This window comes from Curtobacterium sp. AC273 (assembly GCF_979253735.1).
Genome location: NZ_CEEDDU010000001.1, coordinates 276,870 through 331,769, shown reverse-complemented (window position 1 = coordinate 331,769; position 54,900 = coordinate 276,870). Strand labels below are relative to the sequence as shown.

Below are 54,900 nucleotides of genomic sequence, written 5' to 3'. Positions count from 1 at the left end.
TCGGTCGCGTGGCGTCGGGCACGGCCGGAGGACGCCTCGCCGAAGGACGACAGGTCGAGCGGCTTCCCGAACTCGATCGTCACCTTCGCGAGCTTCGGGATGCGCGACCCCACGGGCTGCACGTCCTCGGTGCCGGTCAGCGCGACCGGCACCACCGGAGCGCCACTCGTCAGGGCGAGCCAGGCCACGCCCGTGCGGCCCTTGTAGATGCGGCCGTCGAGCGAGCGGGTGCCCTCGGGGTAGATCGCGAAGGCCTCCCCAGCCTCGAGCCGTTCGAGCCCGAGGTCGAGCGCGTGCTGCGCCGCCGAACCCGCACCGCGTTCGACGCCGATGGCACCGATGCCGCCGAAGAACGCACGGGACACGGCACCGCGAGGCCCGTGCCGGTGAAGTACTCCTGCTTCGCCAGGAACGAGACCTTCCGGGGTGCCATCAGCGTGATCGCCGGGGAGTCGATGAACGAGCGGTGGTTGCTCGCCAGGATCACCGGGCCGCGCTTGGGCACGTTCTTCCGACCGATGATCCGCGGACGCCACAGCATGGCGCGCCAGCGGGGTCACCACCGCGCGGCTGAGCGTGGTGGTGAACTTCGTCGATCCGGACACCGGGCCTCCTCGTGACGGGAGTCTCCGAGTGTAGTGACGCCACGGCCGCATGCCCGTTCGGGAATGTGTCGCTCAGTCCGCGGCGGCGACCACGTCGAGCACGGCCCGGCCGTACCGCTCGAGCTTCGCTCCGCCGACGCCGGAGATCTCGGCGAGCTGGTCCTCGTCCGCCGGCTTCACCGCCGCGATGCCGCGCAACGTCGCATCGTTGAAGACCACGTACGCGGGGACGCCCTGTTCGCGGGCCTGGGCCGCCCCGCCACGCTCGAGAGTGCCTCGAAGAGCCCGGCGGCCCTCTTGTGGCATGTCCGTCACGACCGCTCGCCGCGTGCGGCTGCCGCGGGGCGCCTTCACCGGGTCGCGGCGCATCCGCACCGTGACCTTGCCGCCGAGGACGTCCGCGCTCGTCGGGCTCAGGACGATCGTGCCGAACCCGTCGCCGGACACCGCGGCGTACCCCTGCGCCAGCAGCTGCCGCGCGACCGCACCCGCTCGGCCTCGCCCAGGTCGTTGCCGATGCCGAAGGTCGCGAGGGACTCGTGGCGGAGCTCCTGCACGCGCGGCGAGCGGCTTGCCGACCAGGATGTCGACGAGGTGCGAGACGCCGTACCGCTGCCCGCGCTCACGGTCGAGCCGGACGACGGTGGAGAGGAGCTTCTGCGCCGGCACGGTGCCGTCCCACGACTCGGGCGGGGCGATGCACGTGTCGCAGTTGCCGCACGCCGTCGACTCCTGCCCGAAGTAGGCGAGCAACCGGACGCGGCGGCACTCGATCGTCTCGCACAGGGCGAGCATGGCGTCGAGGTAGGGCGCTGAGCTGCCGGCGGTGCGCGGCGTCGCCCTCGGACTGGTCGATCATCCGGCGCTGCTGCTGCGACGTCGTTCAGGCCGTAGGCGAGCCACGCCGTCGAGGGCAGCCCGTCACGCCCGGCACGACCGGTCTCTTGGTAGTAGCCCTCCACCGACTTCGGCAGGTCGGGAGTGCGCCGAACCGGACGTCCGGCTTGTCGATGCCCATGCCGAAGGCGATCGTGGCGACCATGCGACGCCGTCCTCGCGCAGGAAGGTCGACTGGTTGCGCTCCCGCACCTTGGCGTCGAGACCGGCGTGGTACGGCAGCGCCGCGTCCCTGCTCGGCGAGGGCGGTCGCGGTGCGCTCGACCGAGTTGCGAGGACAGGCAGTAGACGATGCCCGCGTCGCCGCTGTGCTCGGTGCGGATGAAGGTGAGGAGCTGCTGCTGCGCGCCGGTCTTCGGCTCGATGCGGTACTGGATGTTCGGCCGGTCGAAGTCGGCGACGAAGTGCGCGGCGTCGTCGAGGCCGAGCCGTGCCGAGATCTCGCGGTGGGTCTGCGGCGTCGCGGTGGCGGTCAGCGCGATGCGCGGCACGGTCGGCCAGCGCTCGTGCAGGACGCTCAGCTCGAGGTAGTCCGGGCGGAAGTCGTGGCCCCGCGCGCGACGCAGTGGGCCTCGTCGATGGCGAACAGGGCGATCCGCGCGCGGTCGAGCAGGGCGCGCTGTGGACTCGAGCCGCAGTCGTTCGGGCGCGAGGTAGAGCATGTCGACCTCGCCCGAGACCACCGCGCGCTCGACGCGGGCGCGTTCGTCTGCGCCCTGCGTGGAGTTGAGGAACGCGGCCTTCACACCATTCGCCGCGAGGGCGTCGACCTGGTCCTGCATGAGGGCGATGAGCGGCGACACGACGACCCCGACGCCGTCGCGGACGAGTGACGGCACCTGGTAGCACAGCGACTTGCCGCCACCGGTGGGCATCAGGACGAGGGCGTCACCGCCGGACACGACCTGGTCGATGATCGCGGCCTGCTCGCCGCGGAAGTCGTCGTAGCCCCAGACGCTCCGGAGCACCTCGAGCGCAGCGGCACGCGCCGGCGACCCGGCACCGACGGACGCAGCGCTGGCGGGCCCAGCACTGGCGGGCCCAGCATCAGCGGGCCCAGCACCGACGGACACAGAGGCGCCCGCATCGGGCACGGCGACGGGCGCGGGCGTGGTGCTCATGCCACGAGCCTACGGCCGACCGGCGACACCCACGGCGTTGTCCACAGCGTCCGCGCGGTCGCCGGAGCCGGCCACGTCGTCGGGGCGGGCCGGTGCGGTGGCCCAGCCCGTGCCTCCAGGCCGGAGCCACTGTCGCCCGCCCGCCCAGGCCGGGGCCACCGCGGAAGCGGGGTGCCTCGTGCCCGGCGAACCGCCGGTCGAGGCCCCGCCACCGAGCCAGCAGTTCCACCATGCCCCAGTAGAGGAGCGAAGGTGCCGAGGGTGATCAGCCAACCCCAGACCGTCCCGTTCGACGAGTCGAGGTCGATCTTCGACCACCCCGGCGCCTGCAGCACGAAGATCATGATGTTGTTGAAGGCGTGCTGCAGGACGGTGGCCTCCATGCCGCCGGTGCGCAGGACGATGATCGCCGCGATCAGGCCGAACGAGCCGACGTCGAGGATGCCCCAGACGTTGTAGCCGTTCGGGATGTGGAGCAGGGCGAACACGACGGTCGACACCGCGACGGCGACGACCGTGCCGACGATGCGCCACGGGATCCACGAGCCGATCGTCTGCATGAGGAATCCGCGGAAGATGTACTCCTCCGCCACGCCCTGGAACGGCACGAGCAGCAGGACCAGCACGATCGTCAGGGTCAGCGTGCCGACCGAGACCGTCGACTGCCCGATCGCGGCGTGGTCCCACCCGAAGCCGCCGTCGAACGTGAACATGCCCCAGGTCTGCGTGAGGAACATGATCGCGGCGATGACGAGGGTCGGCAGGAGGCACCAGGCCGTCCATGCCCAGCGCACCCGGAACCGCGTCGAGGACAGGATGCCGGCCGGTCCGATCCGCGCGATCTTCACCGCGAGCAGGATGCCGGGCAGCAGCACCACGAGGGACACGAGCGACATCGACAGCACGATCGGGTCGGTCGGGTCGAGCGCGCCGCTCGCCAGGTCGTTCTGCAGGTCCATCAGCCCCTGCGGCCCCTGCGTGGCGCCGATCGGGACGAAGTAGGCGACCGCGATGAGGACCTGCGACGCGAGGTACCAGCCCGCCAGGAAGGCGAGCGCCACGAACGGGCGCCACCACCTCCAGCGTGCGTCGACGCGGGGCAGGCGGTGGTAGGGAACGCTCACGTCACGCAGGCTACCGGGCGGGGCAGGATGGGAGCCGTGCTCACCGTCGTCCTCGGCCTGTCCGGCGCACTCGTCTACGGCTTCGCCGACTTCCTCGGCGGGCTGGCATCGAAGGGCGTCTCCGCGCGGTGACCGTCGCCGCCGTCGCCGCCGCCGTCGGGATCGTGCCGCTGCTGCTCGGGCTCGTGGTGGTGGGCGGCGTCTTCACCTGGACCGGCACACTGTGGGGTGCCGTCGCCGGGGCGTCCGGTGGGGTCGGGGTGCTCCTGCTCTACCGTGCGCTGGCGATCGGCCCGATGAGCGTGCTCTCACCCCTCACCGCCGTGTTCGCCGCCGTCGTGCCCGTGCTGGTCGCGGTGGTCCGCGGGACGGCGCTGTCCGGACTCGCGATCGCCGCGCTGGTGGTCGCCGTGGTCGCCGTCGTGCTCGTCGCCGCGGTCCCGGACTCCTCCGGGGCGCGCGGGTCACGGCGCGCGGCCTGGTCACCGCGGCGGTCGCCGGGTGCGGGTTCGGTGGCATCGTGCTGGCCTACGACCTCACGCCGTCGGACTCCGGCGTCGCACCGCTGGTCGTCGCGCGGGTGCTGCAGGCGGTGCTGCTCGGTGCGGCGGCGGTCGGCACGGCGCTGGCCGGCCGCCCTGGAGGCGCGGGAGACTCCGCCACGTCGGCCGACGCTGCGGGGTCTGGCGCGCCTCCAGGACCGGTGGTGCGTCCGGTGGGTTCCGCGCGCTGGCCGGCTCGTCTGCTGCTCACGGTGGTGGCCTGCGGGGTGCTGGACGCGCTGGCGAACGTGTTCATCCAGGCTGGCGGCTGCACTCGCGCGACGACCCGGTGACGCTGCCCGTCGTCAGTGTGCTCAACGCGCTGTACCCGATCGGCACGGTGGTGCTCGCGGGGGTGGTGCTGCGGGAGCGGTTGACCGCGGTGCAGTGGACCGGCATCGTGCTGGCGTTCGTGGCGTCCGTGGGGCTGGCGCTTGCCTAGGAGGTGTTCGGGCCCGCTCCCGTCGCGGGCGCGGCCGGGTTTCGCGCTGAGCGACACTTCTCGGCTTCCGGAGCGCGTGAGGTGTCGTTCACGCCGAAACTCGGCTCGCCGGGGTCGGGCGGGGCCGGGTCAGACGTCGGGGATCAGGCGCTTGCCGAGCGACACCGTGTGGTCCGGGGCGTAGCCGAGCGACTCGTAGAAGCCGAGCACCTGCTCGTTGCCGGCCCGCACCTGCGGTTGAGCTTCGGGCAGCCGAGGTCGGTGAGCAGCCGCTCGAACTCCGCCATGAACGCCCGACCGAGGCCGGAGCCCTGCAGGTCCGGGCGCACCGCGAGGTAGTTCACCCATCCGCGGTGCCCGTCGAACCCCGCCATGCCCGCACCGACGACGGCGCGCTCGGCCTCGGGGTCCATCGGCTCGGCGACCAGGAAGAGCTCGGGCTGGACGGTCAGCTTCCGGGCGATGTCGCGTCGGGGGTCGTTCCACGGACGGACGAGGCCGCACGACTCCCACAGGGCGATGACGGCATCGGTGTCGGCCGGGGTGAAGGCGCGGAGGACGTGCTGCATCTCCTCACGGTAACGGTGCTGTGGAGAACCTCGTCACGGTGTCGTCGTCGTGGTCTGATAGACCTATCCGACCACCCCTTCCGGATCAGGAGCCCCGTGACCGCACACGAGACACTCCCGTCGCGTCGTTCCACGCGTGACGGCTCCGATCGTGCGAGGCGGGCACCCCGTCGGCGGCAGACCGTGAGCGGCGCGATCGTGTCGCTCATCGCAGAGCTCCTCATCGTCGCGGGCGCCGGCACCGGCCTGTACGTGGTGTGGACCGCGTGGTGGACGGACGTCGTCGCCGTGAACGCGCAGACGCACCTCGTCGAGGGACTCGGGCAGCAGAAGGCCGTCGCCGGCGTCGGCACCGAGCACCGCGGCCCCGCGCCCGTGCTCGCCGAACCGCCGACGGTCACCGACGTGTTCGGGACGATGCAGATCCCCCGCTTCGGCACGGACTACAAACGCCCCATCGGTGAGGGCACCGACCGAGAAGGTCCTCAACACCATCGGGCTCGGCCACTACCAGGACACCGCGATGCCCGGGGCCGAGGGCAACTTCGCCGTCGCCGGACACCGTGTCACCTACGGCAAGCCGCTCAACCAGATCGCCGAGCTGAAGACGGGTGACTCGGTCGTCGTGCGGGTCACCGACGCGAAGACGAAGTTCGACGTCTGGTACGTGTACAAGGTCACGGACTCGCAGATCGTCACCCCGGACCACATCGAGACGATCGCCCCGGTGCCGAACAAGCCCGGTGTGGAGCCCACCGCCGACGACCGCTGGCTGACCCTCACCGCGTGCCACCCGATGTGGTCCGCCAAGGAGCGGTACGTCACGCACGCCAAGCTCGACTACTGGATGCCCGCGTCCGAGGGCACCCCGAAGGAACTCTCGGAGACCGCGAAGTGATCTTCCCGTTCGTGTGGCGGATCCTGCCCGGTCCGACCGCCCTCAAGGTGCTCGAGTTGCTCGTGCTCCTCGCCGCGATCGTGTACGTGCTGTTCACGTGGGTGTTCCCGTGGGTCGCGGCCGACATCCTGCCGCCGCCCGACGGCACCGTGGACGTCTCGCCGTCCCCCTGACCGACCGCGCTGACCGCGCGCGCTGACCAGGCGCGGGTCGCGGTCGTGGTCGTGGTCGTGGTCGTGGTCGTGGTCGTCAGACCGTGGTCGTGACGCGCGAACCGCCCTCGAGCGTCCGCCGCACCGCGATCCGTTCCGGGATCCTCTGCTTGAGCTCCTCGACGTGACTGACGATCCCCACCTGGCGGCCACCCGCGGTGGAGCGCGAGAGCTGCCCGATCACGTCGTCGAGGGTCTCCGGGTCGAGCGTGCCGAACCCCTCGTCGACGAACAGCGTGCCGAGTGACACGCCACCGGCCTCGGCCTGCACCACGTCGGCCAGCCCGAGCGCCGAAGCAGAGCGACACCGTGAAGGTCTCCGCCGCCGGAGGAGGCTGCCGGGAGGCGCGCCGGGTGTCGGTCGTCTGGTCGTGCACGGCGAGGGCGAGCCCCGTGCGTCGCGCCGTGAACCCGACTCGCGTTCGTCCGAGGTCTCGAGGGTGAACCGGCCCGCGAGCATCGCCCGCAACCGGTCGTTCGCCGCGGCGACGACGTCCTCGAAGCGACGCATGAGCACGTAGGTGCCGAGCGTGATGCCGCTCGGGTTGACCGAGGGCTGCCCGGCCGCGATGTCGGCGAGGCGCACCACCGCGCGCGGCTCCGGGCCGAGGTGTCGTCGCGTGCGCGCACGGCGTCGGCGACCTCGATGGCGCACTGCTCGGATGCCGTCGCGCGGTCCTCGGCGGAGGTCGCCGTCCGGGTCGCCTGCTCGGCGGCGAGGGCGGACTGCTCGCGGGCGACCCGCGCCCCTCGAGGTCGAGGGCATCGGCGTCGGTACCGGCGGCCGCCACCACGTCGGGCTCCGCCAGGCCAGCGTCCACCACGGCGCGCTCGCGATCGGCGGTGGCGACGGCGCGCTGCAGCTCCTCGGAGCGCCCACGGTCGAGGAGCGCGGCACGGGCGGCCGCGACGTCGTCGAACTCCTGCTCCGCCAGCACGCGCTCCACCTCGGCCAGGCGCTCACGGACCGCGCCGGAGGCGGCGACCGCGAGGCCGTCCGCCCGGGACACGGCGTCGAGCCGATCGACCAGCGCGTCGAGCCGTGCGACGCCCGCGCCCAGCGAGTCCGGTTCGTCGTCGAGCAGCCCGGTGACGCGGTCGACGGCCTGCTGGACGGCCGCCGTGTCCTGACCGAGCCGTTCGGTGTCCGCCGAGGCCGAGGCCACCAGGACCGCCCGCTCGGTGTCGACCTCGTTGCGCTGCCGTTCGAGGGTGCGGGTCTGCTCGTCGTGCGCGGCACGCTGCTGTTCGAGGGTGCGGACGCGGACGGCGGCGGTGTGGGCTGCCTCGACCAGGGCACCGGCAGCGGCAGCGAGGGCGTCCACGGTCACCGCGTCGGTGTCGCCGAGCGCCTGCACGAGCCGCTCGTGCTCCGCTCGGTCGACCGCGAGGGCAGCGGCGCTGTCGGAGAGGTCCTGTTCGGCGCGGTGTGCGGCCCGGCCGGCGGCCTCGATCGCCTCGGCCGTGGGGTGGTCGTCCTGCGGGAGCGCGACGGCGGGGTGCTCGACGGCGCCGCACACCGGGCAGGGGTCGCCCGTCTGCAGGGCCGCGCCGAGTTCCCCGGCGAGGCCGGCGATGCGACGTTCGCGGAGCTGCTGCTCGGCGCGCACCAGGTCGTGCGCGGTGGTCCAGGCCGCCCCGACGGCGGCCTCGGCAGCCGGACGGCGCCGTTCGGAGAGTGGCTCGGGCGTCGAGGTCGGCGCGGAGTCGCCCGACCCGCTCGACCTCGTGTCCGAGCGGCTTCGGCGCCGGCGGCCGTCTCGGCGGCGGCGCGGGCGTCCTCGACGATGCGTGCCCGTTCGGCCGGTCGGGCCTCGAGCGCGGTGTCGAGGTCGGCCAATCGTCGTGCGAGCTGTTCGGCGCGGCTCGCGGCGTCGGTGATCGAGCGGCGGCGGGCGGCGAACCCGGTCTCCACCGCGACGAGGTGTCGGACCGCGGCGATGGACTCGGCGACGGTGGCACGCTGGCGGACGAGGTCGTCCCCCGTCGCACTGACCTGGTGCCGGGCGCGCAGGGCATCCGCCGCCGACGCGGCCTCGGCGGACCGGACGCGGGCGGCGTCGAGCCCGTCCGCGACCGCGGCCACGCGTGCGGCCCGGTCGGCGAGGGCCAGACGGGTGCGTGCCGCGTCGACGTCGGGTGCACCGGCGTCGAGGACCGAGCGGCGTCGGAGGAGCTCAGTGCGCCGTTCGAGGGCGGCGGCACGGGCGGTGACCGCCTGCTCGTGCGCGGCGGCGGCCGTGGCGGTGCTTGCAGCTGCTGCCCGTGCCGCCTCGGCCGCGTCGGCCGCAGCGCGAGCCGCCACCGTCGGGGTGACGGCGGCTTCGTCGAGGGTCGTCCGAGCCGGCCGCCTGGGCGAACCGGCTGAGGGCGTCGCGCACGCGGGCGTCCGCACCGTCGACCTCGGCCTGCACGGCGCGGCGACGGGCGGCGAGTTCGTCCGCCGTGCGGTCGTAGACCTGCGTGCCGAACAACGACTGCAAGGGCTTTCGTCGCTCTTCGCCCGGCGAGCGCAGGAACCGCGCGAACTCACCCTGCGGCAGCACGACGGTCTGCAAGGAACTGCGCCCGGTCGAGCCCGACGATGCGGGTGATCTCGACGGCGACCTCGGGGATGCGGGACGACACCGGTTCGCCCGCGACGTCGGCCGGACCGGCGAGACGGAAGAGCTGCACGGACGCCTGCTGCTTCACGGTGCCGGTGCCGCGCTGCTTCGGGCGGTCGTACTGCGGCGTGCGGCGGACCCGGTAGACGCCCGCACCCGTCTCGAAGACGAGCTCGACGAAGGGCTCGACGGCGGGGTCGGCGTGCTGACTGTGCAGCCGGTCGTCGGTGGCGTCGGCCCCGGCGAGCTTGCCGTACAGCGCGAACACGACGGCGTCGATGATCGTCGACTTGCCGGAACCGGTCGGCCCCTCGAGCAGGAACACCCCCGAGGCGGCGAGCGCGGCGAAGTCGATCGACACGAGGTCCGGGTAGGGACCGATCGCGCGGAGGTCGAGGCGGTGCAGGTACATCAGCGGTCCCCCTCGCGCTGCAGCGCCAGGGCTGCTGCCTCGTACGCCCTCGGTCAGGATCGCCCGGTCGTCGTCGGTCGGCGCGGCGCCCGTGGCGAACGACACGAAGTCCGCTGCGACCTCGACCGGGTCGGACGTGGCCGTGACGGCTCGCGCCGCGGCACGTTCGCCGCGGTCGGCTGAGCTCGTGCGTGATCGCGAAGGGCGTACGGGAAGTGGTCCTTCACCCGCGCGTACATGCGTTCCGGGTGCACGGTGTCCGTCACGGCCACCCGGACCCAGGCGTCCGCCGCGGACCGGAAGGCACCGGACTCGATGTCGTCGATGCTGCCGCGGACGTCGACCAGCCGTCGGGGCACGGGTGCCGGGACGAGTTCGACGGTCACCCCTCCGGAGGCGTCGAGGTCGACCACGGTCACCGACTTCTGCTGGTTCCGCTCGCCGAACGAGAACGCGAGCGGTGACCCGGCGTACCGGATGCGGTCGGTCGCGCCCACCCGCTGCGGGCGGTGCAGGTGGCCGAGCGCCACGTAGTCGACGCCGTCGAACACGCTCTCGGACACCCGATCCACCCCGCCGACGCGGATGTCCTGCTCACTGTCGCTCGGCTCGGTCCCGCCGACGAAGGCGTGCGCTACGACGACGCTGCGCGTGCCGCCCGCTGGGCGAGGTCGGCGCGGACACGGTCCATCGCGGCACCGACGACGGCCTGGTGGGACCGCGCGAGGGGCTCGTCGGGGACGGCGGCGAGCGCGTAGCGGGGGAGTCCGGGTGCAGGTACGGGATGCCGTAGACCGCGACCGGCCCGGCTGCGTCGGAGACGACGACCGGGGTGCCGATGCCCGCGGGTTCGGCCAGGATCCGGACGCGGGTGCCCATCACCCCGGCGCCGAAGCCGAGTCGTGCGGCGGAGTCGTGGTTGCCCGGGGTGAGCACGACCGTGCTGGTGCGGGCGAGTCGTTCGAGCGCGTGGGACAGCATGCGGACGGCGTCGACCGGCGGGATGGCGCGGTCGTAGACGTCGCCGGCGATGACGACGAGGTCGATCGCGCGCTCGTGCACCTGGCCGACGAGCCAGTCGAGGAACGCCTGCTGGTGGTCGAGCAGGTCGGCACCCAGCAGTGTGCGGCCGAGGTGCCAGTCGCCGGTGTGCAGGATGCGCATGCCGTCACGGTAGCGCCGGCCGGGGACAGTCCCGGGGTGCCCCGCGGCACCCTGTGGAGAACCGGCCGGGTCAGTTCGCGCAGCTGAGGTTCGTGCCGACGAGCGCTGTCTGGATGCGGGCCGTCACGGTGCTGTCGACGTACCAGGACCCGGCCCAGTTCGTCCGGATCTTCACCGTCGACGGCGCCGAGCGACAGGATGCCCTGACCCGTGACGCGGATCGGCGCGGTGCTGCCCGTGGGGCCGGTCGCCGCGATCGTGCCGGCGTTCGTGTTGAGGACGGAGAACGAGGTGGCGGCCGGACCGCCGTAGGCGAAGCCGATGTTCACGGAGCCGTCCCCGTTGGGCGTGCAGGTCAGCGCCGTCGCCGGGGTCGCGGTGCCGGCGGCGAACGTCGTGGCGGTGGTGGTGGTCCTCGACCACGGTGCGGCGACCGCCTGGGCCGGCAGCGGCCATGCCGGCACCGCCGGCGACCACGAGGACGAGGGCGGCACCGCCGAGTCGGCGCAGCCGACGCACGCGACAGGCGTGCCGACGCAGGACACGGCGGCTCTGGACGGGCGCGGGGTCGGCCTGGAGGCGCGTCGCGGCGCCGTCCGCGCCTCCAGGCCGTCGTCCGCACCGTCCCCGTCACCGTCACCCGACGAGCCAGCGGAACCGGAACCGGACGAGCCGCCAGGACCGGCCGGCCGCCTCGGCGAACCGCCGGAGCGACCCGTCGATCGTGCAGAGCGCGAGGACCGCGACCAGCGCGAGCACGAGCATGCCGACCGGCACCCACTGGCCCGATGCGGACCCACGTGATCGGGGTCCCGACGAACGGCACCCGCAGGAACGCGACCCCGTGCACGGCGGAGCGCTCGAGCGGGGTGGAGTCCTGCTGCGGGTTCGCGTCGCCCTTCGTGACGAGGGTGCCTCCGGGGCCGTCCTCGACGTAGCGGTGCATGCGGAGGTGCCCGGGCTGGTCCGGGTCGTCGGCGAGCAGGATCTTGCCCATCCGGACCTCGCCGGCCGACACCGGACGCGAGACCACGACGTCCCCGGGGGCGAGCCGGGGCTCCATCGAGCCGGTCATCACCGTCGTCGGCTGCCAGCCGATCACCGCGGGTGCGGCGGCCCACAACGCGAGCCCGAGCAGCGTGGCGACGACCCCGCGGGCGAGGGTGGCGACGACGACGCGCCCCAGTCGACGGCGTCACGGACCACTTCGTGCGGTGTGGGACCACCGTGCACTGTGATGCTCGTCATGACTGCCTTCGACCGGGGGGCGCGTTCTGGAGGGATGACGGACGGGTCCGCGTCGGGTGCGGTCCCGGTCGTCGCCGGATGCAGAGGACGGGGAGCGTTCGGTCACGCTCCCGTCGGGCCCGCTCAGCTGTTCCTGGGCCTCCCAGGTGAAGCCGAGGGCCGCGGTGCCGCCCTGCACGGAGTTCGGGGCGGTGCTCGAGACCGTGTAGGTGAAGCGGTAGACGCGCGACTCCGACGCGGTGCCGATCGGGGCCCACGTGCCGAGGCCGCTGGCGAAGTTCGCCGCGGTGAAGTTGCTGAGCAGGCCGCTGTAGAGGGTGCCGCTCGTGGTGGCGGGGGTGAAGCCGGTGCAGGAGCCGAAGCCGCCGCCGGTGCCCTGCTCGACCGTGAGGGTCATGTTCGCGTCGAGGGCCTTCGTGGCCGAGGCGTTGGTGCCGTACAGCTTCACGGTCGAGGGCAGCGAGCCGGTCGAGGTGACCGTGATGCAGTTCGCTCCGGTCGAGCCCGGCTTGAGGCCGGTCGCGTTGAACAGCGCGGTGTTGTTGTCGTCGTCGGTGAGGGCGACGCTGCCGGCGGTCCAGTTGCTGGTCGGGTTGACCGTGGTGGCCGAGAAGGCCGAGTACGACGCGGTGGACACGACGACACCCGAGGCCACGAGAGCGGCGGGGATGGCGATCCAGGCGGCGAGACGGGCGGCGCGAGGGGTGACACGAGACATGGCGGAGCTCCTGATCCGAGGTGGCGCCGGGTCCGCGGTGGTTGGCCGCGCTACGTCGCCGTGGTGATTGCTACGACGATCAAGCTACTTGGCCGCCGTGCAGCTCACAAGCCGGAGGAATGCCCCACTGCTGGGGGTAGTTCAATCGCTGAGATACTTGTTCAATGAGCTGCACGGCGGCATACCCGTACCGCCCCGCCGATCGCGCGAGCGATCACCACCCGAGAAGAGCCGCCCGATGACGGACACCGCCCCCGCGATCCCCGCCCCTGCGCTCCCCCGGCAGCACGACCACGAGCTGCCCCCGGCGCCGGTCTCCCCCACCGTCAGCGTTCCGGAAACCGCACCGGACACCGACGTCGCGAAGCTGATGACGGCCTTCCGCGTGCTCCAGATGCAGCACGCCCGGGTGCTCCACCACGAGAGCTCCACCCGGGGTCTGAACGCGACCGACGCCCGGTTCGTGTTCTTCCTCGCGGCAGCGGACGGCCAGGGCGTCACCCCGAAGCAGGCCGGCGAGTACCTCGAGCTGTCCACCGGGGCGATGACGTCCCTGATCGACCGGCTCGAGAAGCGTGCCCACATCGAGCGCCGCCCGAACCCCGAGGACCGCCGCAGCATCCTCATCCACCTCACGCCCTCCGGCGCCGAGGTCGCGCGCGGGATCGGTGCCGTCTACACCGCCGCCTTCCGTGAGGTCATCGCCCCGGACGACCGGGCCGCGCTCGCCGACGCGTTCGACCGGCTCGGCACCGCCCTCGACCGGCACTCCCGCGCCGTCCACGACGCGACCACGTTGGCCGGCCTCGCCGTCTGAGGGCCGCGCGCACGAGCCCCATCCGTGTGACGGACCGTGTCGGGGCCGCCGCGTAGCGTGGCGGCATGACCCCTTCTGAACTCCTGATCGAAGCGTTCTCCCGCGTGCCGTCGACGGTCGCACGCGCCGTCGACGGGCTGTCCGAGGACCAGCTGGCGTCGCGCCCGGCGACGGGAGCGAACACGCTCGCCTGGCTCGCGTGGCACATCGCCCGGGGGCAGGACACGCAGATCGCCGACCTCGCCGGCACCGAGCAGGTGTGGACGGCCGACGGCTGGGTGGAGCGGTTCGGCCTGCCGTTCCCCGCCGAAGCGCCCGGGTACGGCATGTCCCGCGACGACGTCGGACGCGTCCGCGCCTCCGCCGACCTGCTGCTCGGCTACCTGCAGGCGGTGCACGAGCGCACCGTCGCCTACGTCGGCACGCTCGCCCCGGAGGACTTCGACCCGGTCGTCGACGACGCCTGGGACCCGCCCGTCACCGCGGGTGCCCGCCTCGTCAGCATCCTCGATGACTGCACGCAACACGCCGGCCAGGCTGGGTACGTCCGCGGGCTCCTCTTCTTCAACCGCTGACGCGGTCCGGACAGACAGACGGGAGGGCCCGTGGCGATCCCGCCACGGGCCTCCCGTCCGTCCACTGCTCGCGACTACCGCGCGGCGAGCTCCGCCACGATCCCGTCACCGGGAGCGGCGTCGACCAGGTCGGCCTCGATCTCCGCGTGCTCGAGGATGCCCTCGATCTTGCGGCGACGGCTGCGCGGGACGATCGTCACGACCGTGCCCTCCTTGCCGGCACGACCCGTCCGGCCGGAGCGGTGCATGTACGCCTTGTAGTCGTCCGGCGCGTCGGCCTGCACGACGAGCGACACGTCGTCCACGTGGATGCCACGGGCGGCGACGTCGGTCGCGACGAGCACGTTCACCCGGCCGCTGGTGAGCAGCTGCAGGTTGCGCGTCCGGCGCGACTGGTTGAGGTCACCGTGGAGCGACGTCGCACGGATGCCGGCGTCCTCGAACTGGTCGGCGAGGCGCTCGGCGTAGGCGCGGGTGCGGGCGAACACGATGGTCTTGCCGTCGCCGGACACGAGCTCCTCGAGGAGCTGGTCCTTCTGGCGCTGCTCCACCACGAGCACGCGGTGGTCGATCGTCGACGAGGCCTGGTCCTCACCGGCGACCTCGTGGACGGACGGCTCGTGCAGGAACTGCTCGACGAGCGACGCGACCTGGGCGTCGAGCGTCGCGCTGAACAGGAGCTTCTGCGCGCGGTTGCCCTCCGGGGTGACCTCGGCGGTGGCGGAGAGGATCTCCTGCACCGGCTCGAGGAACCCGAGGTCGCACATGTGGTCGGCCTCGTCGAGCACGGAGATGACGACCTCGCTGAGGTCGAGCGTTCCCTTGTTCATGAGGTCCTGCACGCGACCCGGCGTGCCGACGATGATGTCGACGCCGCGCTCGAGGGCGCCCACCTGGCGGCCGTACGGGACGCCGCCGTAGATCTGCGTCGTGAAGAGGCCCACCGAGCGGGCGATCGGCTGCACCGTGCGGTCGATCTGCAGGGCGAGCTCGCGCGTCGGGGCGAGGATGAGCGCACGCGGGGCGCGGCCCATCTTGCGCTTCGTGCCGCCGCCGTTCTCCATGAGCTTCTCGACGAGCGGGGCGCCGAACGCGATGGTCTTGCCGGAGCCCGTGCGGCCGCGGCCGAGGACGTCCTTGCCGGCGAGCACGTCGGGGATCGTCGCCGCCTGGATCGGGAACGGGCTGGATGCTCCGAGCTCGCCGAGCGCACGGGAGATGTTGCCGCCGATGCCGAGGTCGCCGAAGGTCACGCCCTCGACGTCGGCCGCGATCGTGGCCTCGGCCTGGAGCTTCTCGAGCTTGACGTCGTCGGCGGGGACGAACGGCTTGCGCTCGGCGTCGTCACGACGGGGAGCACGGTCGTCGCGGTCGAAGCGACGGGGTGCGCGGTCGTCGCGGTCGAAGCGACGGGGCGCACGGTCATCGCTGTCACGACGGGGTGCGCGGTCGTCGCGGTCGAACCGGCGCGGGGCGCGGTCGTCACGGTCGAAGCGGCGGGGCGCACGGTCGTCGCTGTCACGACGGGGTGCGCGGTCGTCACGGTCGAAGCGGCGCGGGGCGCGGTCGTCGCTGTCACGACGCGGGACGCGGTCGTCACGGTCGAAACGACGGGGTGCACGGTCATCGCGGTCGAACCGACGCGGGGCGCGGTCGTCGCTGTCACGACGCGGGGCACGGTCGTCACGGTCGAAGCGACGCGGGGCTCGGTCGTCACGGTCGAAACGACGGGGCGCACGGTCGTCACGATCGAAGCGACGCGGAGCGCGGTCGTCGCTGTCCCGACGCGGGGCACGGTCGTCACGATCGAACCGGCGCGGGGCACGGTCGTCGCGGTCGAACCGGCGGGGCGCACGGTCGTCACGGTCGAAACGGCGACCACCGCGGTCGTCACGCTCCGGGCGACGCGCGCCGGCGTCACGGGGCTCCCAGTTCGGACGCGCGGGACGCTCGCCCTGCGACGAGCGGCCGCGGCGCTCTTCGGCGTCCCAGCGCTGCTTCTGACGCGGCTGCGACGGCTCGGCGGCACGGAAGCCGCGGTGCTTGCTGCTGCGCGCGGCAGGGGTGCCGTTCGGGTGACGGACACGGTCGGAGGCACGGTTGTCCGCGCCGCCCTTGTTGTACGGGGCCATGGCTACTTTCTCGGGGTGCAGACGTACCGCAGCGCCCGACAGCGACATCGGCGGGGGCTGCTTGCGGAGGGGGTTCATCCCGTCGCGGATCGACGTGATTCCAGCCCTCGAGCAACACACACCCAAACGAAAAGCCCGTGATCACAATGTCACGGCGTCGAAGGCCGACCGAGTGAGTCTACGTGATCCGGCGCACGCTGGCCAGCCCCGCGACCGGCGCGAGACGCGCGGCGGGGGCGATCCGTTCCTCCAGGCCGGTCGCCGGGATCAGGACTCGGCGAGCCGCTGTCGCTGCTCGGCCACGTCGAAGTCCGCTGCGGGCCACGAGAGCTGCATGTCCTCGAGGGTGCGGAGCAGGAGCTGTTGGACCGCCAGCCGGGCGTACCACTTGCGGTTCGCCGGCACCACGTACCAGGGCGCCCGCACGGTCGACGTCCGGTCGAAGACGGTCTGGTAGGCCTGTTGGTAGTCGTCCCACAGCAGGCGCTCGTCGATGTCGCCGGGGTTGAACTTCCAGTGCTTGTCGGGGCGGTCCAGCCGCTCGCCGAGCCGCTCGCGCTGCTCGTCCTTCGAGATGTGCAGCATCACCTTGACGATGCTGGTCCCCGACTCGGCGAGACGGTCCTCGAAGTCGACGATCGCGCCGTACCGGCGCTCGATCTCCTCCGGCGGCGCGAACGATCGGACCTTCTGGATGAGGACGTCCTCGTAGTGGGAGCGGTCGAAGACGCCGAGCTGACCGGCGCCCGGCAGCTGCCGTTCGACCCGCCAGAGGAAGTCGTGCTCGCGTTCCTCGGCCGTCGGCGCCTTGAAGCCGGCGTAGTGCACGCCGTTCGGGTCCACCGCCCCGACCACGTGCGAGACGATGCCGCCCTTGCCTGCTGTGTCCATCGCCTGCAGCACCAGGAGCACGCGGCGCTGGTCGCCCGCGGTGGACGCCGCCCACAGGCGTTCCTGCAGGGCGGAGAGACGGGAGGCCCCGGCGGCGAGCGCCTCGAGCCCGTCGATCTTCCGGCCGGGGAAGCCCGGCGTGCCGTCCGGGTCGACGCTGTCGAGGCGGAAGCCCTCCTCGACGCGGAGCAGGGGTTCGGGGTCGGCGTTCCAGGCCTTGCGACGGCTCACGGGTCCTCCAGCGGTGTCGCCTCTCATCCTGGCACCGCGGGTGGTGCGGCGTCCGGGCCGATCATCCCGGCGGTCGGTGCCGGTTCCGCCGCTGGGTGGACGCCGGGGTGCGGGTGCCGGGTTACCGTTGTCGTGATGAGGTCAGGCCGTCGCACGCTGCTCGCGCTCGTCGCCGCGGTCGTGGCGCTCGGCGTGGTGGCTTCGTGCAGCTCGGATCCGGTCGGCGACGAGAACCGCACGGTCACCGGTGGGCCGGTCATCTACCCGCTCTCGCTGCGGTACCACGGCATCGACGTCGTCGCGGACGTGCCGTACGGCGCGGACGCGCTGCAACGGCTCGACGTGTGCCTGCCGGCGGACAGCGCGCCGGGCACCACGGCGACGCCGAGTGCCACGGAGGCGGGATCGGCGGCGTCGGCATCGGCGTCGGCGTCGGCGTCGGCTTCCTCGGCGTCGGCGGGTCTTGCCGGCGCGGCTGCCGCGGCTGGGGCGGCTGCCGCTGAGCCGTCCGCGTCGGCGTCGGCTGTGTCCGGGGTCGGCGGTGTGGCCGGCCGCGCCGAGGCCGTCCGCGAGGCGAGCGGCTCCCGCCCCGCGGTCCTGATGATCCACGGCGGCAGTTGGTCCCACGGCGACAAGGACACCGCGGCGTACCGGTCCGTGTGCAAGTACCTCGCCTCGCAGGGGTTCGTCACCTTCAACGTCGACTACCGGCTCGCCCCGACCGACCCGTTCCCAGCCGGGCTCGACGACGTCCGGCGGGCGCTCGACTGGGTGTTCCGCCCGACGACACTGTCGACATACGACGTGGACAGCACGCGCGTCGGGGTGTTCGGCGGCAGTGCCGGCGGGAACCTCGCCGCGATGCTCGCCGTCACCGACCACGAGTCCACCGCCTACGCCGAGGGCGACCGCATCCGGGCCGTCGTCGACCTGAGCGGGCCGACCAACCTGACGACCCGCTCGACCCGGGCCGACGGGGTGTCCGCGGCCTTCCAGCGGCGGCAGTTGCTGTACCTCGGGTGCCGGACGTACGCGGACTGCCCTGCCGCCACCCGGGCCTCGCCGGAGTACCACGTCACCGAGGACACGGCGCCGTTCTTCATCGGCCACTCGACGGACGAGTTCATCCCGCTGTGGGAGTCGCAGGAGTTCGCGGCGACCCTGCGCGACCACGACGTGCCGGTCACGTTCGTCGCGGTCGAGGGGACGGCGCACTCGATCGCGCAGCTCGACCAGGCGATGAGCAAGCGGGTCGTGACGTTCCTGCAGCGCCGGCTCGGCTGACCGGGGCGCGAGACTCGTGCTGGCGGTGACTCGGGCTGAGCGACAGTTCTCGCGGCCGAGAGCGCGAGAAGTGTCGCGGAGGCCGAAACTCGGGTCCCGGCAGCGCGGACGGCCGGGGCGGGCGGGCGGGGCGGCCGGGGCGGGCCGGCGGGCGCGGGTGCCGCGCACGCGTGCCCCGGGCGGGTGGCACCCGGAGTCGGGACTGCCGTCCGGGCCCCCGCGCGACGAGACTTCCGGGGTGACCGACACCTCGACCCGTCCTGCACGCGCCACCGCCACCCGGTGGGAGCGGCACTCCCCGCTGCAGACGTTCGCCGAGCTCTCCCTCGGCCTGTCGTTCACCGCCACCGTCGCCTTCGGCGGGTACACGGCCGCCACCGGTCAGCTCGCCGTGGTGTCGCAGGTCGCCGGGGTCCTGTTCCTCGTGACACTCACGTGCGTGCTCGTCTCGTGGTTCCGCGCCGTGGAGCGCGAGGACGGATCGCCCCGACGGGTGGCTCCCGTCCGTGCCGTGTCCGTCGACCCGATCGCGGCGGTCGACGCCGAGTACCGCCGCTAGACCGGATCCGACTCCGTCCGCACGACCGGCTCGGAGGCCCCAGCCCCGGACGCGACCGGCTCGGAGGCCCCAGACCCGGACGCGACCGGCTCGGACGCCGCAGCGCGACGGTCCTCCCGGCGCTCGCGTGCGCCCTCCACCACGGAGTACAGCGCCGGCAGCACCACGAGCGTGAGCAGGGTCGACGACACCAGGCCACCGATCACCACGAGCGCGAGCGGCTGCGAGATGAACCCGCCCTGCCCTGTCAGCCCGATCGCCATCGGCACGAGGGCGAAGATCGTCGCGAGCGCCGTCATCAAGATCGGCCGGAGACGCCGTGTGGCCCCTCGACCAGGGCCTCGCGCACGCGGAAGCCCTCGCCGGCGGTACTGGTTGACGAGGTCGATGAGCACGATGGCGTTCGTCACCACGATGCCGACGAGCATGAGCACACCGATGAGCGACGCCACCCCGATCGGGATCCCCGACGCGATCTGCAGCAGGATCGCGCCGGTCGCGGCGAACGGCACCGAGACGAGCAGCAGCAGCGGCTGGAGCAGGCTGCGGAACGTCGCGACCATCACCACGTAGACGATGAGGATCGCGACGAGGGCAGCGAGCAGCAGCTGGCTGAACGCGGAGGACTGGCTCGAGGCGACACCACCGATCGACGCCGAGGCACCGCGGGGCAGGTCGAGCCCGTCCACCGCCGTGGTGACGGACTGTACGGCGGCACCGAGGTTCGTGGCGTCCGGCGTGACGGTGATCGTCGCGGTCCGCACGGCGTCGGAGGTCGTGACCGTGGTCGGCCCCTCGGCCTGCTCGATCGTCGCGACGTCGGCCAGCGGCACCGGCCCGGTCGAGGTCGGCACGGACAGGCCGCGCAGGGCCGCCGACGTCGTGGGCGGATCGGCCTCGGCGATGTACACGTCGAGGGAGGCGTCGTCGATCTCGACGGTGCCCGTGTCCTGCGGCGAGACGGCCGCGGCGACGAGCCCGCCCACCTGCGTCTCGGTGAGACCGAGCGCTGCCGCCTTCACCCGGTCGACGCGGACGGCCAGGTACGGCTCGGCTGAGGACAGGTTGCTCGTGGCCCCGGTCGTGTCGTCGACCTTCCGCATCTCGCGGAGGACCTGGTCCGCCGCGGTCCGGAGCTGCGCCTGGGTCGGTGCGGTGACGTCGACCTCGATGTCGCTGCTGCCGCCGAACCCGCCGCCGGCCGAGGACACCGTGATCTCCCCGGCCCCGTCGAGACCGTTCAGCCGCTTGCGGGTGTCGGACTGGATCCGCTCCTGGTCGGCGTCGGAGTCGGTCGTGACCGCGTACTGGACGGACGCCGTCGCCCCGCCGCCGAAGGCCGCCTGGATCGACTGCCCGCTCGTGCCGATGGTCGTCTGCACGGTGTCGACGCCGTCGACCGCGCGGAGCTGCTGCTCGACCTTGCGGGCCTCGTCCGACTGCACGTCGAGGCTCGATCCGGGGTCGAGGTCCTGCGTCACGGTGAAGGTGTTCTGGCCGGAGTCGCCGAGGTAGTTCGTCTTGACGAACGGCAGTGCCGCCGCGGTGCCGCCGAGGACCACGAACGCCAGGATCAGCACGGTCCACGGCGTCCGGAGCACCCAGCGGAGCACCGGCTGGTACCCCCGACGCAGCCGGTCCGGAGCGGCGGCGTCGTGCAGGTCAGCGGCGGACGCGAGCGCACCGGTGGTGGCCGACGGGGCCGCCGCGGCCGGGTGCGGCCCCGTGCCCGCGTGCTTGTGCGTCTTCGGCGGCCGGAGGAACCAGTACGCCAGCACCGGCACGATCGTCAGGGCGACGATGAGCGACGCGACCAGGGCCATCGTGACGGTGAGGGCGAAGGGCCGGAAGAGCTCCCCGACGAGCTCGGCGACGAACGCCACCGGCAGGAACACGACGACGGTGGTGAGCGTCGACGCGGTCACGGCGCCGGCGACCTCGCGCACGCCGTCGAGCACGGCCTGCCGTCGGTCGACGCCCGGCTGCAGGTGCCGTTTGATGTTCTCGATGACGACGATGGAGTCGTCCACCACACGGCCGATGGCGATGGTGAGCCCGGCGAGCGTGATGATGTTCAGCGTGTAGTCGGCCGCGCGCATGCCGATCGCGGCGAGCAGCACCGAGGTCGGGATCGAGATCGCGGTGACGATCGTGGAGCGGACCGACAGCAGGAAGAGCAGGATCACCACGACGGCGAACCCGAGGCCGAGCAGCCCCTCTTCTGCCAGTGAGTCGATCGACTGCTGGATGTAGGGCGCCTGGTCGAACACGACGGTGAACTGCGGGTTCCCGGAGATCTTCTTCTCGATGCCGGGCAGGGCGTCGCGCACCGTCGTCGAGACGTCGACCGTGTTCGCCTCCTGCGTCTTGGTGATCGCGATCGTGAGCGCCTGCTCGCCGTCGACGCGGCTGATCGACGTGCGCGGGGACTCCTCGATCGCGACCTTCGCCACGTCGCCGATCGTCGTCGCGCTGGTCCCGCCGGTGAGCGGCAGCGCCTCGATGTCGTCGAGTGAGGCGATCCGCGCTCCGGTCTGCACCGACAGGGTCGAGCCGTCCTGCGTGATCGTCCCGCCGGGGATGAGCGTGCCGTTGTCGTCGAGCGCGTCGGAGATCGCGGTGCGCGCGAGCCCGCGGGAGACCAACTCGTCCTCGTCGGGGGTGATCACGACGCGGCGCCCCGGGTTGCCGTAGACGTCGGCCTCGCGCACGCCGTCGAGCTTCTCGAGGTCGGGGATCGCAGTCGCGTTCAGCCGGTCGACGAGCTGTTCCTGGTCACCCTTCGCCGAGACGGCCAGCTGGATGACCGGCAGGTCGTCGAACGACCCCGTCACGATCTGCGTCTGCACGGAGTCCGGCAGCGACAGCGCGTTGACGACGGTCTGGATCTTGTCCTCGGCGCTCGCCAGGTTCGACCCGTAGGCGAACTCGGCGGACACCACGCTCTGCCCGGTCGACGACGTCGCGGTGGTCGACTTCAGGTCGGGCACCGCCTGGATGCCCTGCTCGATCTTCGTGGAGACGTCGTTCGACACCACCTCGGGCGTGGCGCCGGGGTACGCGCTGACGATCGCGACCTGGGGGAACTGGACGCTGGGGATGAGCTCCTGCTTGAGGCTCGTCAGCGCGATGCCGCCGAACACCGCGACCACGATCGTGACGAGCGCGATGAGGGCCCGGTTGCGGAGGCTGAAGACCGAGAGGAGGTACACACTCCGATCCTTGCAGGGCGGACCCGTGCGCGGACGCGTTCACGCGGATCCGTGGAGAGCGGCAGCGGCTCGTCCGACGAGGCGCGCGGACCGCTCAGCCGCCGAGCGCCAGGTAGACCGCCAGCACCCCGACGGTCCCGAGCACGCCGGTACCGAGCGCCACGACCCGGCCCACGGACGACCGCGCCGTCAGGACCGCCACGGCGAGCACGGCGACACCGACGACGATCTCGACCACCCAGGTCACCGGCCCGGTGGTGTCGGCCACCTGGAGCAGCGCACGCACGCCCTCGCCGACGAGCACCGCTGCCGTCGCGCCGAGGGCGGCACCACGCCACCGGACGTCGCGGGAGCGGATCGACACGGCGACGGCACCGGCGAGGACCCCGGCGGGGATCCCCATCAGCACCCAGAAGTTCGTGATCGACAGGACGTCCGCGAACCCGCGGAGGATCGAGGCCGCCCAGTAGCCGACGTGCATGAGTTCGAGGAGGACCACGCCGAGCACCATCGCGAGCGGCAGGGCGACCCGTCCGGCCCTGACCCCGGCGAGCAGGCAGAGGGCCGCGGCGACGACGAACCACGGCCCCGCCGAGTTCGCGATGGACGACAGCCCGGGGACGGCCTGCCCGAACGAGGTCAGCACGCCGGCGAGCAGCGCTCCGGTCAGCGCCATCGACACCCGGGCGGCGGCGGGCACCGCGTGGGCGGGAGCGGCGGCGGGAGCGGCGGGGACGGACGAAGCGGTCATGGTGCCCACCATCCCGTCCCGACCGGCCACCGCACATCACCCCACGGAGCGAGATGTCGCGCACGGCATCACCCCGAGGGATGACGGGGCCCGTCGGCGACGCTCCGCTCAGACCACGGCGGCGAGCGATCCCCGCACCCCGGCGCTGTCCCCGCCGATCCGGGCCCACGACCGCTCGAGCACGTCGACGAGTCGCACGCGATCGGCCGGCGGCATCGTGAACGGCACTCGGAGGAACCGCTCGAAGCCGCCGTCCGGCCCGAACACCCCGCCGGACGGGAGCACCACGCCCTCGCCCCGGGCGGCGAGCACCAGTGCGCTCGACACCGGCCGCCCGAGTCCCACCCACGTCGTCAACCCGCCCGCCGGCGACGGGACGTCCCACTCCGGCAGCCGCGCGCGCAAGGCGCCCACGACCTCGTCGCGACCCTGTCTGAGCGACTCGCGCCGCGCCTCCAGGACGGCCGCCGTGCGCGGGACGAGCTCCCGCGCGACCAACTGGTCGAGGACTGGCGTGCCGAGATCGCCCGTCGGGCGGGCGAGCAGCAGGCGCTGCAGCAGGTCGGGCTCGGCGCGGATCCAGCCGATCCGGAGGCCACCCCAGAAGACCTTGTCCGCCGACCCGATCATGACGACGGTCGCGCCGGACCCGCTGGCAGCCAGGGGCGGCGACGGCTCCCCGTCGATCCGCAGCTCCCCCATCGTCTCGTCCGCGATGAGGTTGTGCCGACCGAGGCGGCCACCGACAGCAGCGTCTCCCGCGTCGACCGGGACATCGTCGCGCCGGTCGGGTTGTGCAGCTCCGGCATGACGTACGCGACCGCCGGCGCCGTCCGCCGCAGCGTGGTCTCGAGGGCCGCGGCGTCCCACCCGCTCCGCGCGTCGACGGGTACCCCGACGAGGCGGCCGCCGACCTCACGGAAGGCCTCGTGCGCGTGCGGGTAGGTCGGCGACTCGACGAGCACGGCGTCCCCGCGGCGGACGAGCACGCGGGCGAGCAGGGCGATGGCGTGCTGCGCGCCGATGGTGACGACGACCTGGGACGGGTCCGTGGGCAGCCCCCGCTCGGTGTACCGGCCGGCGATCGCGGCCCGGAGGCCCGGGTCGCCGACGGTGTCGTACCCGATGCCGGCGAGCGCCGCGGGCACGTGCCGCACGGCGCGGTCGACGGCCTCGGCGAGGCCGGGGGCCGCGTGCAGGGCGGCCTTCCGGAGGTCGAGGACGTCGTCCTCGACGACCCCGCCGAGCCGCTCGGGGTCGGGACGGCCGATGAGTCCGGCGGGCAGACGGACGACACTGCCCGAGCCGCGCAGGGAGACCAGGAAGCCGTCCTCGCGCAGTCGCGCGTAGGCGTTCGCGACGGTCGTGCGCGAGACGCCGAGCGCGGCGGCCAGGCCGCGTTCGGCGGGCAGGCGGACGCCCTGCGGGATGCGTCCGTCGATCACGAGGACACGGACCGCGTCGGACAGCGCCTCGTACGCGGGGGCGTCGGTCGCGGCGCGCCAGTCGGTGAGGAGGAGCGCGGCGGATCGGGCACTGAGGAGGACCGGGGGCACGAGACCACGGTAGCCGAATTGGCCCTCGACGTGCAGTCCAATCAAGACCACCATCGCAGCATGTCCCGCCCCACCGCCCTCACCGTCCGCTTCGTGCAGCTCTTCGTCGGGCTGTTCCTCTACGGCGCCTCCACCGCCCTGCAGGTCCGCGCGGTCGTCGGCGTCTCGTCGTGGACCGTCCTGACCGAGGGGCTCGAGAACGTGGTGCCGTGGTCGTTCGGCGTCATCACCGTGGTGTCGAGCGGCGTGATCCTGCTGTTCTGGATCCCGCTCCGTCAGAAGCCGGGAATCGGGACGCTGCTGAACGCCCTGGCGATCGGGCCCTCGGCGGACCTGGTGCTCTGGCTCGTGCCGACGCCGGCGGACCTGGTCGGCCGGATCCTGCTGTTCGCCGCGGGCCTGCTGCTGCTGGCGGTCGCGACGGCGTGCTACATCGGGGCCGGGTTCGGCACCGGCGCCCGCGACGGGCTGATGGTCGGGCTGCACCAGCGGTTCGGCTGGCCGGTCTGGCTGGCCCGGACCGTCATCGAGGTGTCGGTCGTCATCGTCGGCTGGTTTCTCGGCGGCGACGTCGGCGCCGGCACCGTGGTCGCCGCGTTCGCGATCGGCCCGATGGTGCAGCCGCTCATGCCACTGTTCCGGCGGTTCCCGTGGAGTCCGGAACGGACGCTCGCTGCGGCCGCGGAGCGCTCCGGCCTGGAGGCGCGCCCCACCCCCGGCACGCAGCCCGCGCCCCCCGCGTCCGCGCCCGCCACGCCCGCCCGGTGACGCCCGTCGTGGGAGCAGGAATCGTCGGGTCCGGTTCATCGATGCGACGATTCCTGCTCCCTCGATGAGAAGCACCTCGCCACACACCCCTTGCGGCAGCGCACGACGCGATATAACGTGTCCTCCACAGACGCGATACATCGCGAGTTGGAGGAAGCAACATGGCCCAGGAGAAGTGGCTCGTCGAAGAGCCGAAGGTGATCGACACCGGCATCGTCCGCACGCTCCGCGTGGGTCTCGCCGGTGGTCAGGTCGACGTCGTCGCCCACGACGAGCCGACCGCCCGCATCGAGGTCCACAGCGTGTCCGGCAAGCCCCTCAAGATCGAGCTCGACGGGGACACGCTCACCGATTGACCACCCGCAGATCCGGTGGGACGACCCGCTCGGGTTCCTCCGCTCGTTCCGCGGCAAGGCCCACGCCGACGTCAGCATCCTGGTGCCCCGCGACGCCGGGGTGACCGTCGGGGTCGTGTCGGCCGGCGCGCTGCTCTCCGGCACGAACCGCGGCGCGACGCTGAACACCGTGTCCGGCGACGTGGTCGTCGACGGGCTCGCCGAGGACCTCACCGTCAACGCGGTCTCGGGCACCACCACGATCCGCGCGCTCGACGGCGCCCTGACCGTGCACACGGTGTCCGGCGACGTCGTCGCGACGGGCGAGATCCCCCGCTTCTCGGCCGACGGCGTCTCAGCCGACGTCGTGCTCGACCTGCACGGCACCCCGGACTCGGCCCGCGTGAACACGGTCTCCGGCTCGGTGAGCGTCCGACTCGAGGACGGCGTGCCCTACCGCTGCACCGTCAGCACGGCCTCGGGCAAGCTCCAGTTCGACGACTCCGAGATCCGCGGCGTCCGCGGCGCGTACGTCAAGCAGGGCGGAGAGCTCTCCGGCCAGTGGCTCGACCTCAAGGTGAACTCGGTGTCGGGCGACATCGCGGTGCTGCACGCCCCACCGGTGACGCCCGAGGACCCGTTCACGGCGACCACGACGAACGACGGCGAGGTCCCGGAATGAGCCCCGTGTTCGCGCACGGCCACCTGCGCCTCTACCTGCTCGTCCTGCTGGCCGACCACCCGATGCACGGGTACGAGGTCATCCAGGCGCTCGGCGACCGCTTCGGCGGCACCTACGTCCCGAGTGCCGGCACCGTGTACCCGCGGCTGTCGAAGCTCGAGGAGGAGGGCCTCGTCTCGAAGTCCGTCGACGGCCGCAAGACCGTCTACGCGATCACCGACGCCGGCCGTGCCGAGCTCGATGCCCGAGACCGACGAGATCGCCGCCGTCGAGAACGGCGTGAACGACTCGGTGAAGACCCTGGCCGACGGGGTCCGTGCCTCGGTGGGCGAGGCCATGCGATCGCTCCGCGCCGACCTCGCCGCCAGCGCACAGGCGCCGCGCGGGCAGACCGCCGACGAGCCGGTGGACGTGCCGTCCGAAGGGGCGCGCGCACTCCGCGAGGTCGAGATGGTCCTGTCCTCGTTCCGGCAGCAGGTCCGGGCGGACCTGCGTCGCCGCGCGACGCGCGGGACGCTCACCTCGGACACCGTGACGCGTCTGCGCGACGGCCTGGAGGCACTGCGCAAGTCCATCTGACGGCCGTCGGCCGACAGGTGGTCGCGCCCCGCGCCTCCCGGCAGTCGATCGCCCCCCGCCCGCAAAACGCAACCTCGGCGGTTGCTCGCAGCGCTGTACCGCTGCGAGCAACCGCCTTCGTGCGTTTTGCGGAGCCACGCCCGCATCCCTCAGAAGCCGCCGTCGGCCAGCGCGTGCATCGCGTCGCGGAGGGCCCGGGCCGCACCGGGGCCGGCCCACTCGTAGGCGTGTGTGAACCGCTCGTCCTGCACGTACATGTCCGCGAGCGTGCGGAACCGGTCCGCGGTGAGCTCCGCCGGGGGTGTGGCCTCGGCAAGCCAGGCGAACTGGCGGCGAGCCAGCGCGAGCCCGGCGTCGGAGGCCGGACCGTCGCCGGACGCGGCGAGCGCCGCAGCGTCCGACGCGATCGAGCGCTGCTCGGCCTGGAACGCCTCCTTCGCGGCGGGGTCCTTCGACTCCCACCAGCGGGCGCCGCTCGTCCCACGCGTCGGCGCCCCAGCGCTCCGCGACCTCCTGCTTGTACTTCGTCTGGTCGAACCCGTCGAACGTGTCGGTGGTGTTCATGTCCGCTCCTTCCTCGATCCTGGTGATGGTGGTGCGCACCGCGGCGAGCTGTCGCGCGATCCGGTCGCGCTCGCGCTCCAGCCAGGCGACGTGCGCGGTGAGGGCGGTGACGTCGTCCTGCTCCCCGTCGAGGACCCGGCGGATCTCGGGCAGGCCGAGACCCAGGCCGCGGAGCAGCAGGATGCGTTGCAGCCGGACGAGCGCGCGGTCGTCGTAGCGGCGGAGTCCACCGTCGCCGACCGCGGTCGCCGGCAGCAGGCCGATCGCGTCGTAGTGCCGCAACGTCCGGCTGGACACCCCGGCGGAACGCGCCACGTCGGCGATGCCGTGCGGAGCTTTCGCAGCTGCGTCGGCGCTGCCTGTCGAATCCCTCATGCAGAGGACGGTACTGGTTGACGCAGCGTCAACCGCAAGGGGTCTCGCCCCTTCCAGGCGACCGTGGTTCGACCGAGGCGGAATAACCGTCCGGCCGCCCGTGTTGACTCGCGTCCGGAACTGAGTAGGTTTGCCGCTCGTGACGAACGAGATCCGGTCGTTGAAAGCACGACTGATCGGGGATCCCCTCCCCTCCGAGAAGCTCGAAGGACAGCTCCTCCCGAAGCACCTGGCCCTGCCGATCTTCGCGAGTGACCCGCTGTCCTCCGTGGCGTACGCGCCGCAGGAGCTCCTCATGATCCTGCTGCTCGGCGGGATGTCCTTCCTCACCTTCGCGCCCTGGGTCGCCGCGCTCGTCGTGCTGCTGCTCGTGGTGGTCGTCGCGTCCTACCGGCAGCTCATCAAGGCGTACCCGTCGGGCGGCGGCGACTACGAGGTCGCGCACCGGAACCTCGGCGAGAAGGCCGGGCTCGTCGTGGCGTCCGCGCTGCTCGTGGACTACGTGATGACGGTCGCGGTGTCGGTGGCCTCCGGCGTGGACAACATCATCTCGGCGCTGCCGATGCTGAACGAGTTCCGGGTCGAGCTCGCGATCGTCTTCGTGGTGCTGCTCGCCGCGGCCAACCTGCGCGGCGTCCGCGAGTCGAGCAAGGCCTTCGCGGTGCCGACCTACCTGTTCGTCACGTCGGTGTTCGTCATGGTCGTCACCGGCCTGATCCGGGTCGCGGCGGGCAACGCCCCCGTCGCCGAGTCGGCCGCGTACACCGTGCAGAACGTCGAGCACACCACGCAGGCGGCGTTCATCCTGCTGCTCCTCCGCGCGTTCGCGTCCGGCTGTTCAGCGCTGACCGGGGTCGAGGCGATCGCGAACGGCGTGCCCGCGTTCCGACGCCCGAAGATCAAGAACGCGCAGATGACCCTCGTGCTGATGGGGTCGATCGCGATCGTGCTCTTCGTCGGGCTCATCTCGCTCGCGCTCATCTCCCGCGTGCACTACGCCGAGCGCGCCTGCGACCTGCAGGGCTTCGCCGCGTGCGCCACCACGCCGCAACGGTCCCTCATCGCGCAGATCGCCGCGGCCACGTTCGGCAACGACTCGGTGCTGTTCTTCGTGATCCAGGCGACCACCGCGGCCGTCCTGCTCCTGGCGGCGAACACGGCGTTCAACGGGTTCCCGCTGCTCGGCTCGATCCTCGCCCGCGACTCGTACGCGCCGAAGGCCCTGTCGACGCGCGGCGACCGGCTGATCTACTCGAACGGCGTGATCGTCCTGGCGCTCGTCGCGGCAGCGCTGCTCATCGTCTACCGGGCGAACGTCACGAGCCTCATCCAGCTCTACATCATCGGGGTGTTCGTGTCGTTCACGCTCGGGCAGAGCGGGATGGTGCGGCACTGGACGCGGTTGCTGCGCGAGGACCGCGGGAGGTCGGCGCGCGCGGGCGGCGCGGGCGGCGCTGGTGCCGACGAGGCGCCGCTCAACCGCGGCCAGGTCTACCGCTCCCTCACCATCAACGCGATCGGCGCGACGTTCACCTTCGTCGTCCTCGTCATCGTGACGATCACGAAGTTCACCCACGGCGCGTGGCTCGTGTTCGTGATCATGCCGGTCCTGTTCGTCCTGATGCTCGGCGTGAACCGCTACTACCGCGACGTCTCGCACGAGGTCGAGGCCGACGTCGAGACCCGGTTCGGCGCCACCGGCGACCACGCGATCGTCCTCGTCAACAAGCTGCAGAAGCCCGTGCTCAAGGCCCTCGACTACGCCATCGCCGCCAAGCACGCGAGCTTCGAGGCCGTGCACGTCGCGATCGACGACGCCGACGCGGCACGACTCCGCGCGCAGTGGGCCGAGTACGGCATCGACGTGCCGCTCACCATCGTGCCGAGTCCCTACCGCGACATCTCGATGCCGCTCATCAAGTACATCAAGGCGCACCGGACGGAGCACGGGTCGGAGGTCGTCACCGTCTACACGCCGATCTTCATCGTCGGGCACTGGTGGGAGTCCCTGCTGCACAACCACCGCGGCCGCCGGATCCGGAAGAAGCTCCTGCTCGTGCACGGCGTCACCGTCGCGCTCGTGCCGTGGCTGCTCGACTCGTCCGAACTGCTGTACGGCCGACGCTCCCGTCCGCTGCCCGGCCAGGAGCGTCGCGGCGAGCCGATCCGGCCCACCCTCCGACGCTCGCCGAACGGCGACGCCCCGCGCGAGGCCGAGGACGACCGGCTGCTCCGTTCGGCGCAGCGGAACAGTCTGCAACCGCGCCGAGCCCACCCGTCCCGCGGGTCCGGCCGAGGGCGTCGACCAGACCCTGTGCACGGGTGAGATGCGCGTGCTCGTGCCGTCGCCCCCGCGCGGCGACGGTCGTGCGCAGGGTCGAGGCGCGTCGTAGCATCTGACGTCATGACGATCTCCGACCTGCGCACCTTCGCCACGTTCGACGGGCACGGCGGCAAGGTCTCGAAGCGCGTCGAGGTGCTCGACCACGAGCCCTCCGCCGGCAGTGGCCACGATGGCCTCGTCGCTGTCCGCGGCGAGCACCCGCTCGGTGCGCTCGACGAACGCGCCGCCGACGAGTCGGCAGCGCTGGAACGCGGCGTCGAGAGCATCGGCTGGGTCGACCCGGCCACCCTGCGGGACTGGTACCGCCCGGACCGCGTCGTCGTCTCCCGACTCGAGGCGCGCCGGTCCGGCATCGAACCGGGCACGTACGCCGATTCGCGCGGTCGCGGTCGGGTCCGGATCGACGGCCTGGAGGCACGACTCGCCCCCGACGGCCGGCCCGCGTTCCGCGCACTGGCCGGTCCGGGCGACGCCCCGGTCGCCGACGTCCCGCTGCCCACCGACCAAGCCGTTCGGCTCGTCGCGGTGCGGCCGGTCGACGAGGGCCTCGAGATCGTCACCGCCCCGGTGTCGCCGTTCCTGTCGCCCGGCCGGTACCCGGCGTTCGGCGACGACGTCGTCGGGCTGCCCCCGCGTTCGGTCACCGGACACGTGCACGTCAGCGCCGCCGTCCTGCTCGACGGCGAGCTGCACGACGTCGACCGCATCGACGAGCGGGCGGCGACGATCTGGATCCGCCGGGGCGACCGGACCGTGCCCATCGCGGCGAGTTCGGTCGGCCCGGACCTGGTGCGGTACACGGCCGTCCCGGCCTGACGCGCGGCGGTTCGGGGGACGCCGTGGTGGGCGTCGCGGTCGGGGGTGCGGCGTAGCGTCCTCGGCATGAGCGATGCAGACCTGAACCCGACCCCGCCGACCGGCGCCGACGAGGCACCGGAGACCCTCGGCGGTCCCCGTCCCGACCCCTCCACCACCGCCAGCAAGGACCCGGAGGACTGGGTCACCGGCGACGAGCCGATGACCGGCCCGCAGCGCAGCTACCTCGACACCCTCGCTCGTGAAGCCGGCGAAGAGCTCCCCGCCGACCTCAGCAAGGCCGAGGCCTCGGAGCACATCGACCGCCTGCAGCAGCAGACCGGGCGCGGCACCGACTCCTGAGTCGCACACCATCCGACGCGGACCCGCAGCTCGATCGCCGAGCGCGGGTCCGCGTTCTGCCGAACCCGGAGCGAGCGTCTCCTGGTGATGTCCTGGTGAAGTCCGAGCAGTCTCCCGGACGACGGGGAACCGATGACGCGTCACCGGTTAGCTTCGGCGGCATGCGAACGACATCGACCTCCATCGGCCTCGACCGCGCTCCGCATCGTCCTCGGGGCGGTCTTCATCGCCCACGGCGCCCAGAAGTTCGCGCAGGGCATCCCGAACGTGGTGCAGGGCTTCTCCGGCATGGGCGTCCCGCTCGCCGAGGTGGCGGCCCCGGTCGTCGCCGGCCTCGAACTCGTCGGCGGCGTCCTGCTCGTGCTCGGCGTCGCGACCCGCATCGTGGGCGTCCTGCTCGCGGTGGACATGGTCGTCGCCGGCCTCCTCTCGCACAGCTCGGCGGGCTTCTTCTCGCAGGACGGCGGCTTCGAGTACGTGCTCGTGCTCGCGGTGGCGTCCCTGGCGGTGGCGCTCACCGGGCCGGGGCGGTTCTCGCTCGACGCCGTGGCGCTGCGGGCGTCCCGCCGTCGTCGTGGCGTCGAGAGCCCTTGCCCGCCTGATCCTGCCTGCCTGATCCCTGCACGCCTGGGCACGGGCTGCGCTGCGTGCGCTGCGCTGCGCCGCGTCAGTCGTCGGCCAGTGCGTCCAAGACCTGCCGCGCGATCCGCCGACCCGCACGGTTCGCCCCGATCGTCGACGCCTGGGGCCGTACCCGGCCAGGAACAGCCGCGGCTCGTCGACCGAGTGCCCGTCCTCGACGACGATCCCGCCCGCCGCGGTGCGGAGGTGCAGCGGTGCGAGGTGCCGCAGGTCGGCCCGGAAGCCCGTCGCCCAGATCACCGCGTCGGCGTGCACGTGCTCGCCGTCGGCCGTCACCACCCCGGTCTCGTCGAGCCGGACGAACATCGGGGAACCGCGCAGCACCCCGCGGTCGATCCCGGCCCGGATCCGCCGCGACACGGGCACACCGGTGCCGCTGACGATGCTGGGGAGCGTCTCGCCGGCCCGGGCCGCTCGAGTCCTGCTCGTCGACGGCGGCCACGGCGGACTCGACGTCGAGGGCAACCGACTCCGACCACACCACCGGACGCCGCGTGAACCACCGCGTCCGCGCCGCCCACGCCGTCCAGCTCGAGCAGGAACCCGATCGCGCTCGTCCCACCGCCCACCACGACGACGTCCTGCCCGGCGAACTCGGCGGCGCTGCGGTACTCGGTCGTGTCGATCTGCCGACCGCGGAAGACGTCGCGGCCGGGGTACCACGGCACGAACGGGGTTCCCCACGTGCCCGAGGCGTTCACCACGACGTCGGCCGTGATCCGGCTCGAGCGACCGTCGGTGGTCCGCACCGTGACGCACAGTCCGGACGTCGCGCCCGTTCCTGCGCCGTCGTCGATGCGTGAAACGGACGACACCGAGACCGGTCGTCGCACCCGCAGGTCGTAGTGCTGTTCGAAGTGGCGGTAGTACTCGCCGACGACGTCACGCGCGGGCCGGGCGCGGTCGGCGTCCTCGAACCGGAGGCCCATCGCGTTCATCCCGGGCAGGTCGTGCACCCGGTGTGCGGCGCCGCAGCCGGAGCACCTCCCAGCGGAACTGCCACGCCCCGCCGGTGCTCGGAGCCCGGTCGAGGAGCACCAGGTCGCTCCCCGGCGTCAGGCCGAGCCGACGCAGGTGGTATCCCACCGAGAGCCCGGCTTGTCCGGCCCCGATCACCACCACCCGGGCGTGCTGATCGGCTGGGGCCAGGGCGTCGTCTGTCATCACTTCGATTCTGCTGGGGGCGGGGCCGTCGCGGCGACGTCCAGATCGGGGTACATGGTAGAGTGATCGGCAGATTTCCAACCACGAAACCGTTCGGTTCCCCGGGTGACTCCTCGCCCGCCAGGACCGGACCAGAGCCGATCACGAGGGGGTCACGCATGGGGCGCGGCCGTCAGAAGGCAAAGCACACCAAGGTCGCCCGGGAGCTGAAGTACTTCAGCCCGGAGACGACTACGGTGCGCTCGAACGCGAGCTCTCCAGCCGGGCAGCACTCGGACGAGAACTCCTACGTCGACCGCTGGGCAGACCAATACGGTGATGACCAGATCGAAGAGGACGACGAGTTCGAACCACAACAGGACCAGAACAAGTCCGCCTGACCCCGGCTCACCGTCGACGCCGCGCGCCACTTCGGCAGCGCGGCGTTCTCGTGTGTGCGGCGCGTTCGTGCGTGCGTGATGTCGCAACTTGCACACGCATGATGCGACTTCCCACAGGTCGTTCGACACGTGGAACGTCGCATCATGCGCATGCACACGGTGCGTGCGCATCGATCGACATCCCACGCGTCGATCGACTCGTGGAACGTCGGACCATGCACGCGAAGGATGCGTGTCCATGTTCCGACAGGCGCCGCAGGCCGACCAGCGCCCGCCGGCGCCGCTCAGACCCGCGCCCGACGCCGCTCAGACCCGCGCCCGACGCCGCTCAGACCCGCGCCCCCGCGCGCAGCGCCTCAGCCGGCGTAGGACCCCACGAGCCGCACCCGCGCCGCCGTCGACGCCCTTCGCCCCCTGCTCGAACCCGTCGAGGTCACGGGCGGACGTCGCGATCGTGCCGACGCTCCACGACGCGAGCCCCGCGGCATCGAGCGACGCGATGACGTCCGACGCGGCGGCGGCCGAGACGACCGCGAACATGCCGATGCCGAGGTTCCACGTGCCCTCGGTGTCCTCGATGGGGGTGCCGGCCATGTCGGCGAGCACCCGGAAGACGGGCAGGGGCTGCCACGTTGAGCGGTCGACCTCGACCCAGGACCCGACCGGCAGCACGCGCGCGGGGTTCGCCGCGATGCCACCACCCGTGACGTGCGACAGCGAGTGCACGGCGCCGGGGAAGGCGTCGAGGAGCGACAGGAGCGGGGTCGTGTAGAGGCGCGTCGGCTCGAGCAGGGCTTCCCCCACCGAGACGCCCGCGCCGCCGAGCTCGGGCAGCGAGTCCGTGTACCCGACGCCGCGCTGGCCCAGGATGTGGCGGACGAGCGAGAACCCGTTCGAGTGCAGCCCCGAGGACGCGATCGCCACGACGACGTCGCCGTCCTGCACGAGGTGCGCGCCGAGCTGCGATCCGGCCTCGACCGCGCCCACGGCCGCACCGGCCACGTCGTAGTCGTCCGGCCCGAGGAGCCCCGGGTGCTCGGCGGTCTCGCCACCGACCAGTGCCGTGCCGGTGTCCGCGCAACCGCGGGCGATGCCGGCGACGATGTCGGCGATGCGCGCGGGGACGACCCGTCCGCAGGCGATGTAGTCCGTCATGAAGAGCGGCTTCGCGCCGACCACGACGATGTCGTCGACGACCATGCCGACCAGGTCCTGGCCGATCGTGTCGTGCTTGTCGATCGCCTGCGCGATGGCGACCTTCGTGCCGACGCCGTCGGTCGAGGTCGCGAGCAGCGGGCGTTCGAAGTCCTTCAGGAACGAGACGTCGTACAGTCCGGCGAATCCGCCGACCCCGCCCAGCACGGACGTGTTGTGGGTCGCCGCGACGGCGGACTTCATGAGCTCGACCGCGAGGTCACCGGCAGCGGTGTCGACGCCGGCCTCTGCGTACGGGTTGGGCATGCGTAGTCCTCCGCTAGGGCATGGCAGACTTGTTCGGTACCACCCGATTCTACGGTCTGGAGCACACCGCGAATGTGCGGCATCGTCGGCCTCGTTGCGCAGGGGCCTGCAAACCAATCCATCTACGACGCTCTGCTCCTCCTGCAACACCGGGGACAGGACTCGACGGGCATCGCCACGGTCGAGGGTCACATCCACCACATGCACAAGACCCGTGGTCACGTGCGGGAGTCCTTCCGCACCCGTGACATGCGTGCCCTCCTCGGCACGATGGGACTCGGGCACGTCCGGTACGCCACGAAGGGTGCCGCCAGCAACGAGGAAGAGGCCCAGCCGTTCTACGTGAACGCGCCGTACGGCATCGTCCTCGTGCACAACGGGAACCTGACGAACACGCGGGAACTGACGCGTGAGCTCTTCGACATCGACCGTCGGCACCTCAACACGAGCTCCGACACCGAGCTGCTGGTGAACGTGCTCGCGCACGAGCTCCAGGGCCAGGTGCGCGGCAAGGACCTCGACCCCGGGCAGGTGTTCGACGCCGTCGAGCGCGTGCACGAGCGGGTCGAGGGCTCGTACGCCGCCATCGCGACCATCGCCGGCCACGGTCTGCTGGCGTTCCGCGACCCGTTCGGCATCCGGCCGCTCATCCTCGGGCACAAGTTCGACGACGCCGGCAAGTCCGAGTGGGTCGTCGCGTCCGAGTCGCTGGTGCTCGAGTCCGGCGGCTACGAGATCGTCCGCGACGTCGCCCCCGGCGAGGCCGTGTTCATCGAGATGGACGGCACGATGCACGCCCGGCAGTGCGCGCGGAACCCGCGCCTGGTGCCGTGCTCGTTCGAGTACGTGTACCTGGCCCGTCCGGACTCCGTCATGAACGGCATCTCGGTGTACGACGCCCGACTCCGGCTGGGCAACCGGCTGGCCGACACGATCGCGCAGTACGCCCCCACCGGCGACATCGACGTGGTCATGCCGATCCCGGACTCGTCCCGGCCCGCAGCGATGCAGGTCGCGCGGAAGCTCGGCATCGAGTACCGCGAGGGCTTCTACAAGAACCGCTACGTCGGCCGCACGTTCATCATGCCGGGGCAGGCGGAGCGCAAGCGTTCGGTGCGCCAGAAGCTCAACGCGATGTCGTCCGAGTTCAAGGGCAAGAACATCCTCATCGTCGACGACTCGATCGTGCGCGGCACGACCAGCAAGGAGATCGTCGAGATGGCCCGGGCAGCCGGCGCCAACGAGGTCACCTTCACGAGCGCCGCTCCCCCGGTCCGCTACCCGCACGTGTACGGCATCAACATGCCGACCCGCGCGGAGCTCATCGCGCACGACCGGAAGATCCCGGAGATCAACAAGGTGCTCGGCAGCGACCACCTGATCTACCAGGAGATCGGCGACATGCGCGACGCGATCATCGAGGGGTCCGACGTCACCGACCTCGAGATGAGCTGCTTCACCGGTGAGTACGTCACGGGCACCGTGAGCCCCGAGTACCTGTCCTGGGTCGAGGCGAACCAGCTCAGCTGAGTGGGGGTCGCGAACGCGACCGCCGACGGACAGGAGGCGCGGTGCCAGCTGGCACCGCGCCTCCTGTCCGTCCTGCTGTTGCGTCTACTGCGTCCGGTCACCGCGGTCGGTCGCGTCGCCGTGGTCCTCGATCTCGCCCTCGACCGTCTCGGGCGGGAAGCTCGACCTCGACGCGTTCCGCCGTCAGGCGGCTGCGCGCCGTGCGAAGACACGGTCGAGCACGACGGCGACGATCGCGCCGACGAAGCCGCCGATGGTCACGCCCCAGAGGCTGAAGTACCCCACCAGGCTGCCGAAGCTCGCGGTCTCCTGCTGGTCGCCGCGGTCGATGTTCATGGTCGCCGACACCACGATGAGCGTCGCGATGAAGCCGAGCACCGCTCCGCCCAGGATGAACACGCCGAACTTCGGGGCACGACGGATCGTGACCTCGTCGGAGGAGGAGACGGCGTTCGGCGCCGGGGCCGGTCGTTCGTCGGGTCGGTCGGTGTCGCTCACCCGTCCATTGTCCCCCACTGTGGGACGTGCTCGGGCCTGCACGACGGGCCCGATCCGGGAGAGGATGGTTCCGGACCGGTCGGTATCCCAGGGGGAGGAGTGACGCGCATGCGAGGAACGCAGTGCACGTGGTGCTCGTGTCCCTGCCCGGGTGGCGTGGCCGATCCTGCAGCGGCGGGAAGAGGACCGGGCCGTCGCCGTGGTCGCCGAGCACCGGTGGAGCGTCGCCCTCGTCGGCGCGCCGGGCATCGGCAAGAGCGCCGCGGCCGCCCGCGTGACCGACCGGGTCGCCGGACGCGACCCCTCCGGACGCACGCTCGTCGTGCCGATCACCGCCGTCGCCGCGAGCCGGGCGATGCCGTTCAGTGCCGTCGCCGAGCGCTTCGGCGAGCTGCCGGCGTCGCTCGCCGAACTCGTCGGTGGCGGCCGGGCCGAGCAGCGCCTCCGCGCGACCGAGGACCTCGCCGACCGCGACGTCCTGCTCCGCGTCGACGACGCCGACCACCTCGACGCGATCTCGGCCCGCTACGTCGCCTGGCTCGTGCGTGAGCAGGGTGCACGGCTCGTGCTCACCTGCCGAGACTTCGCCGCGCTGTCCGAGCCGCTCCGGTCCCTCTGGCAGGACGACCTGCTCGAGCGGATCGACCTCGCCCCGCTGTCCCTCCACGAGACGTCGTCGCTCATCGCCGAGGCGCTCGGCGCCCAGCTCGAGACGGCGTCGGCCGAGCGCGTGCACCGTGCGACCGCGGGCAACCCCCTCTACGTGCGCGAGGTCGTCCGAGCCGCGCTCGCGTCGGGCGCACTCGAGCAGACGGCGTCCGGCTGGTACTGGCGCGGGCGCGTCACGGCGTCGAGCAGCCTGGCCGACATGTAGCCCGCACCGAGCTCGGCACGCTGCCGGAGGACCTGCGGGACGTCGTCGACATCGTCGCCCTGGCCGACCCGATCCCGCTCCCCCGGCTGCTCGGGCTGGTGACCGGCGGGGACGTCGACCGGGTGGTCGCACTCGGACTCGTCCGGATCGACTCGCTCGAGGACGGCACCGCGGTCGTCCGGCCCTCGCACCCGCTCGTCGGCGAGGTCGTCCGTGCGCTCGTCCCCGTCGCCCGCCGGACCGCCCTGTTCGCCCGGGCGAACGCCTTCGGACCGACCGACCCGAGGGTGCCCCACCCGCCGCTCGACTCCGTGCAGCGCTCTGGTCGCTCGAGTGCGGCGTGCTGCCCAGCGTCGAGCAGCTGCTCGACGCCACGCAGGTCGCGGTCCGGCTGCAGGAGCACGAGGCGCGATCGCCCTGGCGTCCGCGGCCATCCGGACGACCCTCACGGCCACCGAACGCGTCGCCGCGCACTGCCTGCGGTCCCTCGCGCACTCGTACAGCGTCGGTCGAGAGGCCGGTCGCTCGGACGCCGAGGCCGCGTGGGCCGTGGCCCGTTCCGCACCGGGTGAGGTCGACGACGCGGCCGTGATCGAGGCGTGCGAGACGCTCGCGAACATCCGGCAGTTCCACGACGACGACACGGCCGCCGCGGTGGCGCTCACCGAGCACGCCGCACGGATCGTCTCCGGCGAGGCCGCCGAACGCCTCCGCCTGCTCCGACTCGCGCACCTCGGTTGGGGTGGGCAGTTCGAGGAGGTCCGCGACGAACTCGAGCGCTCCGGCATCGTCCACGCGCCGACCGTCCCGTTCGCGTTCCTCTGCCTGGCGCCGTGCGCCGTCATGGCGCTCGCCACGGCCGGACGGCTCGACGACGCCGCGGCGTTCGGCAAGCGGTGCCTCGCGACGGCCGTCGAGCACCTCGAGGACGCTCCGTGGAGCGTCGGCGAGATCGTCTCGGTCATGCACCAGCTGCAGGTCTGGCGCGGAGACATCGCCGACCTCATCACCGAGGTGCCGGTCCGTCGGTCGAACCCGTACCTGAAGTACGACTTCACGCTCGAGCTGATCGGCGAGGGCAACCTCGCACTCGCGCAACGCCGGTGGGACGACGCCGTCGCCGCGTTCTCGGCAGCGTGCGAGCGCTACGACGTCGCGGACCACGGCGGCTTCGCGGCGTACCCGTGGGCCCGGCTCGCGATGGCGTACGCCTACGCCGGTCGAACGGAAGCGGCGACCGCGGCGCTCGAACGTGCCCGCTCGACGCCCCTCCGGAGCGATGCGGATCACCGGTGAGCAGATCGCGGTGACGATCGCCTGGACCGAGGCTGTGCTCGGCAACCCGGCCGGGCTCCGGCACGCCGACGAGATCATCGAGCGGTCGACGGCCAGCGGCTCGTGGACCCCGGTGATGTACGCGGAGACCCTGCACTACACGAACGACATGCTGGGCGGGCGGGACGCCGCGGCGTCGCTCGACCGGATGCGCACGGCGGCGGCGAGGGTCGACGGACCGCTCGCCGGCGCGATCGTGGAGTACGCGGACGCGGTGCGGGCCGGCGACCGTACCCGGACGATCGCGGCGCAGGGCGTCCTCGCCGGGCACGGCATGGCGGTGACGGCGGGACGGACGAAGACGCCGCTGACGAACCGAGAGTACGAGGTGGCCTCGCTCGCGGCGAAGGGACTCAGCAACCGTCGGATCGCGGAGACGCTCGGGCTCAGCGTGCGGACGATCGACGCGCACCTGTCGCGGGTGTTCACGAAGTGGGACCTGCACGCGCGGACGCAGTTGAGCGAAATGCTCTGACGCCGACGGGCCGCGTCGGCGCCGCGTCGGCGCCGCGTCGGCGCCGCGTCGGCGCCCGTCGCGTTCACCGGACGACCGGTCCTGGGTGACGCAGGATCGTTGCGGAATGCAGCACGACTCGCCGGAACGGTTGACACGATGTGTCGGATGTCGCGTACCTTTGTCCCTGTCGCCGGGTTCGGACCCGTTCGGGTCGGGTCCGAATCCCGGCGGCTTCTCCGACCTGCGTCGTTGAGGGCCTTCGTGTTCCACGGTACGGCGAGGGTCGATGCGGTCACATCAGTAGGTGTTACCTAATTCGGGTAGCGCGGCTAACGACTGCCAGCCGCACCAGCGGTCAGCCGTGCAGCCGGACCAGCAGTCCGTCGTCAGCGGTCAGTCGTCCAGCCGCACCGGCACGAAGTCGGTCAGGTCCGCTCGGGATCCGGACGCGCTGACCCGTGACTGCGCGACCGCCTCGTCCCATCGCAGTTCCCCGGTGGCGAGCGCGAGCCACGTGGTCGCATCCGTCTCGACCACGTTCGGCGGGGTGCCACGGGTGTGCCGCGGGCCGGGCACCGCCTGCACCGCCGCGAACGGCGGGACCCGCACCTCGACGCTGTTGCCCGGGACCGCGTCGGCGAGCCGTTGCAGCGTCCAGCGGACGGCCGTCGCGATCATCGGCCGCGCCGTCGTCCCCTGCTGCACGGCGGCCAGCGCCGCACGTCCCTCGGCGTCCTCGATCCTCCGCGGTGGCATGTCCACAGGCTAGCCGTCGCATCGCGACGGGCGAGTCGTCCTCGGTAGGGTGATCGGGTGCGAATCCTCGTCCTCGGTTCCGGTGCCCGCGAGCACGCGATCATCACGGCCCTCCTCGCTGAACAGGCAGGGCACGTCATCACGGTGGCGCCCGGCAACGCCGGCATCGCCGCCGACGTCGAGACGGTCTCCCTCGACCCCACGAACGGCGCGCTCGTCGCCGAGTACGCGCTCGAGAACGGCGTCGAACTGGTGGTCGTCGGACCCGAGGCGCCGCTCATCGCCGGTGTCGCCGACCCCGTCCGCACCCGGGGCATCCCGGTGTTCGGCCCGAGCAAGGCCGCCGCGCAGCTCGAGGGCTCGAAGGCGTTCGCGAAGCGGATCATGTCCGAAGCCGACGTCCCCACGGGGCGTCCGGTGTACGCCGGTACGGCAGAGGAAGCCGTCGCCGCCATCGACGAGCTCGGCGCACCGTACGTCGTCAAGGCGGACGGGCTCGCTGCCGGCAAGGGCGTCCTCGTGACCGAGGACCGGCAGGCCGCCGTCGACCACGCCACCTACTGGCTGCAACACGGCCACGTCGTGGTCGAGGAGTTCCTCGACGGCGAAGAGGTCTCGCTGTTCTTCCTGAGCGACGGGCACGACGTGCGGCCGCTCAGCCCCGCGCAGGACTACAAGCGCCTCGGCGACGGCGACGCCGGACCGAACACCGGTGGCATGGGCGCCTACTCGCCGCTGCCCTGGCTCGCCGACCGCTGGCCGTCCGAGCGCGCCTTCGTCGACGAGGTGACCGACCTCGTCGCGCTCCCCACCGTCCGTCGGCTCGAGCACGAGGGCACGCCGTTCGTCGGACTCCTCTACTGCGGCCTCATCGTCACCGAGCAGGGTGTGCGGGTCATCGAGTTCAACGCCCGCTTCGGCGACCCGGAGACCCAGGTCGTCCTGCCCCGCCTGGCGACGCCGCTGAGCGCGCTCATGCTCGCCGCCGCCACCGGGCGGCTCGCCGCCGCCCCGATGCCGGAGTTCCGCGACGAGGCCGCCGTCACGGTCGTCCTGGCCAGCGAGGGCTACCCGGAGAACCCGAAGACGGGTCGCATCATCACCGGCATCGACGACGCCAACGCGCGCGAGGGCGTCTCGGTGGCACACGCCGCGACCGGGGTCCTCGACGGCGAGCTCATCGCGACCGGGGGCCGCGTGCTGAGCGTCGTCGCGACCGGCGCCGACTTCGCCGAGGCCCGCGACCGCGCGTACGCCGGCCTCGGGGACATCACGCTCGAGGGCGGCCAGTTCCGCACCGACATCGCCGCGAAGGTCGTCCGATGAGCCCGGCACCCGTGCTCGACGGCTGGCGGCACGTCTCCTCCGGCAAGGTCCGCGAGCTCTACGTGCCCGAGGGCACCGCCGACGTCGCCAGCGCCTCGGAACTCCTGCTCGTCGCGTCCGACCGTGTCAGCGCCTACGACTTCGCGCTCGAGCCGCCGATCCCCGGCAAGGGCGAACTCCTCACCCGCCTGTCGCGGTTCTGGTTCACGCGCCTCGCCGACGTGCCGAACCACCTCATCGCCCCGTCGGCCGGCGGCACTCCCGTGCCCGAGTCCGTCGCGCCCCGGTCCATGCACGTGATGCCGCTCGAGATGTTCCCGGTCGAGTGCGTCGTCCGCGGGTACCTCGTCGGCAGTGGGTGGGCGGAGTACCAGGAGTCCGGCAGCGTCTGCGGCGTCGCCCTCCCCGAGGGGCTCTCGAACGGCGACCGGCTGCCGGAGCCGATCTACACGCCGGCGTACAAGGCGCCGCAGGGCGAGCACGACGAGAACATCTCGTACGAGCAGACCGTGTCGCTCGTCGGGGCCGAGGTGGCGGAGCAGCTCCGCGACCTGTCCCTGCGGGTCTACTCCGAGGCCGCGGCGATCGCCCTCGAGCGCGGGGTCGTCATCGCGGACACGAAGTTCGAGTTCGGGCGGGACGCCTCGGGGCAGGTCCGCATCGCGGACGAGGTCCTGACGAGCGACTCCAGCCGCTACTGGGACGCCCGGTCGGGGAACCGCACGGAGTCGTTCGACAAGCAGATCGTCCGCGACTGGCTCAGTGCCCACTGGGACCGGCAGGGCACGCCCCCGGTGCTGCCCGAGGCGATCGTCACCCGGACGGCCGAGCGCTACCGCGAGCTCATCGAGCGCCTGGGAGCCTAGCGCGCCGCTCGCGTACGTCGAGGGCGCACGAAGTGTCGCCCCGCGGCGCCGAGTCCGACGATTCGTGCACCCTCGGCGCACCACGCGCGGCATGTCGTGCGCCCACGGACCCCGGGACGGGAGGCGCGGTGCCAGCCCGCCCCGCGCCTCCCGTCGGCGCGCGACGTGCCGCTCGCGTTCGTCGAGGGGGCACGAAGTGTCGCCCCGCGGCGCCGAGCGCGACGATTCGTGCGCCCTCGACGCATCACACGCGGCATGTCGTGCGCCCTCGGCGCGAGCGGCTACCAGCGCGCCCCGCGCCCCGCGCCAGCGTCAGTCGCGCGCGACGACGACGACCGTCAGGTCGTCCCCCGGGTCGTGCGTCACCGCACGGGTCCGCACCCGACCGAGGAACGTGTCGATCTCCGGGGCGTCCCGCCACATCGCCCCGAGCGCGCCCAGTGACGCGAGCGTGGAGTCCCACAGCTCGAGCGCACCGTCGCTGACGAGCAGGAGGACGTCGCCCGCCTCGAGCTCGAGGGTGCCCGTGACGCGGTCCGCCCCGACCGGGTGCAGCCCGATCGGCAGGTCGTAGGAGCGCAGGACGGTCTCGGTGCCGTCGGCGTGCAGCTGGATCGCCAGGCCGTGCCCGGCGTCGGTGAACGTCATCCGGCCGGTCGCGGGGGTCAGGCGGCCGTGGAACATCGTGGCGAACGACTCGGCACGGCTGAGGTCGGGTCCGACCTGCGCCTCGAGCGCGGCCACCGCACGGTCGGTCGGCTCGGAGCCACGGGCGAGCAGTGCGCCGCGGATGGTCGCGGCGAGGAGTCCGGCGGACATGCCCTTGCCCATCACGTCGGCGACCGTCACGACGAGATCGTCGCCGGTGACGTGCCAGTCGTGGAAGTCGCCCGAGACGACGCCGTGCGGCACCGACATGCCGCCGACGCGGTAGCCGGGTAGCGCCAGCGCCGAGGGCTGCAGGCCGGTGAGCACCGTGCGGAGGCGGTCCTCGTCGGCGCCGGCGGCGAGCTCGCGTTCGGCCCAGACACCGAGCTCCTCGAGCAGCGCGAGGTCGTCGGGCTCGAGGGTGCGCGGTGTGGGGTCGATGAGGCAGAGCGTGCCGACCTTGACGTCGTCGTCCCCGACCCGGAGCGGGACACCGGCGTAGAACCGGACGTTCGGGTCGTCGACGACCATCGGCATGTCGGAGTAGCGGACGTCGGCCCGCGCGTCGGGGACGACCACCGGCCCGTCGACGCCGAGGGTCCGGCCGCAGAAGGTGTCCTGCAGCGGGATGGTGGGTCCGAAGGCGTCGTCGCTCTGCTGCGACTTGATCGTGATCGTGTCGAGCCCGGCCAGGTTGAGGAACGAGCCGCTGACCCCGAACGCCTCACGCGCGATGCGGGTGATCCGGTCGAACCGTTCCTCTGCCCCGCCCTCGACCACGTCGAGCGCCGCGATGAGTGCCGCGCGCCGGACGGCGTCCGTGGTGGGACGGTCGGAGACGACGGGGTCGGAGTGCATGCGTCCACGCTAACGCGCCTACCGGACAGTCGACGTCCCCAGTACGGAGGACGCAGCCGTGACAGATGTCACGGCGTGATCGTGACGTCCGGCCGAGGTCCGACTGTCCACCCGGCACGAGGGTGGACACCATGAACGACACACCGGTCATCCAGCTCCGCGGCCTCCGCAAGCGCTTCGGCGCCGTGGCCGCGGTCGACGGCGTCGACCTGACGATCCGTCCGGGCGAGGTCGTCGCCCTCCTCGGCCCGAACGGCGCGGGCAAGACCACGACGGTCGACCTCGCGCTCGGTCTCTCCATCCCGACCGACGGCGAGGCCCTGCTGTTCGGCGAGGAACCCCGTGCCGCGGTCGTCGCCGGACGCGTCGGCGCGATGCTGCAAGGGCGGCGCGCTGCTGCCGGACACGACCGTCCGCGACGCCGTGGCCCTCGTCGCGGCCGCGCACCGCCGTCCGATGCCCGTCGACGAGGCCCTGCGCCGGGCACGCTGCACCGAGGTCGCGGGGCGCCGGGTGAACAAGCTGTCCGGCGGGCAGCTGCAGCGCGCGCGGTTCGCGGTCGCCGTGGTGTCCGATCCGGACCTGCTGGTGCTCGACGAGCCGACGGCCGCGATGGACGTCGAAGCGCGGCACACGTTCTGGTCGTCGATGCGGGAGTTCACCGATGCGGGGCGCACGGTCGTCTTCGCGACCCACTACCTCGACGAGGCCGACACCTTCGCCGACCGCATCGTCATCATGCGCGCCGGACGCGTCGTCGCCGACGGCTCCCCTGCCGCGATCAAGGCGATCACCGCCACCCGGGCCGTCCGGTTCAGCGGGGTGGGACCCGACGCGCACGTCGCGCTGCGCGGTCTGCAGGGCGTCGTGGGCCTGGAGGCTCGACACGACTCCGTCACGCTCCGTTCCGACCGCAGCGACGACACGCTCAAGGCCCTGCTCACCGCGTTCCCCGAGGCATACGACATCCAGGTGGTCGCCTCGACCATGGACGACGCGTTCCTCGCCCTCACCGCCGACCCCGCCACCGCCGGCGCGGGCACCGCCCCCGAAGGAGTCCTCGCATGAGCACCGTCACGACAGCCGGCCGCCTGCCGATCCGGTACGTGTACCTCGAGACGAAGCGCCAGCTGCGGAACGTCCGCGCGATGGTGTTCACCTTCGCCGTCCCGGTGGTCATGCTGCTCGTGTTCGGGTCGGCGTTCGGCGGGCAGCTGGATCCGACGACCCGCCTGCAGTACCTCGTCGTGACGACGCTCCAGATGGCCTCGTACGGCGCCATGATGGCCGCGCTGAGCCAGGCGTTCGCGATCGTCAACGAGCGCTCGATCGGCTGGAACCGGCAGCTCCGCGTCACGCCGCTGTCCGGGTGGGGGTTCATGGTGTCGAAGGTGATCGCCGCGATGGCCTTCGCCGCGATGTCGATCGCCATCACCGTCCTCGTCGCGGTCGTCGGCCTGCACGCCTCGCTCGACGCCGGACACTGGCTCGCCGCCGCGTTCGGGATCTGGTGCGGCGTGGTGCCGTTCGCCCTCATCGCGATCCTGATCGGGCAGTTCGCCAAGCCGTCGTTCGCGCAGCCGCTGTTCATGGTCGTGTTCATGGGCCTGGCCATCCTCGGCGGGCTCTGGGTCCCGCTCAGCGTGATGCCGGACTGGATGGGCTCCGTCGCCCACCTGCTGCCGTCGTACTGGCTGAACCGCATCGGGCAGATGGGTGCCGGGGCGACCGGTGACGCCGGCATGCTCGAACCCGCGGTGGTGCTCGCGGGGTGGGCGCTCCTGCTGTCCGCGGTGATCGTGTGGCGCTACCGCCGCGACGCCGCACGCCAGTGACCGACGGCACCACGGCGACCGACGGCACGCCGGTGACCGACGGCCCTACGCTGGCACCGATGTCCGAGGCGACCAGCACGACCGAGGCGCGGGGCGCGGCGGACGCGCCACGCGCCTCCAGGCCCGCGCCCCGCTCGTTCCCGTGGGCCGTCCCGCCGGACGCGACCGACGACGAGATCCGCGTCGGTCGGCGGCGCTGGTACGCCGGTGCGGTCTTCGCGCTCCTCTGGCAGGTGCTCGAGGTCATCGCCGTGTGGACCGACGGCCGGAGCCTCCGCGCGCACGTGGTCTCGACGATCGCGCTCGCCGTCGTCTACGCGGCGTACCTGTTCGCGCCGGAGCTGATGTGGCGTCGGAGCCTGCGCGGACGGGTGGTCGTCCTGGCGGGTGTCGCCGTGCTGGCCGCGCTCCTGCTCTTCGTGGTCGGGCCGCTCGCGGTGTGGACCTGGCTGCTCGTCGCCGCGCTCTCCGGGTTCGTCGCCGAGCGGTTCTGGGTCGCCGGCGTGGTGGTGCTCGGCATCGTCGGCGCGCAGTTCCTCGTCGCCGCGAGCACGGGCTGGGACACCGCGGTGAACAGCGGGATCCTCTTCGCGCCGGTGATCACGGTGTCCGTCGGGGCGTCGATGCTGTTCTTCGGCCGGCAGCGCGAAGCCGAGCAACGACTGGGGTTCGCCCAGGACGAGATCACCCGGCTCGCGGTCGTCGAGGAGCGTGCACGGTTCTCGCGCGACCTGCACGACGTGCTCGGGCACTCACTCACGGTGGTCGCGATGAAGTCGGGCTCGCCTCTCGCCTGGTCGACGTCGACCCGGCGCGGGCGAAGGTCGAGATGCAGGACGTCGAACGGCTGTCCCGCGATGCCCTGCAGGGGCTCCGCCGAGCGGTCAGCGGCTACCGCGAGGCGGACCTCGACGCCGAACTCGTGTCCGCCCGGGCAGCGCTCTCGGCGGCGGCGATCGAGGCGGCGCTCCCCGCCGACGGGTCCGCCGCCGGCGACGAAGTGCGGAGCCTGTTCGCCTGGGTCCTCCGCGAGGGCATCACCAACGTCATCCGGCACGCCGCGGCCAGCCGGGTCCGGGTGACCCTGGACCGGACCACGCTGACCATCGAGGACGACGGGACCGGTTCGACCGCGGGCGCGACCGCGACGGCGGGCGCGCGAACCGGCGGGGCGTTCGACGTCACCGGCGGGAACGGGCTCCGGGGCCTCCGGGAGCGCGCCGACGCCGTCGGGGCGACCCTCACCACGGGAACGAGCGACCTCGGGGGCTTCCTGCTCCGGGTCGAGAGGAGTCGTCGATGACCGCCACGATCCGGGTCCTGCTCGCCGACGACCAGGCGCTCGTGCGCGGCGCCCTCGCCTCGCTGCTGTCGCTCGAACGGGACATCGAGGTGGTCGCCCAGGTCGCACGCGGCGACGAGGTGCTCGACGCCGCACGGGCCTCCGGCGCCTCCGTGGCCCTGCTCGACGTCGAGATGCCCGGTGCCGACGGTCTCACCGCGGCGGCGACCCTGGCCCGCGAACTGCCGACGTGTCGGTCCCTCATCGTGACGACGTTCGGCCGGCCCGGGTACCTCCGCCGTGCCCTCGAGGCCGGGGCCGCCGGGTTCGTCGTGAAGGACACGCCCGCGGAGCAGCTCGCCGACGCCGTCCGCCGGGTGGCCGGCGGCTTCCGCGTCGTCGACCCGGTGCTGGCCGCCGAGTCCCTGGCGGCCGGGCCGTCCCCGCTCACCCCACGCGAGACCGACGTCCTCATCGCGTTCCGCACGGCGTCGACCGTCGCCGGCGTCGCGGGCACGCTGCACCTCTCCGAGGGCACCGTGCGGAACCACCTGTCGTCCGCGATCGGCAAGACCGCGGCGCGCAACGCGACCGAGGCCCTGCGGGTCGCGGCCGACAACGGCTGGCTGCTCGGCACGGGGTGACCCACGGCGTAGCCTTGGAGCGTGCTCCGTCGTGTCGCCCCAGTGCTCGTCCTCGGTGTCGCCGCCGCGCTGACCCTCGCCGGCTGCGGCGCCCACGACTCGACCGGACAGGTCTCCGTCACGGTGTCGTCGAACGCCGCCGACCACGCCTACGAGGTGAAGGTCTTCACCGCCGAGACCGGCAAGCTCTCGGAGCACCAGCGTGTCTTCCCCGGCGGCACCGCGGACTTCGCGGGCGTGCCCCTGGGCCGGGTCACCGTGCGCGCCGCCGACCTGTGTCCGCAGAAGACGACCGTGTCGAACGGCGAGGTCGCGAGCGTCACGCTCACGACGACGGGCTGCTGACCGCTCCGGCCATCGGACGTCACCTCCGCGGGGTGGAACGGGTGCGGGCCGGGAGGCGCGGTGCGCGTCGGACGCGCGCCGTGCCTCCCGGCTGTGGTCGCGCCTGCCGACCGGGTCGCGCCTGCCGACCGGGTCGCGCCTGCCGACCGGGTCGCGCCTGCCGACCGGGTCGCGTCAGGCGGCGGCGTCGGTGGTGCTCGTCGCGGTGACGGCGCGCTCGATCACGTCGGCGACGTCCTTCGGGTGGGTCTGCATGACGAGGTGCGGCGCAGGCAGTTCCGTCACGTCCTCGATGCCGGCGCGGGTGTAGCCGAAGCGCTCGACGTCGGGGTTGATGGTGTGGTCCTCGCTGGAGACGATCGCCCAGGCCGGCGTCGTCTTCCACGCGGCGACCGATGCGGGCTCGCCGAACGCCGCACCGGACAGCGGACGCTGGGACACGGCGAGCACCTCGGCGACGCGGGGGTCGAGACCACCGGCGAACACCGCGGGGAACGCGTCGATCTCCACCGACACGTCGGTGCCGTCCTCGGCGCCTGCGACCGGGTACGGCGTGTACACGAGGTTCGCGGCGAGGTCGGAGTCGGGGAAGCCGCCCTGCAACTGCCCCAGGCTCTCGCCCTCGTCGAGGACGTACCCAGCGACGTAGACGAGGCCCACGACGTTCTCCGCGGCGCCGGCGACGGTGATCACCGCGCCGCCGTAGGAGTGGCCGGCGAGGACGACGGGACCGTCGACGTGCTCGGCGACGGCCCGGACCGAGGCGGCGTCCTCGGCGAGGCTGCGGTTGTAGACCGGCGGCACGATGACGGTGTGCCCGCGGTCGAGGAGCTCCCGGGTGACCGGGGCCCAACTGGCGGCGTCGGCGAAGGCGCCGTGCACGAGGATGATCGTGGGTGTCGTCATGGTTGCACTCCCTGTGTGCGTGGAACGTGGCGGACACGGCCGGACGAGTCGTCCGGCGGCCGGCGGGCGAGGTGCCCGGCGTGGTCACGCTAGGGGCCGACGGCCGCTGCGGTCCTGTCCCTGCCGTTCCCCGTCACGTCGTCCCGACCCGGGGAACGTGGGCCGATCCCGTCGCACGCACCGGTGTCCGAGGCCCGTCGGCCGCCCCGGGCCGCGGTGGGGCACCCGTGACGGCGTCCGGGGGTCGTCCGGGGTACTGGCGGGGTCCCCCTCCGTCCGGACGGCGATCGGTAGCGTGGCCGGATGGACCACGGAGACGGACCGACGACGGCGTCGGTGCAGGAGTTCGTGGACGCACTGACCGAGCCGGTCGTCGTCCTCGACCGGTACCTCGACGTGGTCGCAGCGAACCGGATCGCCGGGGCGGTGTCGGCGTCGTTGACCGTCGGGACGAACCTGGCACGGTTCACCTTCCTCAACCCCTACGTCGAGGACTCCGCCGACGACTGGGAGGAGTCGGTGCACCGGACGGCCGCGATGCTCCGGGACTCCCTCGAGCAGCACGGCGAGGACCCCCGCTTCCGGGAGCTCGTCGGCGAGCTGATGGCCAGGAGCCCCGCGTTCGCCTCCGAGTGGGCGGCCGGACGCGGCGGTCCGCTCCGACGCGGGGTCACGACGTTCGAGAACCCCCTCGTCGGGCGGGTGGTCCTGCGGTGGGAGCAACTCCGCCGGGACGACGACCACGAGCACGTCATGGTGCTGTGGGCGCCGGTCGACGAGGCGTCCGCGCGGGGGCTCGACGCACTGCGGGACCTGCTCCGGGGTGAGCCCGAGCCCGACGGCGGGGCGCCGTCCTAGCCGGCGGTCTGCTCGCCCTCGACCGGGGTGCGACGGTTGATCCGCTGCTGCACCTGTGCGGCCAGGTAGGCGACCGCGGCCGCCTCCGGGGTACCCGGGTCGACCCAGAACGTGACGAGCACGTGGCTGCTCCCCGGGATCGCCAGGTTCTGCCAGCGGAACTCGACCCAGCCGATCGGGTCGATCCAGTGCCGGGACTGCCCGGTCCGCTGCTCGGCGACGTCGTGTCGCGCCCAGATCGCCGGGAAGTCCGGGTCCTGCAGGGTCAGGGTGCCGACGATCTCCTGCAGTCGTGGGTCCGCGGGGTCGGCGTGCAGCCGCAGGGCCGCGACGACGCGGTGTGCGGTGCCGCGCCAGTCGACGGCGTGCTCCCGCGAGGCGTCGGTGAAGATCTGCAGGACGAGGTTCGCGCCCGGTTCCATGTAGCCGGGGCCGAGGGCGCTCGCGAGGGCGTTGGACAGGATGATGTCCTGGTTGCGGTCCATCACGAACGCCGGGGTGTGTGCCCACTGTGCCAGCAACGACCGGACGGAGTCGTCCACACCGGGGGGCGCGGCACCCGGTTCACGCACCCGTTCGGCATGGGCGAGCCGGCGCATGTACCCGGCGGCCTCGGCGTCGAGCAGCAGCGCCCGGGCGAGGGCGGCGAGCACCTGGTCGGAGGGCTGGTGGTCCCGGCCGCGCTCGAGTCGCAGGTAGTACTCGGCGCTGATCCCGGCGATCTGGGCGACCTCTTCGCGACGGAGCCCTTCGACGCGGCGCCCCGGCTCGCGAGCGAGACCGAGCTCCTCGGGCTGGACCAGGGCACGACGAGCGCGGAGGTACTGTCCCAGCTCGGATCGTCGCTCGTCCACGGGAGCAGGATAGCCGAAAACCGCACGCAGAGAACCACCGTTCTCAGTCGGTCAGTCGAACGTGCGGCCCGTCCTGCGCATCGACTCGTTCGGACCCTCGCCGAACCGCCGCCGGTAGTGCGCAGCGAAGCGTCCGAGGTGCGCGAACTGCCACCGGTGCGCGACGTCGCGCACCGTGCGGATGCCACCCCGTGGGGCGGTGAGCTCGAGGTGCACGCGGTCGAGCCGGACCTCGCGGAGGTACCGCATCGGCGACACTGCGAGCCGCCGCCGGAAGAGGTCCTGCAACCCCCGTTCACTGAGTCCCGCGCCGACCGCGATGTCCGCGACCTCGATCGGCTCGCCCGCGTGGTCGTGCACGAACCGGATCGCCCGACGCAGCCGGTGCTCGACGTCGGAGCGCGACCGGGTGAAGGTCGACAGGACCACGGTCGTCACACGACGGTTCAACGCGGCACGGTCGGTGGTGCCCAGCTCCGGGTCGACGATCCGGTCGCCGACCTCCCGCAGCAGGGCGAGGAGCAGCGCCACCCCCGGGTCGTCGGGGTCGGGCTGGACGAAGACCGACGGTTCGTCCGTGTCACCGAGCGCCGAGGGGGCCACGTGCAGCAGGGTCATCGCCGTCGCGTCGGTGTCGAACGCGTACGCCACCGGCGCGGAGAGCATCATCGGTCGCCCGGCCGGCACCTGCCACTCGCTGCCGTCGTCGTCCGTGAGCACGGCGTGCCCGTCGGCGAGGACGAACACCACGTGATCGGGCCGCGGACCGATCGTGCCGGCCTGCGGACCCGCGGTGCGGATGCGCCGCAGCGAGACCTGGTCGTCTCCGCCGGTCTCGTAGGCGAAGGTCAGTTCGGCTGACGTCACGGTGTGCCTCCGGTCGGCGACGGGTCAGGGACACCGTCCCACACGTCGCCGTGCCGCGACAGCACCGTCCACCGCGACACGGGCCAGGTCGTCAGTAACGCCCGGCCCACGACGTCCGCCACGGGGACGGTGCCGTGCACCCGCGAGTCCGCGGAGTCGTACCGGTTGTCGCCCATCACCCAGAGCCGCCCGGTGGGGACGGTGACCGAGAAGTCCTCCGCCGACACCCGGTCCGACCCCGGTGCGCGCACCACGTAGGACTCGTCGACCGGGTGCCCGTTAACCGAGAGCCGGCCCTGCGCATCGCAGCAGGACACGGTGTCGCCGGGCAAGCCGATCACCCGCTTGATCAGGTCGTCACCCTGCGCCGCGGTGAGCCAACCACCGGGGTCGCTGAAGACCACAACGTCACCGCGCTGCACCGGGACCACCCCGGGCACGAGTTCGTTCACGAGCACCCGGTCCCCGACCAGCAGGGTGTTCTCCATCGACTCGGAGGGGATGTAGAACGACCGGACCAGGTAGGCCTTCACCAGGAACGACGCCAGCACCGCCGCGACCACGATGATCGCGACGTCGCGGAGGAACCTCCGCCCCGGGCGCCTCGACGCCTCACCGCCGTGCGCCGGCGTCTTCGGCACGCTCAATGCGTCAGCACCACCTTCACGAACCCGATGACGAACGCGACCGCCGCCAGCACGATGCCGCCCCACAGCCCGAGGAACGTCGGACGCTTCCCGCTGAAGCGCTGCATGAACACGCCGACCATCCCGATGCGGACGACCAGGATCACCGTCGCCGCGATCTGCGCCCACTCGGCGGGCAGCCAACCGATCCACGCCGCCGCGTAGAGCACGGCGGGGATGAGACCGGACGTCGCGATCGGGTTCGCGTTGCGCACGATGGTCGCGACGGACTGGCGTCGGTCGTGGTCGGAGGACTCCTCGGCCCCGAGACCGTGCGCGACGAGGTGCGACAGCACGTGCGCGAGGTACGTCAGGACCGCCGTCGCGAGCACCGTGAGGACCGCGGCGCCGTGGTGGATCTGGTCGGGGTCCACCGCGATGGCCACGGCGAGGACCGTGATGTTCCCGTAGATGTACGACGACATCCGGTCGCGCACCTGGTCGAGTGGGACGGTCGCCGGGTCCGGCCGGCCGCCGCGCCGGCCGCGCGGCCGGTCCGGCAGAGGTCGTGAGCGAGGCATCCACCCATCTTGGCCCCGGCCGGCGCGGCCCAGCCGACAGGACACCGAGTGCGATGCCAAGCTGGGTGCGCCGGCGCACCGCTGCGGCGGACAGACTGGAGGCGCGACCCATGTCCCACAGACCCCTCGCCCTGGTGACCGGTGTCGGTCGACGAGCCGGGATCGGCGCGGCGCTCGCGCTGCGGTTGGCGACCGACGGCTGGGACCTGGCCATCTCGTGGTGGGGCCCGTACGACGCCCGCGTGCACGGTGCCGCCGATCCGGAAGGCGTCGACGCCGTCGTCGCCGAGTGCGAGCACGCGGGTGCACGCGTGACGCGCCTCCCGGTCGACCTCGCCGACCCGGAGCAGGCGGCCGCGCTCGTGGGCCGCGCCGAGACCGAGGCGGGCGTCCCCGTGACCGCCGTCGTGCTGTCGCACTGCGAATCGGTGGACTCCGACTTCACGACCACCACGCTCGAGTCGTTCGACCGGCACATGGCCGTGAACGTCCGCGCACCGTTCCTCATCGTGCAGGCCTACGCGGAGCGGCTCCGGGCCGGAGCACCCGCTCCCGAGGACCGCCGTCGGGTCATCGCCCTGACGAGCGACCACGTCGCGTTCAACCTGCCGTACGGCACGAGCAAGGGCGCGCTCGACCGGCTGATCGTCGGGGCGGCACAGGAGCTCGCCGACGTCCGGGTCAGCGCGAACCTGGTCAATCCGGGGCCGAACGACACCGGGTGGATGACCGAGGAGATCCGGCAGGCCGCGATCGCGCAGACCCCGGGAGGGCGTCCCTCGATGCCGAGTGACACCGCGGCGCTCGTCGGGTTCCTCTGCGGGCCGGACGGCGGCTGGGTGAACGGGCAGCTGCTCAAGTCGGACGGCGGGTTCAGCGCGAAGTAGCTGCGCCCGCGCGCCGTGTCCTGTCGTCGCGCGACGGCGCGTGCTCGGCGACCGGGGGCGCGGACTCGGAACGACATCGGCGTCGTCGCATGCCCGTACGCTGGCGCTGCGACCATTTGGTTGACGCGTCAACCATTTCGGCGCACACTGAGGACATGCACACGCAGGATCTCCTCGCCGCCGACACCGGGATGGGCGCGGTCACGCTCCGGGTCGCGAACCTCGACCGGATGATCGGGTACTACCGCGAGGGCGTCCAGCTCTCCCTGCTCTCGAACGAGGGCGGCATCGCCGTGCTCGGCCGAGGCACCACGCCGATCGTCATCCTCGAGCACGCGCCGTCGATGCAGCACGGCGCTCCGCACGAGGCCGGCCTGTTCCACACCGCGATCCTGTTCGACACGAAGGCCGACCTCGCCGCCGCCCTGTACTCCGTCGCGACGAAGTACCCACAGACGTTCACCGGCAGCGCCGACCACCTCGTCAGCAACGCGTTCTACTTCACCGACCCCGAGGGCAACGGCGTCGAACTGTACTGGGACCGTGACCGGACCGAGTGGTCGTGGACGCACGGCATGGTCGACATGGCCACGATCTTCGTCGACCCGAACGAGTTCCTCCGGGAGAATCTGACCGAGGACGCCGTCGCCGGCGCATCCGCGCGGCCGGGCCGGGTCGGCCACGTGCACCTCTCCGTCGGCGACGTCGCCACCGCGAAGGCGTTCTACGTCGACCAGCTCGGCTTCGCCACCACTGCCGGGTGGGGCGAGGCGCTGTTCGTCAGCGCCGGCGGGTACCACCACCACATGGCGATGAACACGTGGAACTCCCGCGGGGCCGGTCGCCGGCAGCTCGCGCTCGGACTCGGACTCGTGCGCATCGAGGTCCCGGCCGCCGACGACCTCGGCGCGCTGGTCGCCCGGATGCACGACACCGGCGTGCAGACCGCCGACGACGGCCGGACCGTGGCGTTCGAGGACCCGTGGGCGAACCGCATCGAGGTGACGGCGCCCGGTCGCGGCTGACGCGCGGGGCGGTCCGCGCGTCAC

General features: G+C 72.6%; 54 protein-coding genes and 10 pseudogenes (1 of these 64 cut by a window edge). 34 read left to right on the top strand and 30 right to left on the bottom strand.

The window, feature by feature from the left end:
• The 5 genes and pseudogenes from ACZ8AI_RS02040 to ACZ8AI_RS02020 all read right to left on the bottom strand — a co-directional run.
• A pseudogene (locus tag ACZ8AI_RS02040) lies at positions 1-605 on the bottom strand (lysophospholipid acyltransferase family protein) (it extends 139 nt beyond the left edge of the window).
• A 72-nt stretch (positions 606-677) separates the two neighbouring features.
• Positions 678-1,052 (bottom strand): HRDC domain-containing protein, encoded by a 375-nt coding sequence (locus ACZ8AI_RS02035; RefSeq protein ID WP_464856372.1) that lies wholly within the window; start codon positions 1,050-1,052, stop codon positions 678-680.
• A gap of 174 nt (positions 1,053-1,226) precedes the next feature.
• Positions 1,227-1,400, bottom strand: a pseudogene (locus ACZ8AI_RS02030) (RecQ family zinc-binding domain-containing protein); the annotation flags it as partial.
• 431 nt (positions 1,401-1,831) lie between these two features.
• Positions 1,832-2,623, bottom strand: a pseudogene (locus tag ACZ8AI_RS02025) (DEAD/DEAH box helicase); the annotation flags it as partial.
• Positions 2,620-3,747 (bottom strand): lysostaphin resistance A-like protein, encoded by a 1,128-nt coding sequence (locus tag ACZ8AI_RS02020; RefSeq protein ID WP_464856108.1) that lies wholly within the window; start codon positions 3,745-3,747, stop codon positions 2,620-2,622. The pseudogene ACZ8AI_RS02025 and the gene ACZ8AI_RS02020, both read right to left, overlap by 4 nt.
• A gap of 223 nt (positions 3,748-3,970) precedes the next feature.
• Here ACZ8AI_RS02020 and ACZ8AI_RS02015 point away from each other — a divergent pair, with 223 nt between their 5' ends.
• Positions 3,971-4,582, top strand: coding sequence for a hypothetical protein (locus ACZ8AI_RS02015; RefSeq protein WP_464856106.1), 612 nt, complete (start codon positions 3,971-3,973; stop codon positions 4,580-4,582).
• Positions 4,579-4,731: an EamA family transporter gene (locus tag ACZ8AI_RS02010; protein ID WP_464856104.1), complete on the top strand. Its 153-nt coding sequence runs from the start codon at positions 4,579-4,581 to the stop codon at positions 4,729-4,731. The genes ACZ8AI_RS02015 and ACZ8AI_RS02010 overlap by 4 nt, the downstream gene beginning before the upstream one ends.
• A gap of 143 nt (positions 4,732-4,874) precedes the next feature.
• Here the strand turns inward: ACZ8AI_RS02010 and ACZ8AI_RS02005 are convergent, their stop codons facing one another.
• Complete coding sequence (locus ACZ8AI_RS02005; protein WP_464856102.1) at positions 4,875-5,300, bottom strand: GNAT family acetyltransferase; 426 nt, start codon at positions 5,298-5,300, stop codon at positions 4,875-4,877.
• Positions 5,301-5,760: 460 nt separating this feature from the next.
• Between ACZ8AI_RS02005 and ACZ8AI_RS02000 the strand changes: the two genes are divergently transcribed.
• Together ACZ8AI_RS02000 and ACZ8AI_RS01995 are read left to right on the top strand one after the other, a co-directional pair.
• A complete protein-coding gene (locus ACZ8AI_RS02000) occupies positions 5,761-6,198 on the top strand; it encodes a sortase domain-containing protein (protein WP_464856100.1) in 438 nt (145 codons plus the stop codon).
• The gene (locus ACZ8AI_RS01995) at positions 6,195-6,371 is read left to right on the top strand and encodes a hypothetical protein (RefSeq protein ID WP_175477615.1); all 177 of its coding nucleotides are present in this window, start codon (positions 6,195-6,197) and stop codon (positions 6,369-6,371) included. The genes ACZ8AI_RS02000 and ACZ8AI_RS01995 overlap by 4 nt, the downstream gene beginning before the upstream one ends.
• A 76-nt stretch (positions 6,372-6,447) precedes the next feature.
• On the opposite strand, the gene ACZ8AI_RS01990 is transcribed toward ACZ8AI_RS01995, so the two are convergent.
• A complete protein-coding gene (locus ACZ8AI_RS01990; protein WP_464856098.1) occupies positions 6,448-6,999 on the bottom strand; it encodes a P-loop NTPase family protein in 552 nt (183 codons plus the stop codon).
• Positions 7,000-7,030: 31 nt separating this feature from the next.
• Here ACZ8AI_RS01990 and ACZ8AI_RS01985 point away from each other — a divergent pair, with 31 nt between their 5' ends.
• Positions 7,031-9,004 carry a hypothetical protein gene (locus tag ACZ8AI_RS01985; protein ID WP_464856096.1) on the top strand — a complete coding sequence of 658 codons (1,974 nt, stop codon included), beginning with the start codon at positions 7,031-7,033 and terminating at the stop codon, positions 9,002-9,004.
• Here the strand turns inward: ACZ8AI_RS01985 and ACZ8AI_RS01980 are convergent.
• The 5 genes from ACZ8AI_RS01980 to ACZ8AI_RS01960 form a co-directional block, all read right to left on the bottom strand.
• A complete protein-coding gene (locus ACZ8AI_RS01980) occupies positions 8,940-9,533 on the bottom strand; it encodes an AAA family ATPase (protein ID WP_464856094.1) in 594 nt (197 codons plus the stop codon). The genes ACZ8AI_RS01985 and ACZ8AI_RS01980 overlap by 65 nt on opposite strands.
• Complete coding sequence (locus tag ACZ8AI_RS01975; RefSeq protein ID WP_464856092.1) at positions 9,482-9,991, bottom strand: metallophosphoesterase family protein; 510 nt, start codon at positions 9,989-9,991, stop codon at positions 9,482-9,484. Before ACZ8AI_RS01975 ends, ACZ8AI_RS01980 begins: the two co-directional genes overlap by 52 nt.
• Before the next feature lie 31 nt (positions 9,992-10,022).
• Positions 10,023-10,592, bottom strand: coding sequence for a metallophosphoesterase family protein (locus tag ACZ8AI_RS01970; protein ID WP_464856090.1), 570 nt, complete (start codon positions 10,590-10,592; stop codon positions 10,023-10,025).
• Positions 10,593-10,947: 355 nt separating this feature from the next.
• Positions 10,948-11,694, bottom strand: a complete 747-nt coding sequence (locus ACZ8AI_RS01965) for a S24/S26 family peptidase (RefSeq protein WP_464856088.1) — start codon at positions 11,692-11,694, stop codon at positions 10,948-10,950.
• 93 nt (positions 11,695-11,787) lie between these two features.
• Positions 11,788-12,558 carry a hypothetical protein gene (locus tag ACZ8AI_RS01960; RefSeq protein WP_464856086.1) on the bottom strand — a complete coding sequence of 257 codons (771 nt, stop codon included), beginning with the start codon at positions 12,556-12,558 and terminating at the stop codon, positions 11,788-11,790.
• Between the two features lie 238 nt (positions 12,559-12,796).
• Here ACZ8AI_RS01960 and ACZ8AI_RS01955 point away from each other — a divergent pair, with 238 nt between their 5' ends.
• The gene (locus ACZ8AI_RS01955; RefSeq protein ID WP_464856084.1) at positions 12,797-13,375 is read left to right on the top strand and encodes a MarR family winged helix-turn-helix transcriptional regulator; all 579 of its coding nucleotides are present in this window, start codon (positions 12,797-12,799) and stop codon (positions 13,373-13,375) included.
• Between the two features lie 65 nt (positions 13,376-13,440).
• Complete coding sequence (locus tag ACZ8AI_RS01950) at positions 13,441-13,950, top strand: mycothiol transferase (protein WP_464856082.1); 510 nt, start codon at positions 13,441-13,443, stop codon at positions 13,948-13,950.
• A gap of 74 nt (positions 13,951-14,024) precedes the next feature.
• Here ACZ8AI_RS01950 and ACZ8AI_RS01945 read toward each other — a convergent pair whose 3' ends face one another.
• Both ACZ8AI_RS01945 and ACZ8AI_RS01940 read right to left on the bottom strand, forming a co-directional pair.
• Positions 14,025-16,082, bottom strand: a complete 2,058-nt coding sequence (locus ACZ8AI_RS01945; RefSeq protein ID WP_464856370.1) for a DEAD/DEAH box helicase — start codon at positions 16,080-16,082, stop codon at positions 14,025-14,027.
• 267 nt (positions 16,083-16,349) lie between these two features.
• Positions 16,350-17,231: a PPK2 family polyphosphate kinase gene (locus ACZ8AI_RS01940; RefSeq protein WP_464856080.1), complete on the bottom strand. Its 882-nt coding sequence runs from the start codon at positions 17,229-17,231 to the stop codon at positions 16,350-16,352.
• A 108-nt stretch (positions 17,232-17,339) separates the two neighbouring features.
• On the opposite strand from ACZ8AI_RS01940, the gene ACZ8AI_RS01935 reads away from it, so the two are divergent.
• Both ACZ8AI_RS01935 and ACZ8AI_RS01930 read left to right on the top strand, forming a co-directional pair.
• A complete protein-coding gene (locus ACZ8AI_RS01935; RefSeq protein ID WP_464856078.1) occupies positions 17,340-18,488 on the top strand; it encodes an alpha/beta hydrolase in 1,149 nt (382 codons plus the stop codon).
• A gap of 238 nt (positions 18,489-18,726) precedes the next feature.
• Positions 18,727-19,047, top strand: coding sequence for a hypothetical protein (locus ACZ8AI_RS01930; protein WP_464856076.1), 321 nt, complete (start codon positions 18,727-18,729; stop codon positions 19,045-19,047).
• Here the strand turns inward: ACZ8AI_RS01930 and ACZ8AI_RS01925 are convergent.
• The 4 genes from ACZ8AI_RS01925 to ACZ8AI_RS01910 form a co-directional block, all read right to left on the bottom strand.
• On the bottom strand, positions 19,044-22,259 hold the full coding sequence (locus ACZ8AI_RS01925; protein ID WP_464856074.1) for an efflux RND transporter permease subunit: 3,216 nt from the start codon (positions 22,257-22,259) through the stop codon (positions 19,044-19,046). The two genes, ACZ8AI_RS01930 and ACZ8AI_RS01925, sit on opposite strands and share 4 nt — an antisense overlap.
• A 94-nt stretch (positions 22,260-22,353) precedes the next feature.
• Positions 22,354-23,010, bottom strand: a complete 657-nt coding sequence (locus ACZ8AI_RS01920; protein ID WP_071294011.1) for a DUF6518 family protein — start codon at positions 23,008-23,010, stop codon at positions 22,354-22,356.
• 108 nt (positions 23,011-23,118) lie between these two features.
• Positions 23,119-23,640, bottom strand: a complete 522-nt coding sequence (locus ACZ8AI_RS01915; protein ID WP_464856072.1) for an aminotransferase class I/II-fold pyridoxal phosphate-dependent enzyme — start codon at positions 23,638-23,640, stop codon at positions 23,119-23,121.
• The gene (locus ACZ8AI_RS01910) at positions 23,637-24,566 is read right to left on the bottom strand and encodes an aminotransferase-like domain-containing protein (protein WP_464856070.1); all 930 of its coding nucleotides are present in this window, start codon (positions 24,564-24,566) and stop codon (positions 23,637-23,639) included. Before ACZ8AI_RS01910 ends, ACZ8AI_RS01915 begins: the two co-directional genes overlap by 4 nt.
• Positions 24,567-24,626: 60 nt before the next feature.
• Between ACZ8AI_RS01910 and yczE the strand changes: the two genes are divergently transcribed.
• The 4 genes and pseudogenes from yczE (at position 24,627) to ACZ8AI_RS01890 (ending at position 26,930) form a co-directional block, all read left to right on the top strand.
• On the top strand, positions 24,627-25,334 hold the full coding sequence (gene yczE / locus ACZ8AI_RS01905) for a membrane protein YczE (protein WP_464856068.1): 708 nt from the start codon (positions 24,627-24,629) through the stop codon (positions 25,332-25,334).
• A gap of 161 nt (positions 25,335-25,495) precedes the next feature.
• Entirely contained in the window at positions 25,496-25,690 is a 195-nt protein-coding gene (locus ACZ8AI_RS01900; protein ID WP_464856066.1) for a hypothetical protein, read from the top strand.
• Positions 25,691-25,772: 82 nt separating this feature from the next.
• The gene (locus ACZ8AI_RS01895; RefSeq protein WP_464856064.1) at positions 25,773-26,351 is read left to right on the top strand and encodes a DUF4097 family beta strand repeat-containing protein; all 579 of its coding nucleotides are present in this window, start codon (positions 25,773-25,775) and stop codon (positions 26,349-26,351) included.
• Positions 26,348-26,930, top strand: a pseudogene (locus tag ACZ8AI_RS01890) (PadR family transcriptional regulator). The gene ACZ8AI_RS01895 and the pseudogene ACZ8AI_RS01890 overlap by 4 nt, the downstream one beginning before the upstream one ends.
• 149 nt (positions 26,931-27,079) lie before the next feature.
• Here ACZ8AI_RS01890 and ACZ8AI_RS01885 read toward each other — a convergent pair.
• Both ACZ8AI_RS01885 and ACZ8AI_RS01880 read right to left on the bottom strand, forming a co-directional pair.
• Positions 27,080-27,340 (bottom strand): annotated as a pseudogene (locus ACZ8AI_RS01885) (TipAS antibiotic-recognition domain-containing protein); the annotation flags it as partial.
• Positions 27,341-27,677: 337 nt separating this feature from the next.
• Positions 27,678-27,869 (bottom strand): annotated as a pseudogene (locus ACZ8AI_RS01880) (MerR family DNA-binding transcriptional regulator); the annotation flags it as partial.
• 139 nt (positions 27,870-28,008) lie between these two features.
• Here ACZ8AI_RS01880 and ACZ8AI_RS01875 point away from each other — a divergent pair.
• The 4 genes and pseudogenes from ACZ8AI_RS01875 to ACZ8AI_RS01860 form a co-directional block, all read left to right on the top strand.
• Positions 28,009-30,195 carry an APC family permease gene (locus tag ACZ8AI_RS01875; protein ID WP_464856062.1) on the top strand — a complete coding sequence of 729 codons (2,187 nt, stop codon included), beginning with the start codon at positions 28,009-28,011 and terminating at the stop codon, positions 30,193-30,195.
• 78 nt (positions 30,196-30,273) lie between these two features.
• A complete protein-coding gene (locus ACZ8AI_RS01870) occupies positions 30,274-31,029 on the top strand; it encodes a hypothetical protein (protein WP_464856060.1) in 756 nt (251 codons plus the stop codon).
• A 66-nt stretch (positions 31,030-31,095) separates the two neighbouring features.
• Positions 31,096-31,371, top strand: a complete 276-nt coding sequence (locus ACZ8AI_RS01865) for a DUF3072 domain-containing protein (protein ID WP_464856058.1) — start codon at positions 31,096-31,098, stop codon at positions 31,369-31,371.
• Between the two features lie 132 nt (positions 31,372-31,503).
• Positions 31,504-31,746 (top strand): annotated as a pseudogene (locus tag ACZ8AI_RS01860) (DoxX family membrane protein); the annotation flags it as partial.
• A gap of 292 nt (positions 31,747-32,038) precedes the next feature.
• On the opposite strand, the pseudogene ACZ8AI_RS01855 reads toward ACZ8AI_RS01860, so the two are convergent.
• Positions 32,039-33,177, bottom strand: a pseudogene (locus tag ACZ8AI_RS01855) (NAD(P)-binding domain-containing protein).
• Positions 33,178-33,335: 158 nt separating this feature from the next.
• Here ACZ8AI_RS01855 and ACZ8AI_RS01850 point away from each other — a divergent pair.
• Positions 33,336-33,557 (top strand): DUF3073 family protein, encoded by a 222-nt coding sequence (locus ACZ8AI_RS01850; protein ID WP_464856056.1) that lies wholly within the window; start codon positions 33,336-33,338, stop codon positions 33,555-33,557.
• 356 nt (positions 33,558-33,913) lie between these two features.
• Here the strand turns inward: ACZ8AI_RS01850 and purM are convergent.
• A pseudogene (gene purM / locus ACZ8AI_RS01845) lies at positions 33,914-35,018 on the bottom strand (phosphoribosylformylglycinamidine cyclo-ligase).
• A 72-nt stretch (positions 35,019-35,090) separates the two neighbouring features.
• Between purM and purF the strand changes: the two are divergent.
• Complete coding sequence (purF, locus tag ACZ8AI_RS01840; protein ID WP_464856054.1) at positions 35,091-36,548, top strand: amidophosphoribosyltransferase; 1,458 nt, start codon at positions 35,091-35,093, stop codon at positions 36,546-36,548.
• A 183-nt stretch (positions 36,549-36,731) separates the two neighbouring features.
• Here purF and ACZ8AI_RS01835 read toward each other — a convergent pair whose 3' ends face one another.
• A complete protein-coding gene (locus ACZ8AI_RS01835) occupies positions 36,732-37,046 on the bottom strand; it encodes a hypothetical protein (protein ID WP_464856052.1) in 315 nt (104 codons plus the stop codon).
• Between the two features lie 151 nt (positions 37,047-37,197).
• Between ACZ8AI_RS01835 and ACZ8AI_RS01830 the strand changes: the two genes are divergently transcribed.
• From ACZ8AI_RS01830 to ACZ8AI_RS01820, 3 genes are all read left to right on the top strand, one after another.
• On the top strand, positions 37,198-37,920 hold the full coding sequence (locus ACZ8AI_RS01830) for an AAA family ATPase (protein WP_464856050.1): 723 nt from the start codon (positions 37,198-37,200) through the stop codon (positions 37,918-37,920).
• A 333-nt stretch (positions 37,921-38,253) separates the two neighbouring features.
• Positions 38,254-39,216, top strand: coding sequence for a hypothetical protein (locus tag ACZ8AI_RS01825; protein WP_464856048.1), 963 nt, complete (start codon positions 38,254-38,256; stop codon positions 39,214-39,216).
• Entirely contained in the window at positions 39,200-39,730 is a 531-nt protein-coding gene (locus tag ACZ8AI_RS01820) for a helix-turn-helix transcriptional regulator (RefSeq protein WP_464856046.1), read from the top strand. The genes ACZ8AI_RS01825 and ACZ8AI_RS01820 overlap by 17 nt, the downstream gene beginning before the upstream one ends.
• Before the next feature lie 375 nt (positions 39,731-40,105).
• Here the strand turns inward: ACZ8AI_RS01820 and ACZ8AI_RS01815 are convergent, their stop codons facing one another.
• Positions 40,106-40,468, bottom strand: coding sequence for a sterol carrier family protein (locus tag ACZ8AI_RS01815; protein ID WP_464856044.1), 363 nt, complete (start codon positions 40,466-40,468; stop codon positions 40,106-40,108).
• A gap of 57 nt (positions 40,469-40,525) precedes the next feature.
• Here ACZ8AI_RS01815 and purD point away from each other — a divergent pair, with 57 nt between their 5' ends.
• Positions 40,526-41,794, top strand: coding sequence for a phosphoribosylamine--glycine ligase (gene purD / locus ACZ8AI_RS01810; protein ID WP_464856042.1), 1,269 nt, complete (start codon positions 40,526-40,528; stop codon positions 41,792-41,794).
• Positions 41,791-42,660, top strand: coding sequence for a phosphoribosylaminoimidazolesuccinocarboxamide synthase (locus ACZ8AI_RS01805; RefSeq protein WP_464856040.1), 870 nt, complete (start codon positions 41,791-41,793; stop codon positions 42,658-42,660). Before purD ends, ACZ8AI_RS01805 begins: the two co-directional genes overlap by 4 nt.
• A 312-nt stretch (positions 42,661-42,972) precedes the next feature.
• On the opposite strand, the gene ACZ8AI_RS01800 is transcribed toward ACZ8AI_RS01805, so the two are convergent.
• The gene (locus ACZ8AI_RS01800) at positions 42,973-44,166 is read right to left on the bottom strand and encodes a PP2C family protein-serine/threonine phosphatase (protein ID WP_464856038.1); all 1,194 of its coding nucleotides are present in this window, start codon (positions 44,164-44,166) and stop codon (positions 42,973-42,975) included.
• A 65-nt stretch (positions 44,167-44,231) separates the two neighbouring features.
• On the opposite strand from ACZ8AI_RS01800, the pseudogene ACZ8AI_RS01795 reads away from it, so the two are divergent.
• The 7 genes and pseudogenes from ACZ8AI_RS01795 to ACZ8AI_RS01765 form a co-directional block, all read left to right on the top strand.
• Positions 44,232-44,453 (top strand): annotated as a pseudogene (locus ACZ8AI_RS01795) (ATP-binding cassette domain-containing protein); the annotation flags it as partial.
• Positions 44,454-44,589: 136 nt separating this feature from the next.
• A complete protein-coding gene (locus ACZ8AI_RS01790) occupies positions 44,590-45,234 on the top strand; it encodes an ATP-binding cassette domain-containing protein (protein WP_464856368.1) in 645 nt (214 codons plus the stop codon).
• The gene (locus tag ACZ8AI_RS01785; protein WP_464856366.1) at positions 45,231-46,001 is read left to right on the top strand and encodes an ABC transporter permease; all 771 of its coding nucleotides are present in this window, start codon (positions 45,231-45,233) and stop codon (positions 45,999-46,001) included. Before ACZ8AI_RS01790 ends, ACZ8AI_RS01785 begins: the two co-directional genes overlap by 4 nt.
• A 59-nt stretch (positions 46,002-46,060) precedes the next feature.
• Positions 46,061-47,083, top strand: coding sequence for a histidine kinase (locus ACZ8AI_RS01780; protein ID WP_464856036.1), 1,023 nt, complete (start codon positions 46,061-46,063; stop codon positions 47,081-47,083).
• Entirely contained in the window at positions 47,080-47,304 is a 225-nt protein-coding gene (locus tag ACZ8AI_RS01775; RefSeq protein WP_464856034.1) for an ATP-binding protein, read from the top strand. The genes ACZ8AI_RS01780 and ACZ8AI_RS01775 overlap by 4 nt, the downstream gene beginning before the upstream one ends.
• A complete protein-coding gene (locus ACZ8AI_RS01770; RefSeq protein WP_464856032.1) occupies positions 47,301-47,927 on the top strand; it encodes a response regulator in 627 nt (208 codons plus the stop codon). The genes ACZ8AI_RS01775 and ACZ8AI_RS01770 overlap by 4 nt, the downstream gene beginning before the upstream one ends.
• Before the next feature lie 21 nt (positions 47,928-47,948).
• Positions 47,949-48,272, top strand: coding sequence for a hypothetical protein (locus ACZ8AI_RS01765; protein WP_464856030.1), 324 nt, complete (start codon positions 47,949-47,951; stop codon positions 48,270-48,272).
• Between the two features lie 174 nt (positions 48,273-48,446).
• Here the strand turns inward: ACZ8AI_RS01765 and ACZ8AI_RS01760 are convergent, their stop codons facing one another.
• Positions 48,447-49,178 carry an alpha/beta fold hydrolase gene (locus ACZ8AI_RS01760; RefSeq protein WP_464856028.1) on the bottom strand — a complete coding sequence of 244 codons (732 nt, stop codon included), beginning with the start codon at positions 49,176-49,178 and terminating at the stop codon, positions 48,447-48,449.
• Between the two features lie 303 nt (positions 49,179-49,481).
• Between ACZ8AI_RS01760 and ACZ8AI_RS01755 the strand changes: the two genes are divergently transcribed.
• Complete coding sequence (locus ACZ8AI_RS01755) at positions 49,482-50,036, top strand: MmyB family transcriptional regulator (RefSeq protein WP_464856026.1); 555 nt, start codon at positions 49,482-49,484, stop codon at positions 50,034-50,036.
• Here ACZ8AI_RS01755 and ACZ8AI_RS01750 read toward each other — a convergent pair.
• Genes ACZ8AI_RS01750 through ACZ8AI_RS01735 form a run of 4 tightly spaced genes read right to left on the bottom strand, consistent with a single transcriptional unit; the run spans position 50,033 to position 52,868 of the window.
• Positions 50,033-50,890: a helix-turn-helix domain-containing protein gene (locus ACZ8AI_RS01750; protein ID WP_464856024.1), complete on the bottom strand. Its 858-nt coding sequence runs from the start codon at positions 50,888-50,890 to the stop codon at positions 50,033-50,035. The two genes, ACZ8AI_RS01755 and ACZ8AI_RS01750, sit on opposite strands and share 4 nt — an antisense overlap.
• Before the next feature lie 51 nt (positions 50,891-50,941).
• Complete coding sequence (locus tag ACZ8AI_RS01745) at positions 50,942-51,757, bottom strand: helix-turn-helix transcriptional regulator (RefSeq protein WP_464856022.1); 816 nt, start codon at positions 51,755-51,757, stop codon at positions 50,942-50,944.
• Positions 51,754-52,398 carry a signal peptidase I gene (lepB, locus tag ACZ8AI_RS01740; RefSeq protein ID WP_464856020.1) on the bottom strand — a complete coding sequence of 215 codons (645 nt, stop codon included), beginning with the start codon at positions 52,396-52,398 and terminating at the stop codon, positions 51,754-51,756. Before lepB ends, ACZ8AI_RS01745 begins: the two co-directional genes overlap by 4 nt.
• A gap of 2 nt (positions 52,399-52,400) precedes the next feature.
• Positions 52,401-52,868 carry a hypothetical protein gene (locus ACZ8AI_RS01735; protein WP_464856018.1) on the bottom strand — a complete coding sequence of 156 codons (468 nt, stop codon included), beginning with the start codon at positions 52,866-52,868 and terminating at the stop codon, positions 52,401-52,403.
• A gap of 206 nt (positions 52,869-53,074) precedes the next feature.
• Here ACZ8AI_RS01735 and ACZ8AI_RS01730 point away from each other — a divergent pair, with 206 nt between their 5' ends.
• Both ACZ8AI_RS01730 and ACZ8AI_RS01725 read left to right on the top strand, forming a co-directional pair.
• Entirely contained in the window at positions 53,075-53,851 is a 777-nt protein-coding gene (locus ACZ8AI_RS01730; protein WP_464856016.1) for an SDR family oxidoreductase, read from the top strand.
• A gap of 155 nt (positions 53,852-54,006) precedes the next feature.
• Positions 54,007-54,876 carry a VOC family protein gene (locus tag ACZ8AI_RS01725; protein WP_464856014.1) on the top strand — a complete coding sequence of 290 codons (870 nt, stop codon included), beginning with the start codon at positions 54,007-54,009 and terminating at the stop codon, positions 54,874-54,876.
• Positions 54,877-54,900: the final 24 nt, after the last annotated feature.

What these genes read in the sequence shown, in the direction of transcription:
- yczE (WP_464856068.1), top strand. Translation starts at nt 24,627, where the DNA reads ATGTCCCGCCCCACCGCCCTCACCGTCCGCTTCGTGCAGCTCTTCGTC.
- ACZ8AI_RS01780 (WP_464856036.1), top strand. Translation starts at nt 46,061, where the DNA reads ATGTCCGAGGCGACCAGCACGACCGAGGCGCGGGGCGCGGCGGACGCG.
- ACZ8AI_RS01800 (WP_464856038.1), bottom strand. Translation starts at nt 44,166, where the DNA reads ATGCACTCCGACCCCGTCGTCTCCGACCGTCCCACCACGGACGCCGTC.
- ACZ8AI_RS01945 (WP_464856370.1), bottom strand. Translation starts at nt 16,082, where the DNA reads ATGGCCCCGTACAACAAGGGCGGCGCGGACAACCGTGCCTCCGACCGT.
- ACZ8AI_RS01950 (WP_464856082.1), top strand. Translation starts at nt 13,441, where the DNA reads ATGACCCCTTCTGAACTCCTGATCGAAGCGTTCTCCCGCGTGCCGTCG.
- purF (WP_464856054.1), top strand. Translation starts at nt 35,091, where the DNA reads ATGTGCGGCATCGTCGGCCTCGTTGCGCAGGGGCCTGCAAACCAATCC.
- ACZ8AI_RS01815 (WP_464856044.1), bottom strand. Translation starts at nt 40,468, where the DNA reads ATGCCACCGCGGAGGATCGAGGACGCCGAGGGACGTGCGGCGCTGGCC.
- ACZ8AI_RS01850 (WP_464856056.1), top strand. Translation starts at nt 33,336, where the DNA reads ATGGGGCGCGGCCGTCAGAAGGCAAAGCACACCAAGGTCGCCCGGGAG.
- ACZ8AI_RS01870 (WP_464856060.1), top strand. Translation starts at nt 30,274, where the DNA reads ATGACGATCTCCGACCTGCGCACCTTCGCCACGTTCGACGGGCACGGC.
- ACZ8AI_RS01915 (WP_464856072.1), bottom strand. Translation starts at nt 23,640, where the DNA reads ATGATCGGGTCGGCGGACAAGGTCTTCTGGGGTGGCCTCCGGATCGGC.
- ACZ8AI_RS01820 (WP_464856046.1), top strand. Translation starts at nt 39,200, where the DNA reads ATGCGGATCACCGGTGAGCAGATCGCGGTGACGATCGCCTGGACCGAG.
- ACZ8AI_RS01940 (WP_464856080.1), bottom strand. Translation starts at nt 17,231, where the DNA reads ATGAGAGGCGACACCGCTGGAGGACCCGTGAGCCGTCGCAAGGCCTGG.
- ACZ8AI_RS01920 (WP_071294011.1), bottom strand. Translation starts at nt 23,010, where the DNA reads ATGACCGCTTCGTCCGTCCCCGCCGCTCCCGCCGCCGCTCCCGCCCAC.
- ACZ8AI_RS01770 (WP_464856032.1), top strand. Translation starts at nt 47,301, where the DNA reads ATGACCGCCACGATCCGGGTCCTGCTCGCCGACGACCAGGCGCTCGTG.
- ACZ8AI_RS01755 (WP_464856026.1), top strand. Translation starts at nt 49,482, where the DNA reads ATGGACCACGGAGACGGACCGACGACGGCGTCGGTGCAGGAGTTCGTG.
- ACZ8AI_RS01935 (WP_464856078.1), top strand. Translation starts at nt 17,340, where the DNA reads ATGAGGTCAGGCCGTCGCACGCTGCTCGCGCTCGTCGCCGCGGTCGTG.
- ACZ8AI_RS01735 (WP_464856018.1), bottom strand. Translation starts at nt 52,868, where the DNA reads ATGTCGTCGTACATCTACGGGAACATCACGGTCCTCGCCGTGGCCATC.
- ACZ8AI_RS02005 (WP_464856102.1), bottom strand. Translation starts at nt 5,300, where the DNA reads ATGCAGCACGTCCTCCGCGCCTTCACCCCGGCCGACACCGATGCCGTC.
- ACZ8AI_RS01900 (WP_464856066.1), top strand. Translation starts at nt 25,496, where the DNA reads ATGGCCCAGGAGAAGTGGCTCGTCGAAGAGCCGAAGGTGATCGACACC.
- ACZ8AI_RS01785 (WP_464856366.1), top strand. Translation starts at nt 45,231, where the DNA reads ATGAGCACCGTCACGACAGCCGGCCGCCTGCCGATCCGGTACGTGTAC.
- ACZ8AI_RS01970 (WP_464856090.1), bottom strand. Translation starts at nt 10,592, where the DNA reads ATGCGCATCCTGCACACCGGCGACTGGCACCTCGGCCGCACACTGCTG.
- ACZ8AI_RS01760 (WP_464856028.1), bottom strand. Translation starts at nt 49,178, where the DNA reads ATGACGACACCCACGATCATCCTCGTGCACGGCGCCTTCGCCGACGCC.
- ACZ8AI_RS01730 (WP_464856016.1), top strand. Translation starts at nt 53,075, where the DNA reads ATGTCCCACAGACCCCTCGCCCTGGTGACCGGTGTCGGTCGACGAGCC.
- ACZ8AI_RS01805 (WP_464856040.1), top strand. Translation starts at nt 41,791, where the DNA reads ATGAGCCCGGCACCCGTGCTCGACGGCTGGCGGCACGTCTCCTCCGGC.
- ACZ8AI_RS01955 (WP_464856084.1), top strand. Translation starts at nt 12,797, where the DNA reads ATGACGGACACCGCCCCCGCGATCCCCGCCCCTGCGCTCCCCCGGCAG.
- ACZ8AI_RS01725 (WP_464856014.1), top strand. Translation starts at nt 54,007, where the DNA reads ATGCACACGCAGGATCTCCTCGCCGCCGACACCGGGATGGGCGCGGTC.
- ACZ8AI_RS01865 (WP_464856058.1), top strand. Translation starts at nt 31,096, where the DNA reads ATGAGCGATGCAGACCTGAACCCGACCCCGCCGACCGGCGCCGACGAG.
- ACZ8AI_RS01960 (WP_464856086.1), bottom strand. Translation starts at nt 12,558, where the DNA reads ATGTCTCGTGTCACCCCTCGCGCCGCCCGTCTCGCCGCCTGGATCGCC.